At 60.3% G+C, this 55,364-nt stretch carries 58 protein-coding genes (1 of these 58 running past the window's edge); 28 read left to right on the plus strand and 30 right to left on the minus strand.

Annotated elements, in window-relative coordinates; genetic code table 11:
* Positions 1 to 388: 388 nt before the first annotated feature.
* Positions 389 to 1,585: a Zn-dependent hydrolase gene (locus ACR0JF_RS17270; RefSeq protein ID WP_170662004.1), complete on the minus strand. Its 1,197-nt coding sequence runs from the start codon at positions 1,583 to 1,585 to the stop codon at positions 389 to 391.
* A 135-nt stretch (positions 1,586 to 1,720) separates the two neighbouring features.
* On the opposite strand from ACR0JF_RS17270, the gene ACR0JF_RS17275 reads away from it, so the two are divergent.
* The 4 genes from ACR0JF_RS17275 to ACR0JF_RS17290 are packed head-to-tail and all read left to right on the plus strand — an operon-like array spanning position 1,721 to position 5,212.
* Positions 1,721 to 2,371 (plus strand): histidine phosphatase family protein, encoded by a 651-nt coding sequence (locus ACR0JF_RS17275; RefSeq protein WP_170482228.1) that lies wholly within the window; start codon positions 1,721 to 1,723, stop codon positions 2,369 to 2,371.
* Between the two features lie 10 nt (positions 2,372 to 2,381).
* Positions 2,382 to 2,996 (plus strand): glutathione S-transferase family protein, encoded by a 615-nt coding sequence (locus ACR0JF_RS17280; RefSeq protein ID WP_170662002.1) that lies wholly within the window; start codon positions 2,382 to 2,384, stop codon positions 2,994 to 2,996.
* A gap of 14 nt (positions 2,997 to 3,010) precedes the next feature.
* Positions 3,011 to 4,066 (plus strand): saccharopine dehydrogenase, encoded by a 1,056-nt coding sequence (locus ACR0JF_RS17285; RefSeq protein ID WP_170662000.1) that lies wholly within the window; start codon positions 3,011 to 3,013, stop codon positions 4,064 to 4,066.
* Positions 4,067 to 4,069: 3 nt separating this feature from the next.
* Positions 4,070 to 5,212 carry a saccharopine dehydrogenase C-terminal domain-containing protein gene (locus ACR0JF_RS17290; RefSeq protein WP_170661998.1) on the plus strand — a complete coding sequence of 381 codons (1,143 nt, stop codon included), beginning with the start codon at positions 4,070 to 4,072 and terminating at the stop codon, positions 5,210 to 5,212.
* Positions 5,213 to 5,315: 103 nt separating this feature from the next.
* Here ACR0JF_RS17290 and ACR0JF_RS17295 read toward each other — a convergent pair whose 3' ends face one another.
* From ACR0JF_RS17295 to ACR0JF_RS17310, 4 genes are all read right to left on the minus strand, one after another.
* Positions 5,316 to 5,519 (minus strand): DUF1127 domain-containing protein, encoded by a 204-nt coding sequence (locus ACR0JF_RS17295; RefSeq protein ID WP_170473219.1) that lies wholly within the window; start codon positions 5,517 to 5,519, stop codon positions 5,316 to 5,318.
* A 56-nt stretch (positions 5,520 to 5,575) separates the two neighbouring features.
* Positions 5,576 to 5,803 carry a DUF1127 domain-containing protein gene (locus ACR0JF_RS17300; protein ID WP_170473216.1) on the minus strand — a complete coding sequence of 76 codons (228 nt, stop codon included), beginning with the start codon at positions 5,801 to 5,803 and terminating at the stop codon, positions 5,576 to 5,578.
* 139 nt (positions 5,804 to 5,942) lie between these two features.
* Positions 5,943 to 6,260: a DUF3775 domain-containing protein gene (locus tag ACR0JF_RS17305; protein ID WP_170661996.1), complete on the minus strand. Its 318-nt coding sequence runs from the start codon at positions 6,258 to 6,260 to the stop codon at positions 5,943 to 5,945.
* An 87-nt stretch (positions 6,261 to 6,347) separates the two neighbouring features.
* Positions 6,348 to 7,118, minus strand: a complete 771-nt coding sequence (locus tag ACR0JF_RS17310) for a DUF1365 domain-containing protein (protein WP_170661994.1) — start codon at positions 7,116 to 7,118, stop codon at positions 6,348 to 6,350.
* A gap of 291 nt (positions 7,119 to 7,409) precedes the next feature.
* Here ACR0JF_RS17310 and ACR0JF_RS17315 point away from each other — a divergent pair, with 291 nt between their 5' ends.
* Genes ACR0JF_RS17315 through ACR0JF_RS17325 form a run of 3 tightly spaced genes read left to right on the plus strand, consistent with a single transcriptional unit; the run spans position 7,410 to position 9,036 of the window.
* Complete coding sequence (locus tag ACR0JF_RS17315) at positions 7,410 to 7,925, plus strand: sigma-70 family RNA polymerase sigma factor (RefSeq protein WP_475220036.1); 516 nt, start codon at positions 7,410 to 7,412, stop codon at positions 7,923 to 7,925.
* A gap of 10 nt (positions 7,926 to 7,935) precedes the next feature.
* Positions 7,936 to 8,586 (plus strand): ChrR family anti-sigma-E factor, encoded by a 651-nt coding sequence (locus ACR0JF_RS17320; RefSeq protein WP_170662024.1) that lies wholly within the window; start codon positions 7,936 to 7,938, stop codon positions 8,584 to 8,586.
* A 45-nt stretch (positions 8,587 to 8,631) separates the two neighbouring features.
* Positions 8,632 to 9,036: a hypothetical protein gene (locus ACR0JF_RS17325; RefSeq protein ID WP_170661992.1), complete on the plus strand. Its 405-nt coding sequence runs from the start codon at positions 8,632 to 8,634 to the stop codon at positions 9,034 to 9,036.
* Positions 9,037 to 9,070: 34 nt separating this feature from the next.
* On the opposite strand, the gene ACR0JF_RS17330 is transcribed toward ACR0JF_RS17325, so the two are convergent.
* The 7 genes from ACR0JF_RS17330 to ACR0JF_RS17360 form a co-directional block, all read right to left on the minus strand.
* Positions 9,071 to 10,366 (minus strand): adenylate/guanylate cyclase domain-containing protein, encoded by a 1,296-nt coding sequence (locus ACR0JF_RS17330; protein ID WP_170661990.1) that lies wholly within the window; start codon positions 10,364 to 10,366, stop codon positions 9,071 to 9,073.
* A 28-nt stretch (positions 10,367 to 10,394) separates the two neighbouring features.
* Positions 10,395 to 11,624: a DNA recombination protein RmuC gene (locus ACR0JF_RS17335; RefSeq protein ID WP_170661988.1), complete on the minus strand. Its 1,230-nt coding sequence runs from the start codon at positions 11,622 to 11,624 to the stop codon at positions 10,395 to 10,397.
* A 57-nt stretch (positions 11,625 to 11,681) separates the two neighbouring features.
* Positions 11,682 to 13,544, minus strand: coding sequence for a DNA mismatch repair endonuclease MutL (gene mutL, locus ACR0JF_RS17340; protein WP_170661986.1), 1,863 nt, complete (start codon positions 13,542 to 13,544; stop codon positions 11,682 to 11,684).
* A gap of 288 nt (positions 13,545 to 13,832) precedes the next feature.
* On the minus strand, positions 13,833 to 14,762 hold the full coding sequence (locus ACR0JF_RS17345) for a metal ABC transporter permease (RefSeq protein WP_170661984.1): 930 nt from the start codon (positions 14,760 to 14,762) through the stop codon (positions 13,833 to 13,835).
* Positions 14,759 to 15,964 carry a metal ABC transporter permease gene (locus ACR0JF_RS17350; protein ID WP_170661983.1) on the minus strand — a complete coding sequence of 402 codons (1,206 nt, stop codon included), beginning with the start codon at positions 15,962 to 15,964 and terminating at the stop codon, positions 14,759 to 14,761. The genes ACR0JF_RS17345 and ACR0JF_RS17350 overlap by 4 nt, the downstream gene beginning before the upstream one ends.
* Before the next feature lie 3 nt (positions 15,965 to 15,967).
* Complete coding sequence (locus tag ACR0JF_RS17355) at positions 15,968 to 16,771, minus strand: metal ABC transporter ATP-binding protein (protein ID WP_170661981.1); 804 nt, start codon at positions 16,769 to 16,771, stop codon at positions 15,968 to 15,970.
* 3 nt (positions 16,772 to 16,774) lie between these two features.
* The gene (locus tag ACR0JF_RS17360; RefSeq protein ID WP_170661978.1) at positions 16,775 to 17,728 is read right to left on the minus strand and encodes a metal ABC transporter solute-binding protein, Zn/Mn family; all 954 of its coding nucleotides are present in this window, start codon (positions 17,726 to 17,728) and stop codon (positions 16,775 to 16,777) included.
* 202 nt (positions 17,729 to 17,930) lie between these two features.
* Here ACR0JF_RS17360 and deoC point away from each other — a divergent pair, with 202 nt between their 5' ends.
* The 3 genes from deoC to ACR0JF_RS17375 are packed head-to-tail and all read left to right on the plus strand — an operon-like array spanning position 17,931 to position 22,109.
* Positions 17,931 to 18,929, plus strand: coding sequence for a deoxyribose-phosphate aldolase (gene deoC / locus ACR0JF_RS17365; RefSeq protein ID WP_170661976.1), 999 nt, complete (start codon positions 17,931 to 17,933; stop codon positions 18,927 to 18,929).
* Between the two features lie 11 nt (positions 18,930 to 18,940).
* The gene (locus ACR0JF_RS17370; protein WP_170661974.1) at positions 18,941 to 21,274 is read left to right on the plus strand and encodes an aldehyde dehydrogenase family protein; all 2,334 of its coding nucleotides are present in this window, start codon (positions 18,941 to 18,943) and stop codon (positions 21,272 to 21,274) included.
* A 25-nt stretch (positions 21,275 to 21,299) separates the two neighbouring features.
* Positions 21,300 to 22,109, plus strand: coding sequence for an SDR family oxidoreductase (locus tag ACR0JF_RS17375; RefSeq protein ID WP_170661972.1), 810 nt, complete (start codon positions 21,300 to 21,302; stop codon positions 22,107 to 22,109).
* A 52-nt stretch (positions 22,110 to 22,161) separates the two neighbouring features.
* Here the strand turns inward: ACR0JF_RS17375 and ACR0JF_RS17380 are convergent, their stop codons facing one another.
* From ACR0JF_RS17380 to ACR0JF_RS17415, 8 genes are all read right to left on the minus strand, one after another.
* Complete coding sequence (locus ACR0JF_RS17380) at positions 22,162 to 22,326, minus strand: hypothetical protein (protein ID WP_480669587.1); 165 nt, start codon at positions 22,324 to 22,326, stop codon at positions 22,162 to 22,164.
* A 209-nt stretch (positions 22,327 to 22,535) separates the two neighbouring features.
* The gene (locus tag ACR0JF_RS17385) at positions 22,536 to 23,840 is read right to left on the minus strand and encodes a M16 family metallopeptidase (protein WP_170661968.1); all 1,305 of its coding nucleotides are present in this window, start codon (positions 23,838 to 23,840) and stop codon (positions 22,536 to 22,538) included.
* Positions 23,837 to 25,177 (minus strand): M16 family metallopeptidase, encoded by a 1,341-nt coding sequence (locus tag ACR0JF_RS17390; RefSeq protein ID WP_170482159.1) that lies wholly within the window; start codon positions 25,175 to 25,177, stop codon positions 23,837 to 23,839. Before ACR0JF_RS17390 ends, ACR0JF_RS17385 begins: the two co-directional genes overlap by 4 nt.
* Before the next feature lie 82 nt (positions 25,178 to 25,259).
* Positions 25,260 to 25,775: a DUF3035 domain-containing protein gene (locus tag ACR0JF_RS17395; RefSeq protein WP_170555488.1), complete on the minus strand. Its 516-nt coding sequence runs from the start codon at positions 25,773 to 25,775 to the stop codon at positions 25,260 to 25,262.
* Between the two features lie 50 nt (positions 25,776 to 25,825).
* On the minus strand, positions 25,826 to 26,296 hold the full coding sequence (gene lspA / locus ACR0JF_RS17400; RefSeq protein ID WP_170661966.1) for a signal peptidase II: 471 nt from the start codon (positions 26,294 to 26,296) through the stop codon (positions 25,826 to 25,828).
* On the minus strand, positions 26,296 to 27,885 hold the full coding sequence (gene purH, locus ACR0JF_RS17405; protein WP_170661964.1) for a bifunctional phosphoribosylaminoimidazolecarboxamide formyltransferase/IMP cyclohydrolase: 1,590 nt from the start codon (positions 27,883 to 27,885) through the stop codon (positions 26,296 to 26,298). The genes lspA and purH overlap by 1 nt, the downstream gene beginning before the upstream one ends.
* Before the next feature lie 22 nt (positions 27,886 to 27,907).
* A complete protein-coding gene (locus ACR0JF_RS17410) occupies positions 27,908 to 29,647 on the minus strand; it encodes a heparinase II/III domain-containing protein (RefSeq protein ID WP_170473141.1) in 1,740 nt (579 codons plus the stop codon).
* A 90-nt stretch (positions 29,648 to 29,737) separates the two neighbouring features.
* Positions 29,738 to 30,994 (minus strand): transcription antitermination factor NusB, encoded by a 1,257-nt coding sequence (locus tag ACR0JF_RS17415; RefSeq protein WP_170661962.1) that lies wholly within the window; start codon positions 30,992 to 30,994, stop codon positions 29,738 to 29,740.
* A gap of 90 nt (positions 30,995 to 31,084) precedes the next feature.
* On the opposite strand from ACR0JF_RS17415, the gene ACR0JF_RS17420 reads away from it, so the two are divergent.
* Positions 31,085 to 31,267, plus strand: a complete 183-nt coding sequence (locus tag ACR0JF_RS17420) for a DUF1674 domain-containing protein (protein WP_170661960.1) — start codon at positions 31,085 to 31,087, stop codon at positions 31,265 to 31,267.
* Positions 31,268 to 31,271: 4 nt separating this feature from the next.
* Here the strand turns inward: ACR0JF_RS17420 and ACR0JF_RS17425 are convergent, their stop codons facing one another.
* Complete coding sequence (locus ACR0JF_RS17425) at positions 31,272 to 32,126, minus strand: LysR family transcriptional regulator (protein WP_170661958.1); 855 nt, start codon at positions 32,124 to 32,126, stop codon at positions 31,272 to 31,274.
* Positions 32,127 to 32,226: 100 nt separating this feature from the next.
* On the opposite strand from ACR0JF_RS17425, the gene tmpA reads away from it, so the two are divergent.
* The 4 genes from tmpA (at position 32,227) to ACR0JF_RS17445 (ending at position 35,572) form a co-directional block, all read left to right on the plus strand.
* On the plus strand, positions 32,227 to 33,363 hold the full coding sequence (gene tmpA, locus ACR0JF_RS17430; RefSeq protein ID WP_170661956.1) for a 2-trimethylaminoethylphosphonate dioxygenase: 1,137 nt from the start codon (positions 32,227 to 32,229) through the stop codon (positions 33,361 to 33,363).
* Positions 33,360 to 33,950: a (R)-1-hydroxy-2-trimethylaminoethylphosphonate oxygenase gene (gene tmpB / locus ACR0JF_RS17435; RefSeq protein ID WP_170555472.1), complete on the plus strand. Its 591-nt coding sequence runs from the start codon at positions 33,360 to 33,362 to the stop codon at positions 33,948 to 33,950. Before tmpA ends, tmpB begins: the two co-directional genes overlap by 4 nt.
* Positions 33,947 to 34,615, plus strand: coding sequence for an ureidoglycolate lyase (locus tag ACR0JF_RS17440; RefSeq protein ID WP_170661954.1), 669 nt, complete (start codon positions 33,947 to 33,949; stop codon positions 34,613 to 34,615). Before tmpB ends, ACR0JF_RS17440 begins: the two co-directional genes overlap by 4 nt.
* A gap of 99 nt (positions 34,616 to 34,714) precedes the next feature.
* A complete protein-coding gene (locus tag ACR0JF_RS17445; protein WP_170661952.1) occupies positions 34,715 to 35,572 on the plus strand; it encodes a hypothetical protein in 858 nt (285 codons plus the stop codon).
* A 6-nt stretch (positions 35,573 to 35,578) separates the two neighbouring features.
* Here ACR0JF_RS17445 and dapB read toward each other — a convergent pair whose 3' ends face one another.
* Positions 35,579 to 36,388 carry a 4-hydroxy-tetrahydrodipicolinate reductase gene (gene dapB / locus ACR0JF_RS17450; RefSeq protein ID WP_170661950.1) on the minus strand — a complete coding sequence of 270 codons (810 nt, stop codon included), beginning with the start codon at positions 36,386 to 36,388 and terminating at the stop codon, positions 35,579 to 35,581.
* Positions 36,389 to 36,479: 91 nt separating this feature from the next.
* On the opposite strand from dapB, the gene rbfA reads away from it, so the two are divergent.
* From rbfA to rpsO, 7 genes are all read left to right on the plus strand, one after another.
* Positions 36,480 to 36,875, plus strand: coding sequence for a 30S ribosome-binding factor RbfA (rbfA, locus tag ACR0JF_RS17455; RefSeq protein ID WP_170379347.1), 396 nt, complete (start codon positions 36,480 to 36,482; stop codon positions 36,873 to 36,875).
* Complete coding sequence (locus ACR0JF_RS17460) at positions 36,872 to 37,606, plus strand: phosphodiester glycosidase family protein (RefSeq protein ID WP_170661948.1); 735 nt, start codon at positions 36,872 to 36,874, stop codon at positions 37,604 to 37,606. The genes rbfA and ACR0JF_RS17460 overlap by 4 nt, the downstream gene beginning before the upstream one ends.
* Positions 37,607 to 37,666: 60 nt before the next feature.
* Entirely contained in the window at positions 37,667 to 38,572 is a 906-nt protein-coding gene (gene truB, locus ACR0JF_RS17465) for a tRNA pseudouridine(55) synthase TruB (protein WP_170661946.1), read from the plus strand.
* A 21-nt stretch (positions 38,573 to 38,593) separates the two neighbouring features.
* Positions 38,594 to 39,097, plus strand: a complete 504-nt coding sequence (locus tag ACR0JF_RS17470; RefSeq protein WP_170661944.1) for a DUF1643 domain-containing protein — start codon at positions 38,594 to 38,596, stop codon at positions 39,095 to 39,097.
* A gap of 97 nt (positions 39,098 to 39,194) precedes the next feature.
* On the plus strand, positions 39,195 to 39,332 hold the full coding sequence (locus ACR0JF_RS17475) for a hypothetical protein (RefSeq protein ID WP_480669588.1): 138 nt from the start codon (positions 39,195 to 39,197) through the stop codon (positions 39,330 to 39,332).
* 66 nt (positions 39,333 to 39,398) lie between these two features.
* Positions 39,399 to 40,148 (plus strand): calcium-binding protein, encoded by a 750-nt coding sequence (locus tag ACR0JF_RS17480; RefSeq protein WP_480669589.1) that lies wholly within the window; start codon positions 39,399 to 39,401, stop codon positions 40,146 to 40,148.
* A gap of 143 nt (positions 40,149 to 40,291) precedes the next feature.
* Positions 40,292 to 40,561: a 30S ribosomal protein S15 gene (gene rpsO, locus ACR0JF_RS17485; RefSeq protein WP_170661942.1), complete on the plus strand. Its 270-nt coding sequence runs from the start codon at positions 40,292 to 40,294 to the stop codon at positions 40,559 to 40,561.
* Positions 40,562 to 40,669: 108 nt separating this feature from the next.
* Here rpsO and ACR0JF_RS17490 read toward each other — a convergent pair whose 3' ends face one another.
* A complete protein-coding gene (locus tag ACR0JF_RS17490) occupies positions 40,670 to 42,271 on the minus strand; it encodes a BCCT family transporter (protein ID WP_170555456.1) in 1,602 nt (533 codons plus the stop codon).
* A gap of 426 nt (positions 42,272 to 42,697) precedes the next feature.
* Between ACR0JF_RS17490 and pnp the strand changes: the two genes are divergently transcribed.
* Together pnp and ACR0JF_RS17500 are read left to right on the plus strand one after the other, a co-directional pair.
* Complete coding sequence (gene pnp / locus ACR0JF_RS17495) at positions 42,698 to 44,845, plus strand: polyribonucleotide nucleotidyltransferase (protein ID WP_170661940.1); 2,148 nt, start codon at positions 42,698 to 42,700, stop codon at positions 44,843 to 44,845.
* An 87-nt stretch (positions 44,846 to 44,932) separates the two neighbouring features.
* Positions 44,933 to 45,322: a nuclear transport factor 2 family protein gene (locus ACR0JF_RS17500; protein WP_170473105.1), complete on the plus strand. Its 390-nt coding sequence runs from the start codon at positions 44,933 to 44,935 to the stop codon at positions 45,320 to 45,322.
* Positions 45,323 to 45,325: 3 nt separating this feature from the next.
* On the opposite strand, the gene ACR0JF_RS17505 is transcribed toward ACR0JF_RS17500, so the two are convergent.
* Positions 45,326 to 45,961, minus strand: a complete 636-nt coding sequence (locus ACR0JF_RS17505) for a DUF1326 domain-containing protein (protein WP_170661938.1) — start codon at positions 45,959 to 45,961, stop codon at positions 45,326 to 45,328.
* Positions 45,962 to 46,098: 137 nt separating this feature from the next.
* Here ACR0JF_RS17505 and ACR0JF_RS17510 point away from each other — a divergent pair, with 137 nt between their 5' ends.
* Complete coding sequence (locus ACR0JF_RS17510) at positions 46,099 to 46,893, plus strand: glycosyltransferase family 25 protein (RefSeq protein WP_480669590.1); 795 nt, start codon at positions 46,099 to 46,101, stop codon at positions 46,891 to 46,893.
* A 69-nt stretch (positions 46,894 to 46,962) separates the two neighbouring features.
* Here the strand turns inward: ACR0JF_RS17510 and ACR0JF_RS17515 are convergent, their stop codons facing one another.
* Positions 46,963 to 47,613: a peroxiredoxin gene (locus tag ACR0JF_RS17515; protein WP_170459651.1), complete on the minus strand. Its 651-nt coding sequence runs from the start codon at positions 47,611 to 47,613 to the stop codon at positions 46,963 to 46,965.
* A gap of 203 nt (positions 47,614 to 47,816) precedes the next feature.
* Here ACR0JF_RS17515 and ACR0JF_RS17520 point away from each other — a divergent pair, with 203 nt between their 5' ends.
* Positions 47,817 to 49,256: an aldehyde dehydrogenase family protein gene (locus tag ACR0JF_RS17520; RefSeq protein ID WP_170661934.1), complete on the plus strand. Its 1,440-nt coding sequence runs from the start codon at positions 47,817 to 47,819 to the stop codon at positions 49,254 to 49,256.
* Positions 49,257 to 49,311: 55 nt separating this feature from the next.
* Here the strand turns inward: ACR0JF_RS17520 and ACR0JF_RS17525 are convergent, their stop codons facing one another.
* Positions 49,312 to 49,749, minus strand: a complete 438-nt coding sequence (locus tag ACR0JF_RS17525) for a glyoxalase superfamily protein (protein ID WP_480669591.1) — start codon at positions 49,747 to 49,749, stop codon at positions 49,312 to 49,314.
* 174 nt (positions 49,750 to 49,923) lie between these two features.
* Positions 49,924 to 50,766: a bifunctional helix-turn-helix domain-containing protein/methylated-DNA--[protein]-cysteine S-methyltransferase gene (locus tag ACR0JF_RS17530; protein ID WP_170379373.1), complete on the minus strand. Its 843-nt coding sequence runs from the start codon at positions 50,764 to 50,766 to the stop codon at positions 49,924 to 49,926.
* Between the two features lie 118 nt (positions 50,767 to 50,884).
* On the opposite strand from ACR0JF_RS17530, the gene nth reads away from it, so the two are divergent.
* Both nth and ACR0JF_RS17540 read left to right on the plus strand, forming a co-directional pair.
* Positions 50,885 to 51,529, plus strand: a complete 645-nt coding sequence (gene nth, locus ACR0JF_RS17535; RefSeq protein ID WP_170379832.1) for an endonuclease III — start codon at positions 50,885 to 50,887, stop codon at positions 51,527 to 51,529.
* Positions 51,526 to 52,515 carry an adenosine kinase gene (locus ACR0JF_RS17540; protein WP_170667384.1) on the plus strand — a complete coding sequence of 330 codons (990 nt, stop codon included), beginning with the start codon at positions 51,526 to 51,528 and terminating at the stop codon, positions 52,513 to 52,515. The genes nth and ACR0JF_RS17540 overlap by 4 nt, the downstream gene beginning before the upstream one ends.
* 174 nt (positions 52,516 to 52,689) lie before the next feature.
* On the opposite strand, the gene ACR0JF_RS17545 is transcribed toward ACR0JF_RS17540, so the two are convergent.
* The 3 genes from ACR0JF_RS17545 to ACR0JF_RS17555 all read right to left on the minus strand — a co-directional run.
* Positions 52,690 to 53,529 (minus strand): DUF547 domain-containing protein, encoded by an 840-nt coding sequence (locus ACR0JF_RS17545; RefSeq protein ID WP_170661928.1) that lies wholly within the window; start codon positions 53,527 to 53,529, stop codon positions 52,690 to 52,692.
* Positions 53,526 to 54,899, minus strand: a complete 1,374-nt coding sequence (locus ACR0JF_RS17550) for a radical SAM protein (protein ID WP_170661926.1) — start codon at positions 54,897 to 54,899, stop codon at positions 53,526 to 53,528. The genes ACR0JF_RS17545 and ACR0JF_RS17550 overlap by 4 nt, the downstream gene beginning before the upstream one ends.
* Positions 54,900 to 54,965: 66 nt before the next feature.
* On the minus strand, positions 54,966 to 55,364 hold the 3' portion of the coding sequence (locus tag ACR0JF_RS17555) for an RNA pyrophosphohydrolase (RefSeq protein ID WP_170661924.1). Its footprint extends 87 nt past the window's final position; only the last 399 of its 486 coding nucleotides appear in the window; its start codon lies beyond the right edge, outside the window — the gene reads right to left on this strand; the stop codon is at positions 54,966 to 54,968.

Here is a 55,364-nt window from a genome sequence, read left to right on the forward strand (position 1 = left end):
GGATACTGAACAGGCATCTCCCAGCCCGCAAAATCAACCATCTTTCCACCCAACTCAACATGAAGAGAGTAAAGTGGAGTGCGATTCGGTGCGTCGGTCATGGCAGATACCTTTTCGTATCGATTGGTCGGAACGCATACCCGTAAGTTTGCCCCAAGCTGGATCTAATGCAACGATTCAGCCTTGGTGTTTCGGCCCAGAACCGCAGCCAGAGCGGGCATGTATACGAACGCATGCATCGGCAATGTTCCTATAGGAAACTTTTTTCCGTTAGGCAACAGACGATATTCCCAGTGCTGTTAACTGGCACGTTTTCGAAGCCGCGTGTTCAACTCGGAGTTTGGCTATGGCCATGCAGACAATCGAGAATTTGCGTATTCGCTACAATTCACAACGGTTTTGGCTGCAGCCTTTGAACGGCGTGATCCAGCACATGAAGCCCGGCGATCAGGTCACTTTCGGCGGTATCCTCGGCAAAATCGTGACTGATTCCATTGATAGACGGCACAAACAGCATGGCAACCGGCATCAGGCGCGAGACGTTGGTGGCGTCATGAAGCGCCCCCGAGGGCATCCTGCGCCATTTGCCGGGCGCAACCTGTTCGGCCCCATGCTCCAAAGCTGCGCGCAGCGAGAGGTCCATGGCCACCGGCTCCAGCCCTAGCATCGGGCCGTAGCTCAGGCTCATGCCCATCTCTGCGGCGATCTCGGCGGCTGTAGCGCGAATGATCTCCTCCATCCTTGCCAGACGGTCGGCATCCCCGTCACGCCATTGCATCGAAAACCGCACTCGGCCCGGTACAATGGACGAGGCGTTGGGGTGCAGATCTACATGCCCAATGGTCCAGACGGTTTGCGGCGTAACCACGTTTCTGAACCGGTCGTTCAGACGGGTGTTGAACGCAGACAGAGCCTGAAACGCGTCGCGACGCAGATGCATCGGCGTGGTTCCGGCGTGGTTCTGCTGACCGTCGAACTGAACAACCATATCGCGTATGCCGACGATGTCGGTGACAACGCCGATTTGCTCTTTCTGGGTATCAAGCATCGGGCCTTGCTCGATATGCATCTCGATGAAGCCTGTGAAACGGGTAGGATCGACAAAGCCCTCGGCCAGATCGCCCATCGCACCCCGAGCCGTGGCGAAGGGTATACCCGCATGGTCGGTCAGCTTGTCCGCCTGATCCAAAGGCAGCCCGCCCGACCAGATGGCCGAGCCTGTTGTGACGCCAAACCGGCCCTCTTCATCTTGAAAGCTGACAACCGAGACAGGCTGATCGCTGCTGCGCGCAATCTCAAGCGCAGCGATTACGCCCAAAGCACCGTCGAGCCAGCCGCCCTCGGGCTGGCTGTCGCTATGTGACCCCATCAGCAAGGACGGCCCTTCGGCCAAACCAAACAGGTTCCCGACCGGATCAAATTGCGGGGTCAGGCCCGCATCTGCCATCCGGCTTGCCAGCCATGTCCGGGCGGCAATGTCGGCCTCGGAAAAGGCTGGGCGGATGACGCCTTTGCCCACGCCCGAGGCTCCGAATTCGCGCAGCTTGTGCAGATCGGCCAAAAAGCGGTTTTCGTTGATTGCCATGAACTCCCCCCAAACGTCTTGCGCGGCCAACCATAGCGCCCGGCTGGCAACCTGCAATCACCCTTCGATTTTTGCCGAACCCCTCTGGCCCCGGCCCGGAACCTGCCCTAAGACTTGCCAGCAAGAGGGACCGCCATGTCACATATCACACTGGTTCGTCACGGTCAGGCCAACACGGCAGCGCGGGACGAGGTAAACTATGACAAGCTCAGCGATCTGGGCCACCAGCAGGCGCGCTGGCTGGGCGCGCATCTGCGCGACACGCGGGCACATTATCCGCGCGTCTATTGCGGCACGCTGACCCGGCATGTTGAAACGGCCTCCAGCATGGGGCTGCCTGAGCCGGTTCGCGATGCACGCCTGAATGAGATCGAGTATTTCACCCTGGCGCAGCTGTTTCATGAACAGCACGGTGTGGCGATCCCGACAGATCGCGAAGGGTTTGTTGATCACCTGCCCCGCACATTCGCTGCCTGGGCAGATGGCGACATTCAGGACGCACCCGAAAGTTTCGAGCAGTTCGAAACGCGCGTCAGTGACGCCCTGCATGAGATCGGAACCGAGGGTGGGCCGGCCATTGTTGTAACTTCGGGCGGGTTGATCTCGATGGTTGTGCGGCAGGCGATGGGTCTGGATATCCCGTCGATGGCGCGGGTGGCGCTTGCCATCATGAACACTTCGATGCACCGCCTCCACCCGATTGGAGCGCAGCTCAGCCCGGTTCTGTTCAACGCGACCCCGCATCTGGAAGCGCCAGACCGTCAGTTCGCCCAGACCCATCTGTAAGGAGGTCTCGATGCAGCTTTACTACGCTCCCCGCACCATCTCGGTCGCTGTCGCCATAGCGCTGGAGGAGGCCGGTCTGGACTATGAGGCGATCCGGTTGGACTTTGCCAATGGCGAACAGACCAAACCCGCCTACAAGCAGATCAACCCAAAGGGCCGGGTTCCGGCGCTGGCGGTGGATGGCGGTATCCTGACCGAAACCGGCGCGTTGCTCGACTATATCGCAACCATCGCGCCGCAAGCCGGATTGGTCCCCGAAGACCCGGTCATGGCCGCGCGGATGCGCGAGGTGATGTACTACCTCGCCTCGACCATGCATGTGAACCATGCCCACAAGATGCGCGGGCACCGCTGGGCCGACAAGAAATCCAGCTGGAAAGACATGAAGGATAAGGTCGCGCAGACCATGACCGCGTCCTGCAAATACATCTCGTCGAACGGGCTGCGCGGGCCGTTTGTACTGGGTGAGACCTTCTCGCTTGCCGATGCCTACCTCTATGTGGTGTGCAGTTGGCTGGAGGGCGACGGCGTAGATGTCTCGGCCTTCCCCAAAATCCTCGCATTCCGCGAAGCGATGGAGGCACGCCCTTCCGTTCAAGCGGTCCGTGCCGCCGGAATGCTCTGACAAAAGGAATGACAATGACACATCTCTGGGTCCGGGCAGAACAGCGCCCGAACGAGGATCGGGTCGGGCTGACCCCCGAAGGCGCCGCCGAACTGATCGCGGCAGGCGTTCGTGTGACGGTCGAGGAAAGCTCTGCCCGTGCCATCCCGCTGGACGGCTACAAGGAAGCAGGCTGCGAAATCGCGGCTGAAAACAGCTGGCCCGAGGCCCCGCAGGACGCGATCATCTTCGGCCTGAAAGAGCTGCCCGAAGACGGCACCCCCCTGCCGCATCGCCACATCATGTTCGGCCATGCCTACAAGGGCCAACATTCGGGTCGGGCACTGCTGGAGCGGTTCAAGGCCGGGGGCGGCACCCTCTATGATCTGGAATATCTGGTCGACGAAGACGGCCGACGCGTCGCTGCCTTTGGCTATTGGGCTGGATATGCGGGCGCGGCGGTCACGCTGAAAACATGGGCCGCGCAGCAACGCGGACAGGAATGCCCGCCCGTAGGCGTCTATGCCAACAAAGATGCGCTCAACGCCGAATTGCTGGCCGAGTTGGACGCCACCGGCGCCGACCGCCCCCGTGCCATCGTTATCGGCGCGTTAGGCCGAGTGGGTACGGGTGCCGCAGATATGTGCGAGGCGATGGGTGTCCCCGTCACCAAATGGGACATGGCGGAAACCGCAAGCGGAGGGCCCTTCCCGGACATCCTGGATCATGACCTGTTCCTGAACTGCATCTTCGCGCGCCCCGGCACGCCGGTCTTTGTCCCGCGTGACGCTCTGACCGCACCGCGCAAGCTGACCGCCATCGGCGACGTGGCCTGTGACCCGGACAGCGACTATAACCCGGTCCCGGTCTATGACCGCGCCACCACGTGGGAGGCCCCCGCCCTGCGCGTTGCGACCGACCCGGTGATGGACGTGATGGCCATCGACAACCTGCCCTCAATGCTGCCGGTCGAAAGCTCACAAGACTACGCGGCGCAACTGCTGCCGTCCCTGCTGACGCTCACCGATCTGGACAGCGGCGTCTGGGGTCGGGCAGAAGCAACCTACAAAACTCATATCGAAGGACTCTGAGCGATGACGATTCACTGGTGTGGCACCGGCCTGTCGGCCATCCCCGGCCTGCGCCGCCTGATCGAAGGCGGGCACAAGGTTACCGTCTGGAACCGAACCATCGAAAAGGCCAAGGCCGAGGTCGGTGACCTGACCGACGACATCCGTGCCTTCGACATCGACGCTCTGGGCGCGGTGCTGGAGAAAGGTGATGTGATCGTCTCGATGCTGCCGGGCGACTGGCACGTGCCGCTGGCGGAACTGGCGATCTCCAAGGAAGCGAACTTTGTCTCGTCCTCCTACATTGCCCCCGAAATGCGTGCGTTGGACGACAAGGCACGCGAGGCTGGTGTGGCTTTGGTCAATGAGGTCGGGCTGGACCCGGGCATCGACCACCTGATGGCGCATGCTTTGGTGGCCGACTACCGCGCCTCGGAGGCGTTCGACGCGCAGAACCACCTGAGCTTCATCTCGTATTGCGGCGGCATCCCCAAGAACCCGAACCCGTTCCGCTACAAGTTCAGCTGGTCGCCCTTGGGCGTCCTAAAGGCGCTTCGCTCACCGTCAAAATCGATCCGCGACTATGCCCCGCTGAACGTCGCCCGCCCCTGGGACGCGATCAGCAGCTATATCGCGCCGCTGCCAACCCCCGAGAGCTTTGAGGTCTACCCAAATCGCGACTCGCTGCCCTTCATGGCCGAATACCAATTCGAGGATCACTGGCCGGTCAAAGAATTCGTCCGCGGCACATTGCGCCTGAACGGTTGGACCGACGCCTGGACCGACGTGTTCACCGAAATCGAAGCCCTCTCTGGCCCCGAAGGTGACGCACGTCTGAAAGAGATGTCGGACCAGTTCTGGGCCGAAAACGCTTATGACGAAGGCGAGCCTGACCGCGTGGTGCTGTGCGTCGGCCTGAAGGCCGAGAAAGATGGCATTGAGGTTTGGCACAAAACCTACGTCATGGATGCCTGGGGCGATGAACGCGGCACCGCGATGGCGCGTCTGGTGTCGATCCCGGTTTCGCTGGCGGTTGAAGCCGTACTGAACCGCGCCATCCCTGCTGGCGTTCACGCAGCGCCCAGCGACCCGAAACTGGTGCATGGCTGGATGGGTGAAATCGACGCGCTCGCGCAGCATCTGCAAATCGTGGATCACCTGAGTTAACCAGCCGGCAAAAAGAAAAAGGCCATCCCAGCATGTCTGGAATGGCCTTCAATCTCGTATTATTTCCATTTCGAAGCCTGGCTTTCCTTACGACGCCCGAGCGTCAGATATATCGATTGATCGTGTCCTCGATATCGCTGCGGTTTATGCCCAACTCGGCCAACTGATTGTCGCTCAAGCCATCCAGATACTGCGCGGCACGCACAATTTCCGGACTTATGGCCTTGATACGCATGGCGCGATCAAACAACAGCAGAGCTGTAGCAGATGGCGTTGGCTGATATACGGGCGGGATGACATCAAACATATTCGTTACCTCACTCATTAAAAAAACGGCGTTTGCGAACGGTCGCGGGCCCTGTTTCAATGTCGAAGCGGGGCGCCGTTGAAAACGCTCTCATAGGCGCGCTGTTTGATCTCGCTCCGATCAATCCCGATATCCGCGAGTTGGTGATCCGAAAGTCTTTCCAGATTGCGCACCGTGTTCGAGAAAATGCGTCTCCGAAAAAACTCGACCTTTGCGTCCGCGTAGTTCGAGAACAAACCGCCAAAGAGGCCAGTCCGGGCTTCTGCAGTATGTGTATGTGCCATTTCTTTTCCTCCTAAATTTGATTTTCAGTGCAGTACTGACATCAAATAAAGGGACGCTGCGTTAACCAAAAAGCAGCGTTCCATTAAAGTTTCTTTAGGAAGATGGAGCGCGATGGCGCGCGCTATCCGGAACCTTCGGCTACATCAGATCGTTCTCGATATCCTCAGCCGATATGCCCAAGGCATCCAACCCGTTCTCGAGATGGTCCGACAGATGCGGTGTGCCGATCAGATAGTCTGCACATGGGGTTGAAGCCTCAGACTTGGCGGTGGCAATGGCCTCGGCAAGATCCTCGGCAAAAAAGCTTTCGCGCCCGACCCACATGATGGCGACCAGTTCGGCTTGCTCATCCTCGCTCATCCGGTCGACAAAGGCGCGTAACTCACCTTCGGCCCGTCCCAGCTCACGCCCCATCATAGCAACCTGAGCCACTTTCCTTGCCGAAATTTCCAACATACCTTCAGCTCCTTTTGTTCGCGGTTTCGACACATCAGACCCCGACACGCGCGTTGAGTCTTTGATCTTACGCAAACAGAGGGGCAACTATCGCCGAACCCGCGACACAGGCTGATCCGGAACAGGAGCGGTGCGGAACGGACGAAAGCGGGCTTTTTTGATCCACAGCTTGATTGCCTGCCACACGATCAGCGCGAAGGTGCGCCGTGCACCAAACGGACGGCGCAGCAAAGACCACAAAATAGCGCGGTTGGTCAGCGGCTGGCGCGGACCCGTCAGCGTGGCGATCAGCCCGCCTCCTTCACGCCCATAGTCGATCCAAACCCCAACACGGTCGGGGCGATAGTCGAAGCGGAACGTGTAGTTCCCTTCAATCTTCTGGAAGGGCGACACATGCATCAGCTTGTCCGCCACCACCCGGTCCGAGGGGTCGATGGCCGCAAAACCCGTCTTGTGGCAGACATAGCTGTGGCGTGTCCCGTAAGTGTTCGTGACCTCGGCAACCACAGCGTAAAGCTGCCCATCCCGATCGAAACAGAACCAGAAACTGACCGGGTTGAAAACATGGCCCAAAACTCTCGGCTGAGTCAGTAGCATGATCTGCGCAGGCTGGGGCACCTCCAGTTCCTCAAACCGGGCGCGCAGCCATGGGGCTCCGATCCCTTGCCCAGGTTCACCACCGTGATCTGAGCTGCGCCAATTGGTGATGTTCACGCGGTCGACCGAAAAAAGCAGCGGCGTGGACAGATCGGCCTCGGGGTCCAGCACGATGTAATCGACCGAATAGCGAAAGGCGTTTTCAATCGCCCCTTTGCGACCGTGATAGGTGTAACCTGCTATGTGGTCGATATTTTTCATTCCGCCGCGCGTCCTGCTTTGCCCGTAAATTGTTCGACTTGCGCCCTTTTCAGAAAAGAGACGTCATTTGAAATACGGAATCCACCCCGGTTTGGACTTTTTTTGTCGCATGAAAGTGATCCGCCTTGGTGCCCCCCGCGTAATCCGGTTATGTTTACCGAGATCAATACCGTGACCTTGGACGAACCTGCGGCTGAACAGGCCGCCCCTCAGCCTTGGCGCGCAAAGAAACGCATCAAGGGTAGACAGGTGAACGGAACGAACGGCAGTTGCGACACCAGGACCGAGTGGGTGGACCATGTCAGGCGCATTCGAGACGCGCAGGACCAGGCGGCATTTGCCGAACTGTTCCAGCATTTCGCGCCGCGTATCAAAGCGTTCCTGATGAAGTCAGGATCCGACGCCGCGCTGGCCGAAGAATGCGCGCAAGAGGTGATGGCGACCTTGTGGCACAAGGCCCATCTGTTCGATCCGTCGCGGGCCACGGTGGCCACTTGGGTGTTCACCATCGCTCGGAACAAGCGCATTGACGTCCTGCGCAAGCAACGTCGCCCTGAACCCGAGGAACTGGGATGGGGCCCCGAGGCTGAGCCGGATCAGGACGATGTCCTTGCGCTGCAACAGGAAACCGCGCAGCTGCGCACCGCCATGCTGGCGTTGCCCGAAGCGCAGAGAGAACTGATCGAGAAGGCGTATTTCGGTGATTTGAGTCACCGAGAGATTGCGTCTCAGACTGGGTTGCCCCTGGGAACGATCAAATCACGTATAAGGTTGGCGCTGGACCGCTTGCGCCACGCGATGAACTGAGATGAGCAAGATGAGCCAGTCGATTAAACATCACCTGACAGATGAGCTGCTGATGGCCTATGCCGCCGGCTCTCTGCCCGAGGCGTTCGACCTGATGGTAGCAACCCATCTGTCGCTGTGCGACCACTGCCGTGCGCGCGCCGAAAGCTACGAGGCCGTGGGCGGACATGTTCTGGATGCACAACCCGATGCAGTCAGCATGAGCGACACATCCCTTGCCGCAACGATGGCCCTGATCTCGCAAGGCGCACCGACCCCCAAGCCCGCTCGTCCGGGCTGCGCCATCCTGCCGACCCCCCTGCAAGACTACGTCGGTGGGACAGTTGATGACATTCAGTGGAAACCGATTGGCATGGGCGTGAAACAGGCGATCCTGCCGACCAGCAAAGAGGCCACCGCCCGCTTGCTGTTCATTCCCGCAGGTGTCGCCGTCCCGGATCACAGCCACAACGGCACTGAACTGACGATGGTTCTTCAGGGCGCCTTCTCGGATGAGGTTGACCGCTTTGCCCGCGGCGATGTCGAGATTGCAGATGAAGACCTGCATCACACGCCGACGGCGGACATCACCGAGAATTGCATCTGCTTGGCCGTCACGGACGCACCGCTGAAGTTTAGCAGACTGATGCCGCGCCTTTTCCAGCCCTTCCTGCGGATCTGATCATGTATAGTTCGGATCAGAACTGCCTCTGACAGGAGATATTTCATGAACCGAACATGTTTGATCGCGCTTGGCTTTGCGTGCTTTGCCACAATCGCATCTGCCCAGATGAAGGCCGATGTGAAGTTCGAGTCAGGCAACTTTGGCACAATGGTCAACGGTACCGTGACCGGAGATGAGTATTTCGACTACTCGCTCGGCGCGAAAGCCGGGCAAGAGATGTTTGCCGATCTCAAGGTCAGCGACACCAACGGCAATGGTGTGGTCTATTTCAACATCCTGCCCCCCGGCAGCGATGGCGTCGCGATCTATAACGGCTCGATTGACGGCAACACTGCCCGCATCGATCTGCCAGAGGACGGGGACTATACGATCCGTGTCTATCTGATGGGAAATGACCGGGATACGGGCAAAACCGTGGGCTACAATCTGGACCTGTCGATCCAGTAAGTTGCTACTTGGGCTAGCTGTCGACTTCGGCGTTTTAAGACCGGATAGGAACACCCAAAAGCTCTAACGCGCCGCTGCGGCCCTTGACCTCGATCGGGGGGATGCTGACCAGCCTGTCCAAGAGGCCCGGCCCTCCGGCCGCTGTCACAAGGTCTTTCGAGACGATCAAGTCCATTTCCAGATCGCGGGTCAGGCTTTCCAGTCGCGCGGCTATGTTCACCGCGTCTCCGAACACCGAAAACTCCAGCCTGTCCTGATCGCCTATCACGCCGAGAAACACCTCACCCCAATGCAAGCCGATTCCGGTGCCAAGGGACGGAACGCCCGCCGATTTGCGCTCGGCGGTCCAGCGGGCCATTTCGTCCAACAGTCCTGCGCCGCAGTTCAGGCAGCGTTTTGCGGCCTGCTCTCCGTCAAACACGATCATGACCGCGTCTCCGATGAACTTGTCGATGATCCCGTTTTCCCGACGCACAACAGCCGAGACCCGGCGTCTGTAGTCCGAGACCAGTTCAGAGACCTCATCCGGCTCGAGCTGTTGCGACAGTGTTGTGAATCCGCGCAGGTCGATGAAAATCAAACCGGCCTTCTGGCGGCGTCCGTTCTTCAACGCCGCCAATCCGCTGTCACCAAGGTCCTGCACGACCTGTGAGGGCAGGTAGCGCGTCAGGTTCGCGCGACGCTGCGCCTCAGTTATGGATTGAAACAGCAATTTGTGAACCCGCCTTGCGGCGACGATCAGAACCACCCCGGCCAGGGCTATCATGAAGACACGGATCAGGTTGGGAGGGGGTGCCAGAAACAGCCAGATAGGACTGTCTGTGTGACCCCTCGCGGATCCCGCATCTATCCCGATCAGGAACAGAAACCCAAGCGACAGCAAGACAACCTGCATAAACATGACCTTGGGGTTGCCGCGCAATACTCCGAAAGCCAGAACCACAGGGGCCAGCCATACGGCAGGCAAAACGAAGACCTCGTCCCCGACAAGGCCGGTATTGAGCAAGCCCAACCAAACCGAGACAATCAGGAACACAGAATCTGCGCCCGACACAGGCCAGGCCATCCAACCCGAAAAGCGCCCCTTGCGGGCCGCGACCCATGTCACGAAACCAAGCAGGAAATAGGCAAAGAGGGTTCCGAACGCGAACGCCCATTGGCGCTCTAGAACCGCATGTCCGCTGTTCGAAACCGGTTGGATGGTGACGAGGAAAAAGACACCAAGGCCCGCTGCGACACCCATCCGCAACAGGCCAACGATCTGCTCTGCGTCCTGCTCGGCCGTTCTCAGCAGTTGGTCAATTTCAGGCGGGTGCGCCGCATTTTTCATTCTGCAACCTGTTTGTCAGGATGCGCACTCAGCCCTCGTGCCGTGTTAAAGGGACGACCTCCGAGGGGGCCTCTGGCGCCAATTCCTCAAAATCAAAGTTATCAAGCCGTTGCGCCCTGCGGCCAGCTTTTTCCGCACTGATCTTGATGTCCGAGATATCCTTGGCCGCCTGCCCGAAATGGCGATCCAAATTGGCAACGCGGTCGCCCAGACGCTCGACATCCTTGTGCAGCATTCCCAGCTCTTTGCGGATGGCGCCTGCTTGTTCGCGCATCCGTGCGTCCTTGAGGATCGCGCGCATCGTATTCAGCGTCGCCATACAGGTGGTCGGCGATACGATCCAGACGCGTTTGGTAAAACTCTCCTGCACCAATTCGGGGAATTTGGCGTGCAACTCGGCATAGACCGCCTCGGACGGCAGGAACATCAGCGCGCCATCGGCGGTTTCGCCATCCAGAATGTATTTCTCAGCGATATCGTTGATATGTTTGCGCACCGTGCTGCGGAACATCTGAACCGCCGCCTTCAGCTCGGCGTCATTGGTCGATCCAATCAGCGCCTCATAGGCCTCCAACGGGAATTTGCTGTCGATCACTATGGGCCCCGGAGGGTTCGGCAGATGGATCAGACAATCCGCCCGGCGTCCGTTCGAGAGGGTCGCCTGCAGCTGGAAACTGTCATGCGGCAGCGCTTTGGAGACTATGTCATTCAGCTGAATCTCACCAAACGCGCCCCGAGTCTGTTTGTTCGACAGGATATCCTGCAGCGACAACACATCGCCGGACAGCTTGGTGATGTTGTCCTGCGCCTTGTCGATGGCGGCCAACCGCTCCTGCAACTGCGTCAGCGAGGTCGCGGTCTGCTTAGAGGACCCGTGCAGAGATTCCTTCATCCGCTCCTGCATCTCAGCCAGCGCGCGGGCTGATTTCATGGCATTGTCGGCCAGCCGGTCATTCATCTGTTGCTGTACCGAGGACAAGCGGGATTCGACCGTTTGGATCACCTGCACCTGCGCATTGGCCTGCGTGTCCGAGACGTGCTGCAACCCTCCACGCAATTGCTCCTGCCCCTGCCCCAAAGCCTGCACATGTTGCCCCAGATGCGCCATCTGACGCGCCAGAGGTTCCGCCATTTGCGCGGAACGCTGGGACGCCCGCAGCGACAGGAACGGCAACAAAAGGATCAGCGCCAGAACGCCACCCGCAACGAGGATTACGGGGTCATTCAGTGCATATTGGGTGCCTGCAATCTCGATCATATGAACCTGTATGTTCTTGTTTTGTTTCTATCTTCTTAAACGCTTCGCGATACCGGATCAACTGCGCCCGAACAGACGCTCGATATCGCTGAGTTTCAGTTCAACATAAGTGGGTCGCCCGTGGTTGCATTGACCGGAATGCGGGGTGGCCTCCATCTCGCGCAGCAGGGCGTTCATTTCCTCGGCCCGCATCCGGCGGCCAGAGCGGATCGAACCATGGCAGGCAACGCGGCTGAGGATCGCCTCAATCCGCGCCTGCACCATTTGGCTGTCGCCCTGATCGGCAAGCTCATCGAGGATATCCAGGATCATCGCGCGGGCATCAACCTCGCCCAGAATGGCAGGGGTTTCGCGCACGGCAATGGCACCGCCGCCAAAAGGCTCCAGCTTCAGGCCAAGGCGTGAGAGGTCATCGGCCACTGCCATCAGCCGCGCGCAATCGCCTTCGGACAGTTCGACGATCTCGGGGATCAGCAAAGCCTGCGCGGCGACACCGTTCTCGGCCATTTGCGTTTTGAGCTTTTCATAAACCAACCGCTCATGCGCCGCGTGCTGGTCGACGATGACCATCCCGTCGGCGGTTTGTGCGATGATGTAATTTTCATGCACCTGACCGCGTGCTGCCCCCAAGGGCAGGTCCTGAGGCGCGGGTTCTTCAGCGGTCACCGGGGTCACAACCGGGGTCGGCTCAACGATGCTGCCGCTATAGTCCCTTGCCAATTCAGCAAAGCCGGGGGATTGCGCCCGATACGCGGCTTGCCGGGCCGCCTGCGACGGCCGGTCCATCTGGTAGACCCGCGCAGGGATGGGCTGAGGCGCCTCGGGCCGCATCACGCCCAAAGTCGCGTTGGCAACGGTCGAGGACGCACGATGCCCGGCCTCGGCCAACGCATGGCGCAGGGCGGATACGATCAATCCACGAGCGACGCCGGGATCACGGAACCGAACCTCTGACTTGGCGGGATGCACGTTCACGTCCACCAGCGTCGGATCGCAGTCGATGAACAGCGCCGCGGCCGGGTGGCGGTCACGGCTAAGAAAGTCGAAATACGCGGCCCGAAGTGCTCCGATTAGCATCTTGTCACGGACCGGACGGCCATTGACGAACAAGTATTGCGCGACAGCAGCCCCGCGCGAATAGGTCGGAAGGGCAGCATAGCCGTACAACCGAATACCTTCGCGGGTCGCGTCAATCTGCAGGGCGTTATCGGCGAACTCGCGACCGATCACGCGGGCAAGACGGGCGTGGAGGGCATCGAAAAGATCGCCGTTCTCGCGGTCGGCGCGGAAGGTCACGCGACCCTCACCTCCGCCCGAAACATCGCGCAAGGTGAACGTGACGGAAGGCTCAGCCATGGCGAGGCGTTTGACCGTATCGCCAATGGCCTGAGCCTCGGCCCGATCGGTTCGCATAAACTTGAGCCGCGCCGGCGTGGCGAAGAACAAATCGCGCAGTTCGACCACTGTTCCTGCACGAAGGGCGGCGGGCTTCACCGCCTCCATCTTGCCGCCCGACACCGCAATCGACGCCGCATTCGCCCCCGGAACGCGGCTGGTGATCGACAAACGACCTACCGCGCCGAGCGAGGGCAAAGCTTCACCCCGAAAGCCGAAGGTGTGAATGTTCAAAAGGTCCGACCCGTCGATTTTCGAGGTCGCATGGCGCGACAAGGCCAGCGGCAGATCCTCGGGCGCGATACCACAGCCATCATCGGTGACACGAATCAAGGTCTTGCCCCCGTCCGCGATATCTATGGCAATACGGGTGGCTCCGGCGTCGATGGCATTCTCGACCAGTTCCTTGACGGCCGCAGCCGGACGTTCGACCACTTCACCCGCGGCGATGCGGTTGATCGCAGCATCGTCGAGCTGCCGGATAACGGGTCGTGTTTCGCTGATATTGGGGGTCATCTGCGCCATACCACCAGACCTAGCACATCACGGCCCGATTCTGCCACCGGATTGAACCGTAATATCGGCCGATCTTTCAGATCAAGAAGGGAGGGGGGCCGGACAGTGTTCGGGGGCTGGCTGTGCCGCCCTCACCGAACCCTGCCCGGACTTACCGAAGTGAGTGGTAGTTGTTAGCCGGTAATGTAATTGACCTAACATGCAATTAGTTAAATTGCTTATTAAGAGTCATCTTTATTTACTCTGGGCAAAGTTCAGCCGATGACCTGCGGGAACCAGTGGCAGGAAAGTGCCGCTTCACGCAGGTGTGCGCGCACCCACTCGGGTGCGGCACGGGCCGAAAATGGCGGTCAGGGCCAGGATGACGCCGGACATGGTGGCGATCATCCCTGCCGCGCTGACGGCGTCCGCCGCGCCGAGCCAAAGCGGGCCATACCCGGCCAGCACATATCCCGAAACAGCTGAGAGGATGGCGAAACCCACGCTCCAGGCGATTTGCGTCTCCAGCCGGTTGGTCATCATGCGCGCCGCTGCAGGAGGGCAGATGAACATGGCGATCACGATGATCGAGCCGACGGCATCAAAGGCGGCAACAGCAGCGATCGCGGCGACGATGACCAACGCCAGCCCTAGCGCGCCCGTGCGGATGCCTATGGTACGCGCGAACCCCTCATCGAAGGTCGAGATTTTCAGCGGCCGCCAGAAGAGCCATGTGAACAGCAGAACACCCAGCATCGTCACTGCAATCCGAGGCAGTTCCGGCGGCAGCCCGGCCAAGGCCTGCAGGTCCCAAAGCGAGGACCAGCCCGTCGCATCCAGCCAGATCAGGCTTTCTAAATTGCCATACAGCGCATGTTCCACGTCCAAGTGTACGGTTGAAGTATCCGTCTGCTCCAAAATCAGCACACCTGCCGCAAACATGGTGGTAAAGACCACACCCATCGCCGCACCCGGCTCGATTTGACCCAGCCTCCTGATCGCCTCGATCAGAATAACGGCCACGATCGCCGCACCCGCCGCACCCAGCATCATGGGCCAGGTTGAGATCGCTCCGGTCAGCAGAAAGGCCACAACGACGCCGGGCAGGACCACATGGCTGATCGCATCCCCGATCAGCGCCTGTTTGCGCAGCACGAGGAAATTGCCTGGCAAGGCGCAGGCAATCGCCGCGAAGGTGCCGATCAGCAGCGGCGTCAGCGACAGGGGTACGAATTCCTCACCGCTCATGCCGGAACCCCCTGTGGTCCGCCGATGCGGTGGTCTATTTCGGCGATCTGATCCTTGGTCAGTAAGGTTTCGATATCGCGCAGGCCATCATACAGCGCGGCAGTCGCCTCATGCGCCTGATCTGCGCGTACGACCTCCCACCGCTTTTCATCGCGCAAGGCTTTGGCGGCTCGAGCTTTTCCGGCCTCGGTCGCCACGCCATCGGCGCGCACAAGGTGAGCCCGTCTCAACAGGCGTAGGGTCAAAGGTTCGTAGATTTTCTGGCCTTGCGCCAAAGCTAACAGCCCTTGCCGGATATGCACCCGACGTTGGAACCTCAGATGGCGCAGAACGGCGGCCATAACCCCGCGGACTGGGGCGAGGAACAGGGACAGGACAAAAAAGGCGAAACTGACCAGAACGATGATAGGCCCAGTCGGCAGATTCGGCGCAGTGGCCGACAATGCGGCGCCGATATAGCCCGCCAAACCGCCCGCGAGACCGGCCAGCAAGACAACGCGATCCGACCGCTCGGACCAGAACCGCGCGGTGACCGGAGGGATGATCAGCAAAGCCACGATCAGGATCAGGCCGACGATTTTCAGACCGACCACAGTGACCGCCATCACCAACCCCATCATCGCGAGGTCAATGCGATGCACGGGCAAACCCCGGGACGCGGCATATTCCGGATCAAACGCCACCAAAGTCATCGGGCGCCGCAGAATCATCACCAGCACCAGGGTCGCCGCGCCGCCGATTGCGATGATCAAGGCATCCGCCCACAGCATCCCGGCCGTTGAGCCCAGAAGGAATCCCTCCAACCCCGCTTGCCGACCAACGCCCATGGTCTGAATAACGGTCAGCAAGACGATGCCAAAGCCGAAGAACACCGACAGAACCGCGCCGATGGCGGCATCCTCGGCCAGTCGCGTGTGGCGCGTTAGCCAGTTTAGGCAGAGCAGACCAACCCAAGCCGATACCGCCGATCCGGCCAGCAGACCCAGCAAGTTACGCCCGTCCCCACCAAGGGCGACCAGCAGCATGAAGGCCAGACAGACCCCCGGCAAGGTGGCATGGCTGATCGCGTCGCTGACCAGCGCGCGTTTGCGCAAAAACAGAAAGGTTCCGGTCACACCGGCCGAGACTCCAAGCAGACTCGCACCGATAGCAACCAGCGTGGCGTTGTAGCCAAGCTGCAGGCTGAGCGCATCCCAGAGCATTCTTTACCCCAGCGCGCGCGAGATCTGGTCGATTTGGGCGGTGGCCAAGCGGCCTCCGTATGCGGATTGCAGGGTTTCAGCGGTAAAGGCCTGCGCCACCGAGCCTTCGGCGATCTTGCGCGTGTTGATCAAGAAGACATGATCGAAATAATCCGAGACCGTGGCCAGGTCGTGATGGACGACCACGACGGTCTTGCCCGCCTCTTTGAGCGATTTCAGCACGGCGATGATGGCTTTTTCGGTGGCCGCATCGACACCAGCGAAGGGCTCGTCCAACAGATACAGATCGGCGTCCTGCGCCAAGGCGCGGGCCAGAAACACGCGCTGTTGCTGGCCTCCGGACAGCTGGCCGATCTGACGATCCACAAAGTCGCGCATGCCAACGCGGTTCAGGCAATCCATCGCCGCCGCCTTGTGCCGCGCGCGAACGCGACCCAACAGGCCCAGTTGACGCGACAGGCCCATGAGAACCACATCAATCACGCGGGTCGGAAAATCCCAATCGACACTGGCCCGCTGCGGGACATAGGCAATCCGGGCACGTTGTTCCTCGAGCGGTTGACCGAACACAGTGACCTGCCCGGACAAGGGTGTCACAATGCCAAGCGCCGCCTTTAGGAGCGTCGATTTCCCTGCCCCGTTCGGGCCGATAATCGCGGTCATCGCTCCCGGCTGAACCGTCATATCCACCGAGAATACAGCAGGCTTCTGACCGTATGAGACTGTCAGACCACGCACAGCCAGCGGGCTGGCCTCAATCCCTTGGTCTTCGACGGAAACACCCTGAACCGCTGCAAGCTCTAGCATCACTCAAAACCCCGCAGACAGTTTGCCGTTCAGACCCTGATCGGGAACATCCGCCCCCAAGGCCCCTGCGATCACGGTGATATTGTGATCCAGCATGCCGACATATGTGCCCTCATATGTACCTGGCTCGCCCATGGCATCGGAGTACAGCTCACCCCCAACCGAGACTTTGTGCCCCTTGGCCGCAGCGCCTTCGATCAGTGCACGCATCGAGCGATCCGAGACCGAGCTTTCGACGAACACAGCGGTCAATTGGCGGTCGACCAGAGTGTCGACCAGCTCTCCGATCCGGTTCAGACCGGCCTCGGACTGGGTCGAGATGCCCTGCACGCCCATCACCTCATAGCCATAGGCCGCACCGAAATAGCCAAAGGCGTCATGGGCGGTCAGCAGTACGCGGCTTTCTTCGGGCACTGCGGTCAGGGCCCGTTCTGCATAGGCTGTCAGGGCGTCCAGCTCGACCAGATGCACCTGTGCGTTTGTGGCAAAAGTCTCGGCAGCCTCGGGGCGGGCCTCCGTTAGCGTCTCTTGGACTTTGGCGACCACATCGGCCCACAGGATCGGGCTCATCCAGATATGCGGGTCATATTTGTCGGCATAGTCGTCATGCGCGCGCAGCTTCGATTTATCGACGCTTTCGGCCACGGCAACCACGGCCTGCTTGCGGCCGAGGTCTTCAAAGAAATCTTCCATCTGCGCCTCAAGGTAGAGACCGTGCCACAGCACCAGATCCGCGCGGGTCATGGCGACGATATCGCTGCGGGTCTGACGGTAGGCATGCGGATCAACGCCGGGACCCATGAGGCCCTTGACCTCGACCTGATCGCCGCCGACCTGTCGCACAGCGTCGGCAATCATGCCGGTCGTCGCCACGACCTTCAGCGGCGCCTGCGCCCATGCAGCAAGCGGCATGGCGGTGGCGATAGCGAGAGCAGCAAGGAAACTGCGACGAATCATAGTTGATCTCCGGAATTCGGACCCTATTGCGATTAAATATGAGAACGACTCGCAACTAAGTCAATGCTATTGCGAATTAGTCGCAACAAAATCCTATTTTATTTGTCCAAATGGTCAAAAAAATACCGTGAGGCCGCTCTGCTGCCTTCCATTTATCGCGAAGCCGTGCGATTTTGGCGCAAACCTCCCAAAGGATGTGAGAATGGAACCGCAGCGCTCAGACAGCCCCGTGCGCACCGCGCATCTGCCGCAAGTCACCGAACCCAGAAACCCCGGAATGGATCTTGATCTGGATTGGGTTCGGGCCGTGCAGTCCAATACCTCGGCGATCGAACGCCGTGCGGCAACCCTGCCCGGTCGACGGTCGGTGAAGAAGGACTATCAGGCCGCGTGGCTTTTGAAGGCGGTCACGATGATCGACCTCACCACCCTGTCAGGTGACGACACGGTGGGACGCGTGCGCCGTTTGTGCGCCAAGGCCCGACAACCGGTTGCGCCAGCAACGCTGCAAGCGCTGGATATGCCTGCGATCACGACTGGGGCCGTCTGCGTCTATCACGACATGATCGAGACTGCCGTTGGGGCTTTGAAAGGCACTGGGATTCCGGTGGCAGCCGTCTCCACCGGGTTTCCGGCGGGCCTGTCACCGTTCCATCTGCGCGTGGCCGAGATCGAAGAGAGCGTAAAAGCCGGAGCGGAAGAAATCGACATTGTCATCTCACGCCGTCACGTGCTGTCGGGGGATTGGCAGGCTTTGTATGACGAGATGAAGGCGTTCCGCGTGGCCTGCGGCGATGCGCATGTCAAAGCCATTCTGGCGACCGGCGAACTTGGGTCGCTGCGCAACGTCGCCCGCGCCTCATTGGTGTGCATGATGGCGGGGGCGGATTTCATCAAAACCTCGACCGGCAAAGAAAGCGTCAACGCTACTCTGCCCGTATCGCTGGTGATGATCCGCGCGATCCGCGACTACTATGATCGCACCGGGTATCGTGTGGGGTACAAGCCTGCGGGTGGTATTTCCAAGGCCAAGGATGCGTTGGTTTATCTGTCGCTGATCAAGGATGAGCTGGGCGACCGCTGGCTGGAGCCGGACCTGTTCCGCTTTGGCGCCTCGTCACTGCTGGGCGATATCGAACGGCAGTTGGAACATTATGTGACGGGCGCGTATTCCGCCGATTATCGCCACTCCATGGGCTGAGGAAAAACACAATGACAGTCAAAGAAATCTTCGAGACCATGGACTATGGCCCCGCCCCTGAAAGTGCCGCAGAAGCCTTGGCCTGGCTGGTCGATCAGGGCGACGCGTTCGGTCACTATATCGACGGGAGTTTCACCAAACCGGGCAAAGGGTTCGAAAGCCGCAACCCCGCGACCGGAGAGGTGCTGGCCAAGCTGACGCAAGCCAAGCAGGCCGATGTGGACGCTGCTGTCGCCGCTGCCCGCAAGGCGCAACCCAGGTGGGAGAAACTGGGCGGCGCAGGCCGGGCGCGGTATCTATATGCCATTGCGCGGCTGTTGCAGAAGCATTCGCGCCTGTTTGCCGTGCTCGAGAGCATGGACAACGGCAAGCCGATCCGCGAGTCGCGCGATATCGACATCCCTCTGGCGCAGCGCCATTTTTACTATCACGCCGGTATGGCACAGCTGATGGAGAGCGAACTGCCGGATGCGCAGGCGCTGGGCGTGTGCGGGCAGATCATCCCCTGGAACTTCCCATTGCTGATGCTGGCCTGGAAAATCGCACCCGCGCTGGCGATGGGGAATACGGTGGTTCTGAAACCGGCCGAATATACCTCGCTGACCGCGCTGCTGTTCGCTGATATCTGCTCACAGGCCGGGCTGCCCAAGGGCGTCGTAAATATCGTGACCGGAGACGGTGCGGTGGGCGAGATGATCGTGAACGCGGAGGTGGACAAGATCGCGTTTACCGGCTCGACCGTTGTGGGGCGGCGTATCCGCGAGGCGACGGCTGGCTCGGGTAAGGAACTGACATTGGAGCTGGGCGGCAAGTCCGCTTACATCGTGTTCGACGACGCCGATATTGATTCCGCTATCGAAGGTCTGGTCGATGCGATCTGGTTCAATCAGGGGCAGGTTTGCTGTGCAGGATCTCGCCTGCTGGTGCAGGAGGGCATTGCCGACCGCTTTCACGACAAGCTGCGCGCCCGGATGGACGGCTTGCGCATCGGTGATCCCCTGGACAAATGCATCGACGTCGGCGCGGTTGTGGACCCGGTTCAGCTTCAGACGATCAAAGCCATGGTCGACAGCAACACCGCAGGCCATGTTCACCACGCAGCCTGTGAACTCCCGGAAAACGGCTGCTACTACCCTCCGACGCTGATCTCGGGGCTTGAGACCTCGGACCCACTAATGCAGGAGGAGATCTTTGGCCCGGTTCTGGTCTCCTCGACCTTCCGCACCCCGGCTGAGGCCGTGGAACTGGCCAACAACACACGCTACGGCCTGGCCGCGACGGTCTGGACCGAGAATGTGAACCTCGCACTTGATGTCGCGCCCAAGCTGGTTGCGGGTGTGGTCTGGGTCAACGCGACCAACCTATTCGACGCCGCCGCCGGGTTCGGCGGTGTGCGCGAAAGCGGTTTTGGCCGTGAAGGCGGTTGGGAGGGACTAACGGCCTACACCAAGCCCAAGGGCAAAGCCAAGCCTCTGGCGAAGGTCGAGGCGACCATGGGCGAAGGTGCTTCGGTGGACCCCATCGACCGCACTGCCAAGATGTACGTCGGCGGCAAGCAGGCCCGGCCGGATGGCGGGTATTCCAAGCCTGTCTGGGGCAAGTCCGGTCTTTTGGGTCACGTGGGCCTTGCCAATCGCAAGGACGTCCGCAACGCGGTTGAGGCCGCGTCAGGTGCGAAAGGCTGGTCCAAGACCACCGGTCATCTTCGGGCACAGATCCTATACTATATCGGCGAGAACCTCTCGGCCCGCGCGAGTGAGTTCGCTGCGCGTATCGATGCCATGACCGGTAAAAAAGACGGCGCGAAAGAGGTCGAAGCCTCGATCCAGCGCTTGTTTACCGCAGCTGCCTGGGCCGACAAATATGACGGTCAGGTGCATGGCGTTCCAATCCGGGGCGTGGCAATCGCCATGAAGGAACCCCTCGGCGTGATCGGTGCGCTCTGCGCGGATGAGGCCCCTCTGCTGGGTCTGGTCTCGGCCATGGCGCCTGCGATTGCCATGGGGAACCGAGTGGTCCTGGCCGCATCCGAGCCGTATCCGCTGGCCGCCACCGATTTCTATCAGATCCTCGAAACCTCGGACGTGCCCGCAGGTGTGGTCAATATCCTGACCGGCAGCCATGCGGAATTGGCGAGACCGCTGGCCTCGCACCTGAACGTGGACGCGATCTGGTCGTTCTCTTCGACGGATCTGTCGAAAGAGATCGAGGTCGTCTCAGCCGGGAACCTGAAACGGACCTGGGTCAATAACGCGACGGCATTTGACTGGAGCATGGACCATTCGCGCCGCTTCCTGCAGGCTGCGACCGAAGTGAAAAACATCTGGGTGCCCTACGGCGAGTAGGGCTCCCGCACCACGGGAGGCCCACATGGACTTTGCAAACAAAACCGTCATCGTCATTGGCGGCACCAGCGGTATTAACCGGGGGATTGCCGAGGCTTTTGCGGCCTCGGGCGCCAAACTTGCCGTTGCCAGCCGTTCACAGGAGAAAGTGGATGACACCGTCGCTGCGCTGAAAGCTGCAGGCGCGGCAGAGGCCATCGGTGCGGCGTTTGACGTGCGCGATCCAAACGCCGTGGCGGCGGGCTTGAAACAGTTCCATGACGCGTTTGGCGATTTCGACGTGCTGGTGTCAGGTGCGGCGGGGAATTTCCCGGCGCTGATGTCCGAGATGTCGGTCAATGCGTTCAAGACCGTAGTCGACATCGATCTGATGGGCACCGTTCATGTTCTGAAAGGGGCCTACCCTTACCTCAAACGGCCTGGTGGCAGCATCATCAACATCTCGGCCCCGCAATCCTATCTGCCGTACGAAGGGCAGGCTCATGTCTGCGCGGCAAAGGCGGGCGTTGATCAGATCACCCGAACCTTGTCCATGGAATGGGGCGTCGAAGGCATCCGTGTGAACTCGGTCGTGCCTGGTTTCATTGAGGGCACCGAAGGGGCCAAACGCCTTGCGCCAACCCCCGATGCGGGCGAAGCGCTGCGCAAGGACGTGCCATTGGGCCGTTGGGGCCAACCGCAGGACGTGGCCAATGCCTGTCTGTTCCTCAGCTCTGATATGGCCAGTTATATCAGCGGCACGGTCATGGCGGTTGATGGAGCCTTGTATCAGCGCGGCTCGGGCAAGTTTGGCCAGATGATGGGTCAGATGCTGCGGGCGGCGAAAAAGGGCTAAAGCTTGAAGGCTGAAAGTTCAGCCGTAGGGCTTTGTTTCGGCTACAGCTAGCTCAAGAGCTTCTGAAATAGATCCCTGCGGCGACCAGCAGCGAGGTCAGGACGCCGGCCACCACGTAAAGTGCAAAGGCGCTGAGCAGGGATTGGCCAAGAATCAAAGCTGCCGCAAAGGTCAGCAACCCTGCAACTGTGCCCAATCCCTTAATCGCAACAACCATAGCGTCACTATCCATCCCAAGCTGTGACAAGAGATGAGGACCAAGTGAATCTCATCTCATATTCCGATTATCACAGAATTCTCGACATTTCTGGCTAAAGTATGGCCAAGACGCGTTAACGGTAAGTTAAGGCGAAGAGTTGCCGATCCGGTAAGCGGCGCATCGCTCGTTATCAATAGGTATCCTGCCCTCAGCGTGGGGGGACGGCGTCAGCCGTCCACCCCTTCGGGTTTTCCGACGATGGTGAAGTGCAAGCCCTCCGGGTCCAGCAGTTCGGACGCCACGCGATTGATCTCATCCAGCGTCACCGCGTTCACCTTGTCGTTGCGCGTCGCGATATAGTCGATCGGCAGGCCTTGCATCTGCATCCCGACCATGATCCCGGCAATCCGCCCATTGCCATCAAACCGCAGCGGATAGGCGCCTGTCAGATAGGTTTTGGCGTCGTCCAACTCCTTCTGGGTTACACCCTCGGACGCTGCTCGGGACCATTCGTCGCGGATCACCTCGACGGCTTCAGCGATACGGTCGTTGGAGGACGAAACTGAACCCAAATAGACCGAGGCCAGGTCCTTGGGCGCCAGATAGGAATAGACGCCGTAGGTCAGGCCGCGCTTTTCACGCACCTCTTGCATCAGGCGGCTTTCGAAACCGCCGCCACCAAGAATGTGATTCATAACAAAGGCCGCGAAGAAATCAGGATCATCACGATCGATCCCTTTCTGCGAGAACAATGCCACGGATTGCGGCGTGTCGAATTCGACCACGCTTACGCCACCTTCGATCTGAACCTCAGCTCTTTCCGGGATCGGTTTGCCAGTCTCGGGCAGGTCCAGCAGCAAGGTATCCAGAAGTACGCCCAGCTCTTCGGCGGTGATATCGCCGACAGCGCCAACGTAGAGGCGATCCTTAGCAAATACGCTGTCATAGGCGGCAACCACATCATCGCGTGTCAGGGCTGCCACGGTTTCAAGCGTGCCTTTGCCCTCGGACCCGTAGGGATGGTCGCCATAAGCCATAGCGGCAAAGCTGCGACCAGCTATATCGTTCGGATCGGTCATGTCCGAGCGCAGGCCGGACAGTATCTGCGCCTTCACACGTTCCACCGCGTCTTCATCAAAGCGCGGCTCAAGCAAGGTTGTGCGCAGCAGATCAATCACCTCGTCCCGGTTTTCGGTCAGGAAACGGGCCGAGATCGAAACCGAGTCGTCCCCGGCATTATAGGTGAATGAGGCGGCCAGCGACTCCAGCTCGCGCGCATAGGTGCGGGCATCCATATCACCCGCGCCTTCTTCAATCAGGCCGCTCATCAGGTAAACAGAACCGCGCTTGCCCGGGTCATCAAGCGAGGTGCCGCCGCGAAAGCGTAGCTCTAGCGCTGCAAACGGGATCGAATGATCCTCGACCAGCCATGCAGTGATACCGCCGGGCGAGGTGACCTCCTCAATCTCGATCTCGGCCCATGCGGGCAGCGCGATGACAAAGGCGATCAGGGTTGCAAAGATGTGTTTCATTGGGTCACCTCATCATCCTTCATCAGCCAGCCGGTAACCGAGCTTTCCAGTTGCAGAACCTCGCGGGCGGCGGCGATGATTTCATCCCCGGTCACGGCCTGCAGGACGTCGGGCCAGGCCTGTACATCCTCAACCGTCAATCCGCTGGTCAGGGCTCGACCATAGCGGTTGCCGATGCCGTCTACATTGTCGCGGGCGTAGGTCTGCGAGGCGCGCAGCTGCATCTTGATCCGGTCAAGATCTTCTTCGTTCACGCCCTCGGCGATGAACTCCGCCACGACCCGATCCATGGCATCCTCGGCCTCTTGCAGCGAGACACCTTCGGCCGGAACCACCAAAAGGTCAAAGGTGGTATCATCCAGCGAGACCCCCCGGTAGAACGCGCCTGCATAGGTAACGACCTGATCTTCGAATTGCAGTTTCTCGTTCAGATATGAGGTCGTGCCACCCCCAAGAAGCTCAGCCAACAGAAACAGGGCTGCCGCTTTCTCCTGCGCACCCGGATCGCGTTCCGGGGCCAGATAGCTGCGCTGCACATAGGGCTGCGACACGCGTGGGTCTTTATAGGTCAGGCGACGTTCCGCCGTTTGCGGGGGCTCCTGCGAGCGGATGCGTTCCGGCAGGTCCGGGTTAGCCGGGATCACGCCGTAATACTGATCCGCAAGGCTGCGCACCTCGTCCGGGTCGACATCTCCAGTCACGACAAGGATGGCGTTATTGGGGGCGTAGTGGGTCTGGTAGAAGGACAGCGCGTCCTCCATGTCCAGCGTCTCCATCTCATGCCGCCAGCCGATAATCGGGACGCCGTAGCGGTGGTTGAGGTACTGCGCCGCGTTCATCTGCTCGCCAAACAGCGCGCGCGGGTTGTTGTCAGTGCGCTGGTTCCGCTCTTCCAGAATCACGTCGCGTTCGGTGGCAATATCGTCTTCGGACAGGCGAATATTGCGCATCCGGTCCGATTCCATCTGCATCATCAGCTCCAGCCGGTCGGCTGCGACTCGCTGGAAATAGGCCGTGTAGTCATAGGAGGTAAAAGCGTTGTCATTGCCTCCATTGGCCGCAACCGTGGCCGAGAACTCGCCTGGAGCCAAAGTATCGGTGCCCTTGAACAGCAGATGTTCGAGGAAATGCGCCACGCCGGACGACCCGATCGGCTCATCTGCCGATCCGGCGCGATACCAGACCATGTGCTGCACAACTGGCGCGCGGTGATCCTCGACCACAACGACATCCATGCCGTTGTCCAAAGTGAAGGTTGTGACCGCCTCTTTCCCGTCCTCGGCCAGGACCGGGGTGGCTGCCATCAGGGCGGCAGATAGTGCCAAAGCCCGAACCATGGGGCATCCTCCGTTTCGTTTCTAGACTTCAAACTACGGTGGAGCCCGGCGGGATCAAGGGAGATGACAGAAAGTTAAAGAATTATTCATTCGGAGGTGAAGACGGTGTCTCTACCCCAATGCGACGGGCTGCATCGGTTTCGACAAAGGGATCGATCGACTGACGTTCGTAAACCTGCTGGTAGCGATCGACCGGGAACAGGCGCAGACCGGTCCAACGGCCACGGCGCTTGCGGAAGGCTTCGTCGTCAGCCTCGACCACGGCGCGCGCGTTTGCCGGAACGCCATAACGGCTTGAGGCAGTTACAAGCGCGGCATCTGACGATGGGATCGCCGCATTCGGGTTCAGCGCCGACGCGTTGCCCCCAAGGGCCACCACGGCATCTGCGTTCGGGTTCGGATCCGTCAGGTTGCCGCCGCCCGGTGTGGGGGCCGGCAGAAACGCATAGTCCTTCGGCTGGGTCAAGGGTTTAACCGGCAGCACGGAGAACTCATCCGGCCCTTCCCCCGGAGGGTCAAGATCGCGCAGGCCGGGGTTGTTGCAGCCCGCAACGGCTGCACCAAGGATCATGGCAAGTAGGGCGCGCGACAACCGCATCAGAGTCTCCAACCTGTTTCAGGTGCTTTTAACGCATCTCTTCGGGCGCGTCACGAGGCCTTTTTACTGTCGAACAACACCAGCCCGATGGCACCGGCAAAGATGAACACATCCGCCAGATTGAACACGAAGGGATTGTTGATGCCACAACAGGACATGTTCAGGAAATCCAGAACATAGCCATACAGCACCCGATCAACCACATTGCCCAGCGCTCCGCCGATCAGCAGCCCGCCACTCAGCAGCATCACCTTGGTTGGGGCCGACCGCCACAGCCAGATCGCAACCGCGATACAGACGGCCACGGAAATGCCAATAAGAACCCACCGCGCTGCATCTGAGTTGCCTTGGAAAAGGCCAAAATTGATCCCGCGATTCTCGCCGTATTTGAAAACAAGCAGCGGCGACAGAACGTCGATATTGCCCTCAGCCACGCGCATCACGTGAACGACCAGATACTTGCTGATCTGGTCGATCAGAAATGCCGTGATTGCGGCCCAGAGCAGAAGACGACTGCGCATCAGTGGCGGAAGTGGCGCATGCCGGTGAAGACCATGGCCAGACTGGCCTCGTCTGCCGCAGCGATCACTTCGTCGTCGCGCATTGAACCGCCGGGCTGGATCACGCAGGTCGCACCTGCCTCAGCCGCTTCCATCAGACCGTCTGGGAAGGGGAAGAACGCATCCGAGGCCACGGCTGAGCCGATGGTCAGCGGCTGCGGCAATCCCAGCACATCAGCCATACGCTCGGCTTTCTTTGCCGCAATCAGCGCCGAGTCGACGCGGCTCATCTGGCCTGCGCCAACCCCGACGGTCGCCCCGTCCTTGACGTAGACGATAGCGTTGGATTTGACGTGTTTGGCGACTTTCCAAGCAAACAGTAGGTCTCGCATCTGTTCGTCGGTCGGCGCCTTCTTGGTGACCACTCTCAGGTCATCCATGCCGACAAAGCCGTTATCCTTGTCTTGGACCAGAAGACCACCGGCCACCTGACGCACGGTTTTCCCACCGGCGGTCACGTCCGGCAGACTCTCGGTCGTCAACAGGCGCAGGTTCTTCTTGGCGGCAAAGATCTCCTTCGCCTCATCCGAGGCACCGGGGGCAATGACGACCTCGGTGAAGATGCCGGTGATTTCCTGCGCTGTCTCCGCGTCCAGAGGCTGGTTGAGCGCAACAATCCCGCCAAAGGCCGAGGTCCGGTCGCAATCGAAAGCCGATTTATACGCGTCCAGCAAACTCGCTCCGGTCGCGACACCGCAGGGGTTGGCGTGTTTGATAATCGCGCAGGCGGCAGTGTCGGCAGGGTTGAACTCGGCAACCAGCTCGAACGCGGCGTCGGTGTCGTTGATGTTGTTGTAGCTCAGTTCCTTGCCCTGATGCTGAAAGGCGGTCGCCACGCCGGGGCGGTTGGTGCCATCGGTATAAAACGCCGCCTGCTGGTGGCTGTTCTCGCCATAGCGCAGGGTCTGTTTCAGCTCACCAGCAAAGGCACGGCGCTTGGGGGCCTCCAGCTGCAGGGCATCAGCCATCCAGTTCGAAACAGCTGTGTCATAGGCCGCTGTGCGGGCATAGGCCTTTTGCGCCAGCCATTGGCGGAACCCATAGGACGTCTTGCCATAGTTCTCTTCCAACTGGTCAAGCAGCGATGAATAGTCTTCGACATCCACAACCACGTTCACAAAAGCGTGGTTCTTGGACGCCGCTCGGATCATCGCCGGACCGCCGATATCAATATTCTCGATGCAGGTGTCATAGTCGGCCCCTTTGGCCACGGTCGCCTCGAACGGATATAGGTTCACGACCAGCAGGTCGATCGCACCAATGCCATGTTCATCCATGGCCGCGACGTGACTGTCATTGTCGCGCAGCGCCAGAAGGCCGCCATGCACCATCGGGTGCAGCGTTTTCACACGGCCATCCATCATCTCGGGGAAGCCGGTGATCTCGCTGACGTCCCGAACCTCAAGCCCCGCATCACGCAGGGCCTTGGCGGTTCCACCAGTGGACAGCAATTCGATCCCGCGCTCGGCCAGCGCCTTTCCCAGCTCGATCAGCCCGGTCTTGTCGGAAACGGAAAGCAACGCGCGGCGCACGAGGTGAAGGTCGGTCATGGGTCCAAAGGTCCTTTTGGCGTCAGTCGAATTCGGGTTCGTCCCGGTGCATGTCGCGCACGGCATAGGCTGTATCCTGCGCCTTGCTCAACGTCCACTGGATGCGCGTCGCATACTCCATTGCGCGGCCAGATAGAACGATCTGTTTTGTCGCGCGCGGCTTTAAACGCCCTTTTTCAAGGTAAACGCTTGGCTCGACGGATAATTTTCCCACGCCATCATGGCGGAAAACCCAGATCTCACCGCTTTTGAGTGCCATCGACACTGCGGAGCCGCCCAAATCCACGGCCGCATCCACATCCGGGTGCAGGTGGAACCGGATGTCGAACCCGACACCTGCAAGGCCCGAGGCATCCATCGCCTTGTCAAACTGCCGCTTGGATTTGTCGCTTGTGGTCAGCAGGATATCCTCGCCCGTCAGCTCACGCCCGTCAAAGCGCAGCTCGAACGTGCGGGCGTGGGTCAGGCCGAAAACCTTGGTATAGCCATCGTTGCCAACCATGAAGCGGATGCCCTCGAACGCGTCCTCGAAATCCACGGGAACGTCTTGCGGCGCATCCACCAGCGCCTGCCGCTCACTGCCCGTTACAGGTTTGGCGAGACGCGCGCTGGAATATCCATCCAGACAGAGCGTGGAATGAGACGGCGTGGCCCGTCCCGCCCGGCGCCAATCCAAACCAAAACTGGCCCCGGAGCCACAATTGACGATCAGTGGACGCCGTCCCGAGGTCAGCTCGAACGCCGTGGTTGAGGCATGCGCGTTCAGCGAGGCCGCGCCGACGGGCGGAGGGCTGGCATCCACAATCACGGTCGTGCGGGCGGCAGACAGACGGGCAAAGCCCATTGGCAATTCGGTTGCCGCCTTGTGCTTTACCCCGCTTTGAGCCAGCGCTTGTTCCAACCGGCCTTCGATCCCACGCCCGCCGCCATGGAACCGGGCCAGAGCGCCATCCGCATGGCGCAAACTGCGCAGGGTAGGCGCAATCCGCTTGATCGCCGCAGCCTGCGCCACTGGTGTGCCGCGTCCAAGATCGCTGAGGGCGGCGGAAGTCCAGCCGAGCAGCGTAAATACCTCAAGCAGTTCTTCGGGGTTGCGCGTCGGGATGCCGCCCTGTTTGTCGACCTGCCGTTCGCATTCGCGCGCCAAAGCACGCAGGGCGGGATCGGCCATCCCCTCCAGCCCCTGCAAGGCCAATCCAGCCTGAACCAGACCGGCCAGTGCCTCGAACCTTGGCAAACCCGGCGTTGCGGCATGGGCCCGTTTCGACAGAAACCATGTTTGTTGCGCGAGAGACCGGAAAAACAGTTTAGTCTGCGCCTCATCTGCGCCGCGCAGCAAGAAGGACGCATGGTTTATCCAACGCATGACGCGCCGTCCGGTCAGATCCGGCACCCATCCGGGTCCCTGCCCGCGCCCATGCGCCTCAATCCAGCCCCAGACCCAGCGCTGCGCCTTGTCCCGCGCCCGCATATCGCCGACGGCGGCCAGATCATCCAGCCAGGCAAAGCCGTGCCTCTCATCGTCAAAACCCAGACTGGGGGCCGTGACCTCCCACAGGCCAGTATCCTGTGCCTCGACGAGATATCCGGAGAACAGCAGATTGCCCGCCACCAGCTGACGACCACGGGCAAAAGACCCGACGGTGCGCGGTTCGGGCTGCGTGACAAACCCCGTGACCGCCTTTTGCCGCTGACTCAGGCGCGCATAGAGACGGTTCTGAAACCGCATCCACCGGCTGGTCATGGTGTCCGTATCTGACATGACGCTCGTTACTCTGCCTCTTGCGCTCTGCTGGCGCTTGAGACCCAACGATAGACCGCGCCGATCGTCAAGTCATCGAAAAGCATGCGCTCAGGCGGATTTGTTTAGGCAGGCGATGTAGAATCCATCCATCCCGCCGCGACCCGGCCAATAATCGGGCCGCAGACGCAGACCGCCTTCCTCGGTGATCCACTCCGGCTCGACCCCATCCAGGTTCAACGCGTCGCGATCCACGGACATGTCCGGGTACATGTCCAGCGCCTCTTCGACCTGCACCTCGCCCTCATCAGGCAGCAAAGAGCAGGTGCAATAGACCAACCGCCCGCCCGGCTTGAGCAGGCTCCAGGCATGGGCCAGCATCTGCGTCTGCAACTCGATCAAACCGCCGAATTCCGAGCCGTCCTTGGCAAAGGGCAGATCGGGGTGGCGACGGATCGTACCGGTCGCCGAACAGGGCGCATCCAGCAGGATCGCATCATACTGACCCTGATGTTCCAGCGCATCGCCCGCGATAACGCTTGCCTCCAACCCGGTGCGCGTGAGGTTTTCGCGCACCCGCTCCAACCGCTGCTCCGATATATCCAGTGCCGTCACCTCGGCGCCAGCAGCGGCCAGTTGCAGCGTCTTGCCCCCCGGTGCGGCGCAAAGGTCGAGGATTCTCTCACCGGCCTGTGGGGCCAGCACACGCACCGGCATCGCCGCCGCCGCATCCTGCACCCACCAATCGCCCGAGTTGTAGCCCGACAAGGCCGAAACCTGCCCCGCATCCAGCACCCGCATTGACCCGGTCGGCAGGGCCTGACCCGGCGCATCCGCCCCCGGTTTGACCGTCAGATCCAGTGGGGCAGCCGCGAAATGCGCCTGCTCCATAACAGCAACGGCCTCTGCCCCCCAGGCCATGACCAGCGGATCACGCAGCCAGTCCGGCAGACGCGGCACGCGCATCTTGGGCCAAGCGTCTGGCCCTTCGGCGGCTACCTTGCGCAGCACCGCATTCACCAATCCCTTGAGGCGACCATGCTTGCGCGACCGGCCAACAATCTCGACCATGGAATTCACCACGCCATGCGCGGCCTCGCCGTGACACAGTTCGACCGCGCCCAGACGCAACGCGTTGTGGACGGTCAGCGCGGGGGTACGGTTGAGGTGATTGTCGAGCAGCCGGTCCGCACGCTCGAGCCCGCGCAGGGTTTCCAGCGTCAGGCGTTGCGCCCGCGCCCGGTCTTCCGGGGCCAGACGGTCCAGCGCGCCTGCGGCCAGACATTCGGACAAAAGCCGCCCTTCGCCCAAAATCTGATCCAGCAGATAGATCGCGCTGCGTCGCGCCGCTGTTGCATTGTCGGACATGGAACCGCCTTTTGATGTGCTTGTGGTCCGCATTGCCTTTGGCGGACGGTGGCGTATATCAAGACCGTGACCGGAAAGGAACCCGATGTCATGAGTGACAACACCAAAGATCTACCACCCGCAGCCCAGCGCGCTCTGGCCGAGGCCGCCGAGCGTCGACGCAAGGCCGAAGCCGATGCAAAAGACATGCCGAAAGAGCTGGGCGGACGTGAAGGACCAGACCCGGCGCGTTATGGCGATTGGGAGAAAAAGGGCATCGCCATCGACTTCTGATGGCTCATCCCCGCAGCGCTTGCAGGAAATCATCCAACAACGCGCGCTGCTTTTTCGATTTGGCCCGCTCCTCAGGCCATGTCAGCCAATAGCCGTCCTTGGTCTTCAGCTCTGGCAGGTCGAGCCTGCGCAAACGCCCCGACTGTAGGCTTTCTGCAGCGAGGGGCACTGATCCCAGAACAACCCCCAATCCCTGCCGCGCCGCCTTCATCGCATGCCCGACGGAATCAAAGCTGATCCGGCCCTGCGGCAGGTCCTTGATCCCCGCGCCCTGCGCCCAGTCCTGCCAGCCGGGTCGCTCGCCTCGCAGATCAATCACCGGCGCGCCCCATGACACATCCGGCGCAGCCATCGGGGCCAGCACCTCGGGCGCGATCAGTTTGGCCTTGCGCCCCGGCCAGACACCGCGACCGTATCGGATTTGCAGCCATGTCCGCTCTTCCTCCAGCGACGTTCTGCGCGTCACCGAATCCGTCATCACCCGCACCTTGGGCCGCATGTTCAGAAAGGCAGGCAAGGCTGGTAGAACCAGCGCGTGGATGTGTGAGGAAAGCCCCGCGACCCGTAGCTCTCGGGGGGATTTGCCGAACAGGTCTTCGGTGTTGCGTTCCAGCGCCTGCAGGCTGTCTTGCACCAGCGGCAGATAGCTTTCGCCTTCTATAGTCAGCGACACGCCCCGCGCCTCACGCACGAAAAGCGTGCGCCCGAGCCATGCCTCAAGGTTGCCGATCCGCTGGCTGACCGCTGCCTGAGTCAAACCGAACTCACGCGCAGCGGCCGAGAAACCGCCCAGTCGACCAGCCGCCTCGAACACCCGCAGCCAGTCAAGAGGCGGCAAACCGATTTTTTCCTTAGCCATTAGAAAAACCAACCCTCAGACGGAATAAGCATTAATTGTGATAATGGCACAAGGAGCGTATCCCCTTCAAGCAACGCCCGCGCTGAACAGGAGAGACCTCATGCTGCGCACCGCCACCTATGACCCTTCGGTTGTGACTATTGAATTCACCGACGGAACCTCAGCCCGATTTCATGCCATTTGGTTGCGCGACAACGCACTTGACCCGGACACCCGCGCACCAGGCAACGGGCAGCGCCTGATCACCATTGGCGACATCCCCGAAAACACCTCAGTCAGCGCGGCCGAAGTGATCGACGGCGATCTGAGCGTCACCTTCCAGCCAGAGGGTAAAACCGTCACCTTCCCCGCCGAATGGCTGGCCGATCATGTTTACGATCGCGATCAAAGCGCCCCGTTCGGGCGCATCGCCCCCGGCATCACCACATGGGAAAGCGGCATCGCAGCCCCAAGCGGCGACTGGAACGCGGTTCACGCCGACCCCAGCGCCAAACGGAACTGGCTGGCGGCTGTGGCCGAATACGGTTTTGCCAAACTGACCGGTGGCCCGACAGAGCCCGAATCGCTGCTGAAAGTAGCCGACCTGTTCGGCTATGTGCGTGAGACCAACTACGGCCCCTATTTCGAGGTCCGGACCGAGGTGAACCCGACCAACCTCGCCTATACCGGGTTGGGATTGCAGGCCCATACCGACAATCCCTACCGCGATCCGGTGCCGACGCTACAAATCCTCTACTGTCTTGAAAACTCGGCGGAGGGCGGTGATTCCATCGTCGTCGACGGTTTCCGGGCGGCGGAAAAGCTGCGCGACCAGAACCCCGAGCGCTTTGCGTTGTTGGCAGGCTTCCCGGCGCGATTCGAATACAAGGGCTCGGACGGGGTTTGCCTGCGCTCACGCCGCCCGATGATCGAGCTGTCCCCCGATGGCGAAATCATCGGCATCCGGTTCAACAATCGCTCCTCCGCGCCCTTTGTGGATGTGCCCTTCGACAAGATGGAGGCCTACTACGCCGCCTACCGCCAGCTGGGCGACATCATCGACGACCCTGCGATGGGCGTGTCGTTCAAGCTTGAACCGGGCGAGAGCTTCATCGTCGACAACACCCGCGTGCTGCACGCGCGACTTGGCTACTCGGGCGCAGGGTCGCGGTGGCTGCAGGGCTGCTACGCCGATAAGGACGGGTTGCTGTCCACTCTGGCCGCTATGGACATGGCGCAACCGGAGGCGGCGGAATGAAACCCGATTTCACGACCCTGAACCGCGACAACATCGTGGCCTTCATCGGCGATGTCTTCGACCGCCGTGGTGGCGAGGAATATCTGGGCGAGCCCGTGACCATGGCCGAACACATGCTGCAAGGGGCCACCATCGCCGAACAAAACGGCATGCCCGAAGAGATCATTGTGGGAGCTCTCCTGCATGACATCGGCCATTTCACCTCGGAATTCGGAACCTATCATCCTGATGACACCGAGGACCGCCATCACGAAGATGCAGGCGCCGAAGTACTTGAGCAGTTCTTTCCGTCCGTCATCACCGATTGCTGCCGCTACCATGTGGCGGCCAAACGGTATCTTTGCGCCACAAAGCCCGAGTATTTCAACCGGTTGTCCGCCGCCTCGGTCCACACGCTGGAACTGCAAGGCGGCCCGATGAGTTCCGAGGAAGTGACCGCGTTCGAGGCCAACCCGAACCTTAAAGAGATCATTCAGGTGCGATATCTCGATGAGGCCGGAAAGCGCGCGGATATGGAAACCCCTGACTTTGCACATTTCGCCCCGATGGTGCAGCGTATGGTCGACAAGCATATGGGTACGCCATGAACGCCCCGGAATATATCTTTGAAGCCAGCACCAAACCCTCGCTGCCGTGGCACGATGTTCCTCTGATCCGCGCCACGGACGCTTCGGTCAAAGGCTATGGCTGTTTGGTCGATGACCCAGAAGGGTTCGAGATCGAGATCACCCGCTGGCCGCAGCAAGGCTGGCGGCCCATCGACGAAGGCACCGGCGATGAAGGCGGCTGGGTCGAAGGCACATTCCATGGGCAGTGGAAAGGCGATGTCCTCTATGGCCGAAACGAAGCCGTGGGCGGCCACTACGTTCTGGGTTGGTCAACTGATCCTCAGCAGGCACAGGTCGAACGGCAGAGCGCACCGCGCGATCAAGTCCTTTTGTGGCACATGAACTACCACCCAGACGGTGGACAGATGTTCTGGCCGCTGGACAACAAGCCCTTTATTGTCCCCGTCGCCCTACCGGGCGACAATCTGACACCGGAAAAGGTGGTGGCCTTTTGGTGCGATGGCTCACGCGGCCTCTATATCAACCCCGGCATCTGGCATGAGGGGATTTTCCCGGTCGAAGACAACCAGCGGTTTCTCGACCGGCAGGGCGCGGTTCACGCCCGCGTCAGCGCGGATATCGGCAAGGAATTCGGCGTCTATCTCGCCTGCCCGCTGCGCGCGGACAAGATCAAAGACCTGTAAACGCGCGGTCATGACAGTGCGTTTTCAGAATCCCTTAACCTTTGTCCGAAGCATCTGTGTTAGGCTTGCTCCATATCCAACAGGTACGGGAGGCCTCAGGTGGGTTTGAACAGACGCAGAGTTGTCCAGTTGGGAACCGCGGCAACGGTCGGAACGCTGCTGCCGCGCATGACGCTTGCGGCGGCGGACCGGAATGAGGTATTCGAACAGGCTCTGGCCGAAACGCTTGCCCAACTCAGAACCAGCTTCGCCCAGCTTGGGTTCACCGAAGCACCGTCTTTGCCAATTGTCTCCGGTAGGGATGAATACAACGGCGGCCTGCGGCATGATTTCGATCAGTCGGTTCTGCCCTCCGGTGCGTTTGTCATCCAGCCTCTGGCGCGCGTTGCCGATGTGGACGAGAGGTCACGCCCGGATGTGCTGCCGCTGTTTCACGAGGTCGGCTGCCACCCTGCGGCGGCAGACGGGCAGGTCACCACCCGTCTGATGATGCAGCTTCTGACCGAAGGCTTCGGCCTCGACCCCGCCCGAATCGCCTTTGTCAGCGTCCCTCAGGCCGATGGCATGCGCCCGGTGCTGGACGAACTGGGCCTGCCCTTCGCAGAAAAGGTCCTGCTGCGCGATGAGGCCGAGGCCCTGGCGGCGCGCGATGCCTCGGGCTTTTTCTTCCCCGATCCGTTCGGTGATGCGTATATCGTGACCATGGGCGTCTACTACCGCCTGACGAACTCGGATGACCCGGCGCCCAGCGCATATCCTCCGTCGGCGCATTGGACCGAGATCGGAGAGATCATAGTCGCCGGAGACGCCGCGCCCTTGGGCATTTCCATTGGGGCCGAGAGGCTGACCTATGCTCTGACAGGCCAATACCCAAGCTGGGACCAACGGTTGGGGGCGCTGTTCGCTCAGATCGGACAGGACGGTCCGGCACCACCGGGCCTGACCGCCTTTCGGTGACGGGGTCTACAGCCCCAATACGTCCACCATGTCGTACTGGCCCGGAACCTTCCCCTGCCCCCACAGCGCCGCCTTCAGCGCGCCGCGGGCAAATATGGCGCGGTCCGTGGCCAGATGGCGCAAAACGATCCGTTCGCCAGGCGCGGCGAACAGGACGTCATGTTCGCCCACGATGTCTCCGCCGCGAATGGCGTGGAAGCCTATGTCTCCGCTTTTACGGGCGCCGGTGATTCCATCGCGGCCCCGGTCGGCCACATCCGACAGCTTGACACCACGCCCCTCGGCAGCGGCTTCACCCAGCATCAGCGCCGTGCCCGAGGGCGCATCGACCTTGTGGTGGTGATGGCCTTCGATCACCTCGATGTCGAAATCCTCATCCAGCGCAGCGGCGACTTTTTTGGTAAGTTGTACCAAGAGATTGACACCAAGGCTCATATTCCCCGCCCGCACAATCACCGCGTGGCGCGAGGCAGGCTCGAGCGCCGCGATCTGTTCTTCGGTCATGCCGGTGGTGCCGATCACATGCACACACCGCGCCTGCGCAGCCAAAGCAGCAAACTCCAGCGTCGCTTCGGGCGCGGTGAAGTCGATCACGGCCTGCGCCTGCGCGAACGCCTCAAGCGGGTCGTCCGTCACAGTCACGCCCAGCGCGGGGCCGCCCATGGCGGTGCCCACGTCCTGACCGATCCAGTCATGGCCCGCGCGCTCGACTACACCAACCAGACGGGCCTGATCGCTGTCAGTCACGGTCTTGATCAGCATCTGCCCCATACGGCCCGAAGCCCCTGTGATGACGATCCCCGGAATATGGGTCATTGCGCTGGTCCTTTTCGCTAAGTCGGCTCAAAGCCTCCTACCCGGTTCGCGCCCGCTTGGCAAAGGCTCGGTTAGGGCTTAGATCGTCGGTATGGCAAAGAACAAATTCCACGATGGCCCCGGCCCGTCCCAACGACAATTACGTGTCGGCGAACTGATCCGCCGCACCCTGTCCGAAGTTCTGGCGCGCGGAGATGTCCACGACCCCGACCTGAACCGTATGTCGATCACCGTGGGTGAGGTCCGCACCTCGCCCGATCTCAAGATCGCCACCGCCTATGTGCTGCCGCTGGGCGGCAAGGGCCAAGAGGATGTGATCGACCTGCTCGCTCGCAACAAAGGCGAACTGCGGCGCATGATCGGCAAAAAGCTGAACCTGAAATTCTCGCCCGATCTGCGGTTCCGATTGGATGACACGTTCGACCGTCTGGACGACACCCGCCGCATGTTCGAACAGGACGCGGTGCGCCGCGATCTGGACGAGTGATCCGGGCATTCGCAACACTTGGCGCGGTTCTCTGGGCCGCGCAGGCCCATGCGGTCACATGTGAAAAGCTGACCCATGAGGACAAGCGGTATACGGTCTGCGAGGTCGATGCCTCGGAAGACCTGCGCCTGTTTCTGAACGATGACGAAGGCGATTTGCTTGGGCATTTCTCATCGGTGAACGATACGCTCGCGCCCGAAGGCAAACGGCTGGCCTTTGCGATGAATGCAGGCATGTATCACGACGACCGCTCGCCCGTCGGCCACTATGTGGAAAACGGGCAAGAGAAGATGCGAGTGATCCCGAATGCCGGGCCCGGCAATTTCGGATTGCTGCCCAACGGGGTGTTCTGCATTCGCGAGGGCCGCGCTGACGTGTTCGAAACGCTCACTTTCGTGGATCAGGCCCCACAGTGCCGATTTGCAACCCAATCTGGCCCGATGCTGGTGATCGACGGCGAACTGCACCCCCGGTTCCTGCCCGATTCGACCTCGCGCTACATTCGCAATGGTGTGGGGACCAGTGCCGATGGCACGCGCACGGTCTTTGCGATCTCCGAGGATTACGTGACCTTCCATGAATTCGGCAGGCTGTTCCGCGACGTGCTGGAAACGCCGAATGCGCTGTTCCTCGATGGAAATATCTCGCGCATGTATGAGCGCGCCAGCAATCGGTCGGATATCGGGTTCTCACTGGGGCCAATCGTAGGCGTCGTCGAAGACGCGCCCTGAGTTTGACAGCGGCAAAACGATCCGCTACCCCGCGCGCCTTAGCAAAAGGCAAGGTGCAAGATGGGACGCAAACGTAAGGGCCGCGACATTTCCGGTTGGCTGGTGGTGGACAAGCCTGCGGGCATGACCTCGACCGCGGTGGTCAACAAGGTGCGTTGGGCGATGGACGCCAAGAAAGCGGGCCATGCGGGTACTCTGGACCCCGAAGCAACCGGCGTTCTGGCCGTTGCACTTGGTGAGGCGACCAAAACCGTTCCCTACATCACCGATGCTTTGAAAGCTTACACTTTCACCGTGCGCTTGGGGCAAGCCACAAACACCGACGATGCCGAGGGCGAAGTGATTGCGCAAAGCGATGCGCGCCCTACGGATGCCGATATCAAACAGGCGCTGGCCCCATTTCTGGGCGATATCATGCAGGTGCCGCCCAAGTTCTCGGCCGTGAAGATCGACGGGCAACGCGCCTATAAGCTGGCCCGCGACGGCGAAGAGGTAGAGCTGTCCGCCCGCCCCCTCTGGGTCGAAGAACTGATCCTCGTTGACCGCCCTGACGAAGACCATGTGGTGCTGGAGATGACCTGTGGCAAAGGCGGATATGTCCGCTCGATCGCGCGTGATCTGGGGGAGGCTTTGGGCTGCCACGGCCACGTCAAGGAACTCCGCCGCATCTGGTCCGGCCCTTTTGAGGCCGAAGATGGGTTGTCCATCGAACAGATCGACGAGATGGCCAAGACCGAGGCGCTGGACGACTACCTGCATCCGCTGGAAACCGGCCTCTCCGACCTGCCCGAGCTGAAATGCACACCCGAAGGTGCCACCCGTCTGCGCAACGGCAATCCGGGCATGGTTCTGGCTACGGACGTAGAATATGGCGATGAGGCATGGGCCTCGCTCGACGGCAAGGCCGTGGCGGTGGGCATCTACAAATCCGGCGAGCTGCACCCAAGCCGGGTGTTCGTCACCTGAACTCCGTGTTAGGCGAAGGGCATGATTACCCGAACGCATACCAAGGGCGATGCGCCCTCGACCGCCGTCTACTCGAATTGCGAGAAGTACCGCTATAGCCTGACCCGTGTTTGGGATCCGGCAGGGCATAAGGCGCTGTTTGTGATGTTGAACCCGTCAACCGCGACCGAGGTGCAGAACGACCCGACGGTCGAGCGTTGCGAACGCCGCGCACGGGCGCTGGGGTTCGGGGCGTTTCAGGTCACCAACATCTTTGCCTGGCGCGACACCGATCCGCGCAAGATGCGCGCCGCCGCTGATCCGGTCGGTCCGGCAAACGACGCGGCCATTCTGGAGGGCGTCCAATGGGCCGATCAGGTCATTGCCGCCTGGGGCACCCACGGCGCGCATCTGAACCGCGGCCCGGCGGTTGAGGCGCTGCTGCGCGGCACCGGGCAGCCTCTGTTTCACCTGGGCCTGTCCAAAGCCGGGCACCCCAAACATCCGCTTTACATCGCCTATACCCAGCAACCCGAACCCTGGTGACAAAGGGTTAACCACTCGGCCAGCTATGCTTTGACCGATGAACCGTTCGAATGGGACAGTGCCGCCAAGGCGTCTCATTTCTTTCGGAGGGTTCGTTATGTTTCTGGCCGGTTTGATCGGATTGGCCGCCGTTGGCGGCGCGGCGTACGCCATTGGGGATGTATTCATCGAAGACGAAGATGAGCAGGACGAGGGTGCGGAGGACGAAAGCCAGACGGAAATCAGCGAAGGTTAGTTCCTTGAAGTAGGCGAGAGTTTCGAGCCCCCGCAAGACAGCGACGAAACCACCAACAGCGGTACGGTGATCTCGGAACATGACGGCGATCTGGTGATCGCCGGCAGCGAAAACGCCGATGTCGTTACCGGGCAGGACGGCACGGACCAGATCAACGGCTATGGCGGTGATGACCACATCATGGGCGGCTATGGAGATGATGTGATTCACGGTGCCGAAGGTCAGGACAGCCTGTTCGGGAATGAGGGCGATGACAGGCTATATGGTCATTTCGGCGAGGACCATTTGCAGGGTGGAGAAGGCAACGACGCGCTGTATGGCGGTCAGGGAGACGATGATCTTGACGGCGGCGAAGGCAATGATGCCCTGCATGGTGGCTATGGTGATGACACTCTGACCGGCGGCGCAGGTGAGGACGTGTTGTTCGGCGGCGATGGCGACGACCTGCTACTGGGTGATGAGGATAACGGCGAGACGGACTATCTGAATGGCGGCGCCGGCGAGGACACGATACTGGCCAAAGACGGCGACGTCGCGACCGGAGGCGCAGGCGCGGATGACATCATCGCCGACACGGAGAATTCCGAAATCACCGTGATGGGCTTTCAACCCGGTGAGGACCGCTTTCTGATCACTTGGGAAGATCAGGACACCCCTGAGATCGAAATCGAGCAGGACCCCGAGAATGAGAACCTGACCCGCGTCAGCCTCAACGGCCACGAGGTCGCGCATCTGTTCGGGGCCGACGGGTTGACGGTGGACGATATCCAGTTGATGACCCAAGCCGAGTTGGCGGAATACCTGCCTGCTGGCTGAGCCGTCAGAATCCCTTTGCCATTCACGCCAAAAGCGCCTATACGCGCCCATCCGCATCGGAATCGGTGCGGTTTTCTCCATGGGCCTGTGCTGGACGACATCCCGGCCTGCGCCATTAACTCTAACCTTTGAAGGAGACCCCGATGTCGATTACTGCCGCTGAAAAAGCACGCGTCATGAAAGAATTCGGCACCAAAGAGGGCGACACCGGTTCGCCTGAAGTCCAGGTTGCCATCCTGACCACGCGCATCACCACCCTGACCGAGCACTTCAAGACCCACAAGAAAGACAACCACGGTCGTCGCGGTCTGCTGAAAATGGTCGCCCAGCGCCGTAAGCTGCTGGACTACCTGAAGGGCAAGGAAGAAGCGCGCTACCAGGACCTGATCAAAAAGCTGGGCATCCGCCGCTAAGATCAGAGCTGATCAAGCTGATATCAAAACGCCCGCCGAAACAGCGGGCGTTTTTTTTGGTGTTGCCATGTAGCAAGAACTAGAAGGCCCTGCGTGCAACTTGCGCTGCTACATCTTGGCTTTTTCCGATTTAAGCGCCAGCCATAGGCAGTAGCACATCATCAGAACCACCAGTGTGAACGGGATGCCCGTCGACACTGCCGCGCCTTGCAGAGCCGCAAGACCGCCGCCCAAAAGCAGGGCGATTGCCACCAGACCCTCAAGCGTGCACCAGAACACCCGTTGAATAACCGGAGCATCCATCTTGCCTCCGGCGGTAATGGTATCAATCACCAACGAACCTGAATCCGATGAGGTCACAAAGAACACGACGATCAATATCAGGGCGATCGGCGCGATGATGCCATAGAGCGGCAGTTCCTTTAGGAAACCGAACAGGGCACCCTCGGGGGCATAGCTGTCGATCACAGTCGCACGCACGCCTTCGGCTCCGCCTGCGTTCAGCATGTCGATCGCGGCGCCGCCGAAGGTCGACATCCACAGTGCGCAGACCGCAGTGGGGGCCAGTAGCGCGCAGAGGATGAACTCACGCACCGTGCGGCCCTTGGAAATGCGGGCGATGAACATGCCCACAAAGGGTGACCATGCGATCCACCAGGCCCAGTAGAAGGTCGTCCAGCCATGGAAGTAACTGGTGTCTTCTCGCCCGAATGGATTGGACAGTGCCGGCAGATGGGTCACGTAATCCACCATCACGTTGAAATACCGCGAAATGGCCGTACCCACACCGGTGACAATGATTACGAAAAGGAACAGACCAACGGCCATGATCATGTTGATCTCACTCAGCCGTTTCACGCCCGCATCCATACCCAGCAGGACCGAGCCCAGCGCGATCAGCGTGATACCGATGATCAGCAGGACGGTGACGGTTGGGCTGGGCTCGATGCCAAAGACCTCGTACAACCCAGCAGCAACTTGCTGCGCCCCAAGACCCAGAGAGGTCGTCAGACCGAACAGCGTTGCAAACACCGCCAGCGTGTCGATCAGGTGACCCCACCAGCCCCAAACACGCTCACCCAGAAGCGGATAGAAAGCCGAGCGCAAAGTCAGAGGTAGGTCAAGGTTATAGGCAAAGATCGCAAGACTTAGACCAACGGCGGCATATACCGCCCAGCCTTCAAGGCCCCAATGGTGGATCGTGCCGACAATACCAATATACTCATTGCCGGGCACTGCGATGTCGATACCCAGGGGCCGGGCGTTCCCACCTTCGGCAAAGTTGTAATAAACCGGCTCCATGACGCCGAAAAACAGCAGACCGATACCAATACCGGCGGCGAACATCATCGCGATCCATCCGGCATAGGAATAGTCAGGCTTGGCGTCCTTACCGCCGATCCTGACTTTGCCGACTGGCAGAACGATCAGAACCAGACAGAACAGGGTGATGGCGTTAACTGACAGGACGAGGAACCAGTCAAACGTGCTGGTGAGCCATGGTCTGAGCCAGCCAAAAAAGGCGGCCGCGGCCTCTTGGTTGGCCAATGCGATCAAAACGAACGCAAAGATCAAAATACTAGAGATCAGGAAGACCGGGTTGTGGATATCCAAACCGAATGGCCGGACGTTGTCCTGACCCAATTCATACTCGGTTTCGAAATCGTAGATCCGCGGATCCGGATCCAGCATTTTCTTGGTTTGAGCCATACTTTGCCCCTTTGCTCGCAAGCTGCAAACGCCAAGGTAGTCGGCCGGCTGACGGTTATGAGTATGTTACCCCCTTGGCGTATTCCCGTCTCTTCGACCGTGGGTTCAGTGGTAACAGTCTACACTGCATACAGTTTTTTCAAAACTCATTCATTTTTTTGAATCTTACGCCCCTTGGGAACTGACGTTTCGCAGCTTCAAAAATGGCGCTGCGCAGGGTGCTCAAATACCAGTCTGAGCGATTCTGCCAATCGTAGCGGTTCCCCTTTCCTTTCAACGCATTCTCATGTATGCGCGCGGGTATCTGAGACGTTGTGCCCTGACCCCGGCACTCGAATGGAAGATAAAGTGGGGTCGGCGGCAATGGGGCCGCCATGCAAACCGGAGACCCGCAGGGGCGGGAGTGCTCCGTTCTAGGATACGCATATGTTTGATGTAACAAAGAAATCGATTCAGTGGGGCGAAGAGACGCTGACACTGGAAACCGGCAAGGTTGCCCGTCAGGCCGACGGCAGCGTGATTGCCACGCTGGGCGAAACCAGCGTGATGGCAAACGTGACCTTTGCCCGTGCTCAAAAGCCCGGTCAGGATTTTTTCCCGCTGACCGTACACTATCAAGAAAAATACTATGCCGCCGGTAAGGTTCCGGGTGGCTTCTTCAAGCGCGAAGCACGCCCGACCGAGAAAGAGACGCTGACCGCGCGTCTGATCGACCGTCCGATCCGCCCGCTGTTTGTTGACGGCTTCAAAAACGAAGTTCTGGTGATGTGCACCGTGCTGTCCCACGATCTGGTCAACGACCCCGACATCGTTGCGATGATCGCGGCATCCGCTGCTCTGACCATTTCCGGCGCGCCGTTCATGGGTCCGATCGCCGGTGCCCGCGTTGGTTTCGAGGATGGCGAATACGTTCTGAACCCGACCGTCGACGACATGCAGGACCTGCGCCTGAACCCTGAACAGCGTCTGGACCTGGTTGTTGCCGGTACCAAAGACGCCGTGATGATGGTGGAATCGGAAGCTTACGAACTGTCCGAGGCGGAAATGCTGGGCGCGGTAAACTTCGCGCATGAGCAAATTCAGCCCGTGATCGACCTGATCATCTCGCTGGCCGAAGAAGCCGCGAAAGAGCCGTTCGAATTCGTCGCCCCCGATTACTCGGAGCTGTCCGCCGCTGTTTCGGCTGCCGGTGAAGAGCAGATGCGCGCCGCGTTCGCGATCACCGACAAGCAAGAGCGCACCGCCGCTGTTGCCGCGGCCCGTGAAGCGATCAAAGAAGCGCTGACCGAGGAACAGCTGGAAGACGGCAACCTCGGTTCCGCAATGAAGAAGCTGGAAGCAGGCATTCTGCGCGGTGACGTCGTCAAAGGCGGCAAGCGTATCGACGGTCGTTCGACCACCGATATCCGTTCGATCGTCGCAGAAACCTCGATGCTGCCGCGTACACACGGTTCTGCCCTTTTCACCCGTGGTGAGACTCAGGCATTGGCCGTGACCACGCTGGGCACCGGTGACGACGAACAGTTCATCGACGCGCTACACGGCAACTTCAAATCGAACTTCCTGCTGCACTACAACTTCCCTCCCTACTCGGTGGGTGAAGTTGGCCGCGTGGGTGGTCCGGGCCGTCGTGAGATCGGCCACGGCAAGCTGGCATGGCGTGCCCTGCAGGCGGTTCTGCCTGCAGCGACCGACTTCCCCTACACGATCCGCATCGTGTCGGAGATCACCGAATCCAACGGCTCGTCCTCGATGGCGTCGGTTTGCGGTGGTTCGCTTTCGATGATGGATGCGGGCGTTCCGCTGAAAGCACCGGTTGCCGGTGTGGCCATGGGTCTGATCCTGGAAGATGACGGCAACTATGCCATCCTGTCGGACATTCTGGGTGACGAAGACCACCTTGGCGACATGGACTTCAAAGTGGCTGGCACCAAAAACGGCATCACCTCGCTGCAGATGGACATCAAGGTTGCGGGCATCACGCCTGAGATCATGGAGAAAGCCCTGGCGCAAGCCAAGGACGGCCGGATGCACATTCTGGGTGAGATGGGCAAAGCCCTGTCCGAGACCAACGAATTCTCGGTCCACGCCCCGCGCATCGAGACCATGAACATCCCCACCGACAAGATCCGTGAAGTGATCGGTTCGGGCGGTAAGGTCATCCGCGAGATCGTCGAGGTTTCGGGTGCCAAGGTCGACATCAATGACGACGGCGTCATCAAGATCGCGTCGCCCGACGGTGAATCGATCAAGAAGGCCTATGAGATGATCCACTCGATCGTTGCTGAGCCGGAAGAGGGCCAGATCTACACCGGTAAAGTGGTCAAGATCGTCGACTTCGGTGCCTTCGTGAACTTCTTTGGCAAGCGCGACGGTCTGGTCCACGTGTCCCAGATCGAAAACCGCCGCCTGAACCATCCGTCGGACGTTCTGAAGGAAGGTCAGGAAGTAAAGGTCAAACTGCTGGGCTTCGACGATCGCGGCAAGGTCCGCCTGTCGATGAAAGTGGTCGATCAGGAAACCGGCGAAGAGATCGTTCCCGAGAAGAAAGAAAAGAAAGAAGACGCAGAATAATCTGTTCCTCTTTCAAATGATTAGGGCCCCGGTGAAACCACCGGGGCCTTTTTTGTGCTACAGTGCCGCCCAGCAGGAGGGTTGGCGATGTCAAACAAGGACCAGATGGATGAACTGGCGCGGCTTTACCTACAAGCCATCGAAAGCGGCGACCTGCCTGCGATGCTGAACCTGTTTGCCGAGGACGCGACGGCAACCTCTCCGATATCGGGCAAGCAACCGGCGCGGGACTTCTATACCAACGTGATGAACATCACGAGCGATCGGTCCACCCTTCACAAGAACACCTTTGCCGACACATCCGGCGCACCGCAGATGGCGGTTCATTTCAACTACACCCGCACCATCCGAAACGGGCACCCTGAAACGATTGAATGCGTAGACCTGTTTGAACTGACCGAGGATCAAACCCGATTCCAATCGGTGCGGATCATCTACGACACCGCACCGGTTCTTGTGGATTTTGGTGAAGCCTGATCCTTAGTGCGCCACCCCAGACGGACCGTGCTTCATGACATGCCACTGACCATAGCTGTCGTTCAAATCCAGCTTGATCGCCGCGTCGGCCTTGGTCGAGGCACTGCCGATCTCGGCTAAGGTAAATTCAATCCCGCCAGGAATGTCGATCCGCACGCGATGTGGGCCACCACCATGCGGCGCTTCAATGGGACGGCCGGTCGAATTCAGTACATCACCGATGGACACCTTGGCCGTACGCTCCTCCATATCCATCTCGAAATCTATCGGCAGAAATAGGGTCTCATGCACGGTTTTGCACATCGCACGGAAGACGAACCAATGGGTCGCCATCTCTTCGGTCTCTTCCCCGTGAAAGACCTTTTCTAGTGCGGCCCTCTGAGCATCTGAGGCGCTTGGATCGATGATCACCTGCATCTCGCCGCCGCCCTCAAAGATCGGACCCGGCCAGGCATAGATCAATGCAGCCTTGGCACCCGTTAAGTCAGTATCTCCGAAATGGCCTTTAGAGACCTCAAGTACTTCAAATCCACGGCAATTGCCCTGTGTTGGAAGTTCCTCGAACTGGCAAGGGCACGCGTAACCGCAATTACAGTTCCCAAAAGCATCACCTTCAACATACCAATCTGTAAATGCCATCGTCTTCTCCTGTGTTTCACAGTCTGATCGCCCGATGGTGCGGATGCCTGGTTCGTCTGCCTATCGCACCCTAGCATATTACTGTCCTTTCAAGAACCGGTCGCCGACAACGCTCGCACTGGTTCGGCTTGCAGCAAATGAACGCCCATTTCTCTCGCGTTGCTCTTCCCCCTCACGCGCCCGTGTTCTATTCACGCATCATGCGATCCTTTGTCATCCATATGTCCTCCAGCACAGCACGCCGCGCCAACGCAGACCAGCTGTGCAAGGACCTGCCGAATGCCGAACTGTTCGAGGCGACCAACGGACGCGACCCGGACCAAATCGCAGATGTGCGCCTGCATCACGGTACTTTGCACAAACCGCACTACCCGTTCGAACTGCGACCCGCGGAAATCGGCGTATTCCAAAGCCACAGGCGTCTCTGGCAGAAACTGGCGGATGAAGAGATCGACCTGGCCATCATCACCGAGGATGACCTGCGCGTCGATCCTGACAAAATGGCCCAAGCAATCAAAATGCTGCACGCCGTCGCCACCCCGGATCACTATATCCGCATCCCCGTCAAACAACGCGAAGTCGCGGCCCACACACTGGCCGAGCAAGATGGCCTAAGCCTGATTCTGCCCAAAGTGATCGGCCTGCAATGCGTCTGCCAGATGGTCGGCCGCAACGCCGCCAAACGGCTCCTGAAGGCAACCGATCAAATCGACCGCCCCGTTGACACATTCCTGCAAATGCACTGGATCACCGGTCAGCCAATCCATGCCCTTCTGGGCAGCGGCAACCGCGAAGTGGCCGGCGATATCGGCGGCTCGACCATCCAAACGAAACCACCCTTCTCAGACAAACTGACCCGCGAAGTCAAACGCGCTGCTTACCGAGCACAGCTCCATCTGCGCCCGCAGCGCCCGCCTGCTTCATCTGGCTGAAAATATCTTCGGGGGGAATCGCGCCTCAGGCGCGATGGGGGGCAGACAGCCCCCCTGACCCGACCTAAATCAGGACGGAGCCTTGGTCTTGCGCAGATAAGGGAAGATCGTCTCGAACTCACCAAACTTCGCTTTGGCGTCTTCGTTCGAAACGGTCGGTGGGATGATCACATCCTCACCCGGCACCCAGTTCGCAGGTGTCGCAACACCCTTCGACGACATCTGCAATCCGTCCAGCGCCCGCAGGATCTCGGCAAAGTTCCGGCCAACGGTCATCGGATAGGTCATCGACAGCTTCAACTGCTTGTCGGGTCCGATGATGAACACCGAACGCACGGTGGCGCTATCCGCAGGGGTGCGGCCATCGGGCAGGTAGGCCTCGGCGGGCAGCATGTCAAAAGCCTTGGACACCGCCAATCCGTCATCTGCAATGATCGGGAAACCGGGGTTCGCCTTGCCATAGGCTTCGATGTCTTTCTTCCACTTCTTGTGGTCCTCGACCCCGTCGACCGAAACACCGATCACCTTGGTGTTGCGCGCCGCCCATTCGTCATTCAGTTGGGCCACTGCCGAAAACTCGGTGGTGCAGACCGGGGTGAAGTCCTTGGGATGCGAGAACAGGATCGCCCAGCTGTCACCAATCCAATCGTGAAACTGAATAGTGCCCTGATCCGTCTCTGCGGTGAAATTCGGGACCGTGTCGTTGATACGCAAACCCATGGTGCAACTCCTTCTTTGGTTACTGACCGAGTCGAATGCAGTGAGCCTAACCACTTTGCGCCAGAGTTAAACCTTCCGCAAAAGTCTTTTTCCGGGACGTCGCCAAACAAATTTGATCAAATTACCCCCTTGCCGCGCCTTAGAGCGAATGACAGACTGCGCGGCAAAACCAGTCTTTGACATCACGGCCCGGAGGATACGCCATGATCGAAAAACGCGATTTCTACATTAAAGGTCAATGGGTTGATCCATCTGAGGCGAATGATTTCGAGGTCATCAACCCCTCGACCGAGGAACCCTGCGCGGTGATCTCCCTCGGCTCTCAGGCCGACACTGACGCCGCCGTTGCCGCGGCCAAAGCGGCCTTGCCCGGCTGGATGGCCACGCCGGTCCAAGAGCGTATCGCCATGGTTGAAAAGCTGGCCGACCTCTACATGACCCGGTCCGAGGATCTGGCGCAGGCCATGTCGCTTGAGATGGGCGCGCCGATCGACATGTCGCGCACGGCTCAATCCGGTGCCGGGATCTATCACCTCAAGAACTTCATCCGCGCCGCCAAGGCGTTTGAATTCGAGCGTCCCTTGGGCGATCACGCCCCCAATGATCGCATCATCTATGAGGCAGTAGGCGTCGCCGGTCTGATCACCCCGTGGAACTGGCCGATGAACCAGATTACCCTAAAGGTCGGCGCGGCGGCGATTGCTGGCTGTACGATGGTTCTGAAACCGTCGGAGCAGAGCCCCCTGAACGCAATGATCTTTGCCGAGCTGATGGACGAGGCCGGTTTCCCACCCGGAGTATTCAATCTGGTGAACGGCGATGGCGCGGGTGTCGGTTCGCAACTCTCTGCGCATCCGGATGTGGACATGATCAGCTTCACCGGCTCGACCCGCGCGGGTACCGCGATCTCAAAAAGCGCTGCCGATACCCTGAAGAAGGTGCATCTGGAGCTGGGCGGCAAAGGCGCCAACGTGATCTTTGAGGATGCGGATGAAAAGGCAGTGAAACGCGGCGTACTGCACATGATGAACAACACCGGCCAAAGCTGCAACGCCCCCAGCCGGATGCTGGTGCAGCGCCCGATCTATGACAAGGCCGTTGAGACCGCAGCCGAAGTGGCCAACAATGTCACGGTCGGCCCGGCCACAGAGGAAGGCCGCCATATCGGCCCCGTTGTGAATGAGCTTCAGTGGACCAAGATTCAGGATCTGATCCAAGCCGGTATCGATGAAGGCGCGCGGCTGGTCGCGGGCGGCACCGGACGGCCCGAGGGGCTGAACAAGGGCTACTACGTGCGCCCCACGGTGTTTGCCGATGCCAATAACCAGATGACCATCGCGCGGCAGGAGATCTTCGGCCCAGTTCTGACCATGATCCCCTTTGACACCGAAGAAGAAGCCGTCGAGATCGCCAATGACACGCCCTATGGCCTGACCAACTATGTCCAGACACAGGACGGCGCGCGCGCCAACCGTATGGCGCGGGTATTGCGTTCCGGGATGGTCGAGATGAACGGCCAGTCACGCAGCGCAGGCTCTCCTTTCGGCGGCATGAAGCAATCCGGCAATGGTCGCGAGGGCGGTGTATTCGGTCTGGAAGACTTCCTTGAGATCAAAGCCGTCGGCGGCTGGGCCGCAGAATAGCCATATGGCCTGATCCAGAAAGATTGGTGAGGCTCGGGCAGAGCCTCACCCTATATTAGGCAGGACGCACAACCAATTGGGGTTGCCCGTCCGACGTCCTTTGCGCTGAGCGTCCATCCCAACCGATCACCCCGGTTACACGTTGGCGGTACGAGGAAAAGCTCTCGAATTGCACCACATCAACCGGCGTTTCAAAATGCAGCGTAACCCTCCGGTTAGCCCCATCACCTAACAGGGTCATGCCGCGTATTTCGGCTGAGAACGGCTGCCCTAGATATCGCCCTTCGACCCGATCTCCGACACGCAAGTGCATGCGGTTGCCAGCTTTGGCGTGCAGTATATTCCAATCCCGAACGCCATATTGATGGGCCAGTATTTCCAGCGCCTCGCTATGTGACAGGGTCATCTCTCTGGCGCGTAAATCTTCACGCAAGCGCTTGGCCTGCGCTTTCAACTCGTCCACAGGTGGGATCGTCTTTTGTATCGTCATCATGTGCCTCGTTTCCTTAAACGGGCGCGAAATCAGGACGGGGTTCGCATTGCCATCCGCGCGCCGTTAAAGTGGCAACAGATGTTCATATTCAGGGTTTCACCAAAGCCAAAGCCCGCGAACGGCAGGGGACCCAAACCTTGCGCGTCCTTTTGCACTAGTTGGTTGCAGAGTCAATCAGGCATCCGCCTGCGCGGCCTCGTAGGCCAGCATCGCGCGCTTCACCGGCAGACCCCAATGGTATCCGCCCAGACCGCCCGACTTGCGCAAGGCCCGGTGACAGGGGATCAGCCAGCTAACCGGATTGCGCCCAACCGCTGTCCCCACCGCGCGCACCGCCTGAGGCGACCCCACCCGCTGCGCGATCTCTGAATAGGTTGTGACCTGACCCGAGGGGATGTGCATCAGCGCCTCCCAAACCTTGATCTGCAGGGGCGAGCCGATCAGATGCAGTGGTGTCTCGGACCGGTCCGCGCCAAAGGAGGCCTCGACCCAAGGACGCAGCTTTTCGGTATCCTCGACGAAATTGGCCTTGGGCCAACGCGCGGTCATATCCTTCATCGCGGCGGCCTCGCCGGTTTCGGCACCGAAGGCAATTCCGCAAATGCCCTTGTCAGTCCCCATGACCAAGGCTGGTCCAAAGGGACAATCGAACCACCCCCAGTAGACCGCCAGCCCCGCGCCTTTTCGGGCGTATTCACCGGGGCTCATGGATTCCCATTTCAGGAACAAATCATGCAGCCGGCCACTGCCGGACAGGCCGACATTATGGGCAGTCTCCAACGTGGTGAATCGTTCCCGCAGCAGCGCCTTGGCATGGCCCAGCGTCAGGTATTGCTGGTAGCGCTTCGGCGATACCCCAGTCCAGCGCGAGAACAGGCGCTGGAAATGGGCGGGGCTCATGCCCATCTGACCAGCCAGCTCTTCAAGGCTGAGGGTTTCGCCGCCCTGATCAATCAGCTCGATCGCGCGGCGCATGACGTTGTAGTGGTATCCGCTTTCGGGGGTCTGGACGTTCATGGCTTTCACCTCATCTGTTGATCTGAACCATAACGCGCAGGTCACGCCCCCGCGACCCGGAACTTGCGCATTGGCTTTGGGCTTGTGTCATTGGCCCTTGGGCGGCATTAAGGCTCGGATGGCAAAGCAACTCGATTACCACACGATCCGCGAGATCTTTACGCGCTTTCAAGAGGCCGACCCGGAACCCAAGGGCGAGCTGGAGCATGTGAACGTCTACACTCTGGTCGTCGCCGTGGCGCTTTCAGCGCAGGCAACCGATGCGGGCGTCAACAAAGCCACGCGCGCGCTGTTCAAGATCGCGGACACCCCGCAAAAGATGCTGGATCTGGGCGAAGAGGGCCTGATCGAGCATATCAAAACCATCGGACTGTTCCGCCAGAAGGCGAAGAACGTCATCAAGCTCAGCCGTATTCTGGTCGAGGACTACGATGGCGAGGTTCCCAATTCCCGCGCGGCGCTGCAATCTCTGCCCGGTGTGGGTCGTAAGACGGCCAATGTGGTTCTGAACATGTGGTGGCGGCAACCGGCGCAAGCGGTAGACACGCATATCTTCCGTGTCGGCAACCGCACTGGTATCTGCCCCGGCAAGGACGTAGATGCCGTCGAACGCGCCATCGAGGACAATATTCCAGCCGACTTTCAACTCCATGCACATCACTGGCTGATCCTGCACGGGCGCTATCACTGCAAAGCGCGCAAGCCGCAATGCCCGACCTGCATCATCCGTGATCTCTGTCAATTCGAGGACAAGACCCTATGAAAACCTACCAACTGACCGGCATCGGAAATGCCGTTGTGGATGTCATTTCCCAAGCCGATGACAGTTTCCTGGAACTGATGGGCATTGAAAAAGGCATCATGCAACTGATCGAGCAAGAGCGCGGCGAAGTGCTCTATGCCTCGATGGAGGGTCGGGTGCAGACACCGGGCGGCTCGGTCGCAAACACCATTGCGGGCGCGGGTGCGCTGGGTCTGGATGCTGCCTTTATTGGCCGTGTACATGACGACGCGCTGGGTCGCTTCTATGCCGATGCGATGAACGAAGACGGCGTGGATTTCGTGAACCCACCTGTGCCGGGCGGCGAGCTGCCGACCTCACGCTCGATGATCTTTGTCTCGCCCGATGGCGAGCGGTCGATGAACACCTATCTGGGGATTTCCTCGGAACTGTCGTCTCAGGATGTCTCGGACGAGGTTGCCGGGAACAGCCAGATCATGTTCCTCGAAGGCTATCTCTTCGACAAGGAAAAGGGCAAAGCTGCGTTTCTTGAGGCCGCGCGTGCCTGTCACAAGGGCGGGGGCAAGGCCGGTATCGCCATTTCCGATCCTTTCTGCGTCGAGCGTCACCGGGTCGATTTCCTGCTGCTGATCGAGAACGAACTGGACTTCGTGATCGGCAATGAGGCTGAGATCAAATCGCTGTTCGAAACCGAGGATCTTGAGGACGCACTGGCCAAAACCGCCGCAATCTGCCCTCTGGTCGTCTGCACCCGTTCGGGCGACGGCGTGACGGTTCTGAACGGCGACACCCGTCACGATGTTGCGGTCGAAAAAGTAGTGCCCGTAGATGCGACCGGCGCAGGTGATCAGTTCGCAGCCGGTTTCCTGTACGGCATGGCCACCGGCCGCGACTATGAGACCTGCGCCAAGATCGGCAATGTCTGCGCGCGCGAAGTGATCAGCCATATTGGCCCGCGCCCCGAAGCCAACTTGCAAGAATTGCTGCGGGAAGAAGGATTGCTGTAAAGCGCTGAGCCGGGACAGCGCCGACCCGCAGGGTGGCGCATCCGGCCTCGGATTTAAGAGCTTTACGGCAGCCAGATACTGATAGGCTCAAGCAGCGCCTAACGCTACAAGAGCGCCGTCCCGAGGGCGCGAGTTGGCGCTGGCGCGGCGGCCTACGGCCTTTGCTCCGCCCCGTTAGGCGCCAGCCCCTGCATCGTTCAACGCCCAATCATACTCATAGGCATTCACACGTCGCGCCTGTTTGAGGCGCTGTTGCAACTCCGGTTCGACTGCTGTTTCGAGATAGGCGATCACAGCCTGCTCAATCGCCCCGAAATCCTCGCGGAACCAGATGTAAATCTTCGATAGGATCAGCCGCCCCTGATCATCGAACCGCACTCCGCGCGGATCGTTGACATAGGCGCGCTCGGCGGCGGTGAGGTCGCGTTCCAGCGTATTGGCCTCCCACGCACGGGCCATCAGGTTCGGGCACCCGACCGCAGCACAATTCAGCGCGTAGTGGATGCGCGGCTCATTGAAAGTCGGTCGGATGATGCGGTGTTCGATGTCGTTGAGGGTCAGGCTCTCACCCGACACCACGGCCAACGGGCGACCCCATGGACCGATCGACAACGGCCCATCCTTGATGTCGCGGATCGAAGCAACCGGGTAGGCCTCAAGCACCACATCCACCGTCAGCGCGTTATAAAGGTTAATCCAATAGGCCAGTAGCTGATCGCGGGTCAGATTGGCCGGGTCAACGGCCTGCAGCTCGGTCAGATAAGCATCCAGCAGCGCGCTGTCGGCCGCGCTTACCTGCCCATAGGCTACCCGGTTCACACCGCGCGTATCGGGGGCCACGTAGCGGGTCAGAAAGCGGGTCCAATCGCCATGATCCACTCTCTCACCCGGAGGGGGCGCGGCGCGGGTCAGGGTCGTGTCGGGCAAGGGCGTCGCGACGGGCAAGGCCAGCCTCTCGACGCTGGCGCAGGCGGTCAGAAGCGGCAGCAGCATCAGGATCAGAACCTGTCTCATGAAGCGTCCTTTCGGCTTTGACGGGCAGCGCGCAACTGCCCTTTGAGGCGTTTCAGCGGAGCCACCTCAGGGTCTTTTAGAGCGGGCAAGTTCGAGCGAGCCAACAGGCCGCGCGTCGCCGAGTTCCACCAATAGGTGCCCATCGGACTGTCCACCCGATCCGGCGCGGCCAGATGCTGATCGCGCTGTGCGTTGTGGACGCACATGGAGAGCGGCCCGTTGGCTGTCGCCACCATGAACACGCAAGAGGCGCAGCGGTCTTCCTCTAACGCATCCGCAGCCATGAAATTGTGGATGAACACGGCCTGTCGCCGTACTGGGCCGCGCAGCAACCCCAACCCCAGCCGCAGAAGGCATCCCGCCAGATGGCCAAGCGCCCAAAGGGCTAGCAGTGGATGGCGGCGGATCAGGCGTCCCACGCTGGGGCGGATGCGGATATGAGCGTCCTGTCCGGTATCCACATTTTCCAGCGCCGCTATCACCCGCTGAACCAAGCGCTGGTTCGACAGCAACGACACGGCCTTGCCCCCCGCAGAAACAACGCTGCCATACCGGTTGCAACTGGAATGCCCGACGGCCGCCGAGTCGAAATGCAAAGACGTGCCATAGCCTTGCTCGACCGCGCGGATGACGCTGTCTTGCGTGATTGCATCGGGTCGCGCCCGCAACACACCGCGCCCGGTATCCGCTTGCATCTGGAACGAGACAAAACCGACCTCGGGTTGATCCCGCAGAAACCGGGCCAAAGAAGGGATTTCAGCAAAGTTGCCGCCAAAAACGGTCGTGTTGAAGAGGATACGCAGCCCCAAACCACGCGCCCGGTCGATATAGGTTTTGCGCACGCGGTTGAGCTCCACCTCGGAGGCGAACCCGTTGCGCTCTTGCGTCATGTCCACGTGAAAGGCCACGTCATCCAGCCCTGCTGCGGCCAACCGCGTCAGCATCGCCCGGCTGGCGCGGATACCGTTGGTCATCAGGCACGAGCGCATACCCAGCCGCCTGATCTCGCGGCAGAGCGCCTCAAGATCGTCAACCTTGCGCAGCGTCGGGTCGCCGCCGGTCAATTGCACGGAAACGCCGCGGCCATAGTGGCTGCGGATCGTGGCAATCCGCGCGAACAGGACCGACAGCGGAGGATCATAGGTCATCTCGGCCCGGTCCGAGAGGTAACAGAGCGTGCAGTCCAGATTGCAGCGCTGCGTCACCTCAAGCGCGACGCAGGCCATCGGGTAGAACCGCCCCGCTGTCTGAGACGGGCCGAACTCTCCGCACCCGCGCAATCCCTCAAGCAGAGGCGCGCGCTGGTCCGAGCCCTGAAATCGCCGTCCGGCAGGTTTGATGGTGATGGATTCTGGCACGGTGTCTTTCATGCCCCCAAGCTAGAGGCACGCCTTGACCCGAACCACGCCCCCTCACGGCAACGTGCAGGCTGGTGATCAGCTCAGATGATCCGCAAAACCCGCAATCACCTGCTCGTAGACCGCGCGCTTAAACGGCACGATTTCTTCGACCAGTTGATCCGGGGCCTGCCATTTCCAGCTGGTGAATTCGGGATGATCCGTTGCAATATTGATCTGGTCGTCATGGCCGTTGAAGCGCAGCAGAAACCATTTCTGCTCTTGCCCGCGATAACGGCCTTTCCAGATTTTTGGGACGATGTCGTGGGGCAGATCATAGGGCAACCAGCCGTCAGTCTCGGCCACGACCTCGACCAGATCAGCAGTCACACCGGTTTCTTCCCACAGCTCGCGCAGCGCTGCGTCGCGGGGGTCTTCGCCCTTGTCCACCCCGCCCTGAGGCATCTGCCACGCGTCCTTGTGGCGGTCATTGCGCTG

The organism is Ruegeria sp. BG11, assembly GCF_056538565.1.

Coding starts and splice junctions, on each gene's coding strand:
- ACR0JF_RS17270 (WP_170662004.1), bottom strand. CDS start 1,585: ATGGCAATCAACGAAAACCGCTTTTTGGCCGATCTGCACAAGCTGCGC.
- ACR0JF_RS17275 (WP_170482228.1), top strand. CDS start 1,721: ATGTCACATATCACACTGGTTCGTCACGGTCAGGCCAACACGGCAGCG.
- ACR0JF_RS17280 (WP_170662002.1), top strand. CDS start 2,382: ATGCAGCTTTACTACGCTCCCCGCACCATCTCGGTCGCTGTCGCCATA.
- ACR0JF_RS17285 (WP_170662000.1), top strand. CDS start 3,011: ATGACACATCTCTGGGTCCGGGCAGAACAGCGCCCGAACGAGGATCGG.
- ACR0JF_RS17290 (WP_170661998.1), top strand. CDS start 4,070: ATGACGATTCACTGGTGTGGCACCGGCCTGTCGGCCATCCCCGGCCTG.
- ACR0JF_RS17295 (WP_170473219.1), bottom strand. CDS start 5,519: ATGTTTGATGTCATCCCGCCCGTATATCAGCCAACGCCATCTGCTACA.
- ACR0JF_RS17300 (WP_170473216.1), bottom strand. CDS start 5,803: ATGGCACATACACATACTGCAGAAGCCCGGACTGGCCTCTTTGGCGGT.
- ACR0JF_RS17305 (WP_170661996.1), bottom strand. CDS start 6,260: ATGTTGGAAATTTCGGCAAGGAAAGTGGCTCAGGTTGCTATGATGGGG.
- ACR0JF_RS17310 (WP_170661994.1), bottom strand. CDS start 7,118: ATGAAAAATATCGACCACATAGCAGGTTACACCTATCACGGTCGCAAA.
- ACR0JF_RS17320 (WP_170662024.1), top strand. CDS start 7,936: ATGAGCCAGTCGATTAAACATCACCTGACAGATGAGCTGCTGATGGCC.
- ACR0JF_RS17325 (WP_170661992.1), top strand. CDS start 8,632: ATGAACCGAACATGTTTGATCGCGCTTGGCTTTGCGTGCTTTGCCACA.
- ACR0JF_RS17330 (WP_170661990.1), bottom strand. CDS start 10,366: ATGAAAAATGCGGCGCACCCGCCTGAAATTGACCAACTGCTGAGAACG.
- ACR0JF_RS17335 (WP_170661988.1), bottom strand. CDS start 11,624: ATGATCGAGATTGCAGGCACCCAATATGCACTGAATGACCCCGTAATC.
- mutL (WP_170661986.1), bottom strand. CDS start 13,544: ATGGCGCAGATGACCCCCAATATCAGCGAAACACGACCCGTTATCCGG.
- ACR0JF_RS17345 (WP_170661984.1), bottom strand. CDS start 14,762: ATGAGCGGTGAGGAATTCGTACCCCTGTCGCTGACGCCGCTGCTGATC.
- ACR0JF_RS17350 (WP_170661983.1), bottom strand. CDS start 15,964: ATGCTCTGGGATGCGCTCAGCCTGCAGCTTGGCTACAACGCCACGCTG.
- ACR0JF_RS17355 (WP_170661981.1), bottom strand. CDS start 16,771: ATGCTAGAGCTTGCAGCGGTTCAGGGTGTTTCCGTCGAAGACCAAGGG.
- ACR0JF_RS17360 (WP_170661978.1), bottom strand. CDS start 17,728: ATGATTCGTCGCAGTTTCCTTGCTGCTCTCGCTATCGCCACCGCCATG.
- deoC (WP_170661976.1), top strand. CDS start 17,931: ATGGAACCGCAGCGCTCAGACAGCCCCGTGCGCACCGCGCATCTGCCG.
- ACR0JF_RS17370 (WP_170661974.1), top strand. CDS start 18,941: ATGACAGTCAAAGAAATCTTCGAGACCATGGACTATGGCCCCGCCCCT.
- ACR0JF_RS17375 (WP_170661972.1), top strand. CDS start 21,300: ATGGACTTTGCAAACAAAACCGTCATCGTCATTGGCGGCACCAGCGGT.
- ACR0JF_RS17380 (WP_480669587.1), bottom strand. CDS start 22,326: ATGGTTGTTGCGATTAAGGGATTGGGCACAGTTGCAGGGTTGCTGACC.
- ACR0JF_RS17385 (WP_170661968.1), bottom strand. CDS start 23,840: ATGAAACACATCTTTGCAACCCTGATCGCCTTTGTCATCGCGCTGCCC.
- ACR0JF_RS17390 (WP_170482159.1), bottom strand. CDS start 25,177: ATGGTTCGGGCTTTGGCACTATCTGCCGCCCTGATGGCAGCCACCCCG.
- ACR0JF_RS17395 (WP_170555488.1), bottom strand. CDS start 25,775: ATGCGGTTGTCGCGCGCCCTACTTGCCATGATCCTTGGTGCAGCCGTT.
- lspA (WP_170661966.1), bottom strand. CDS start 26,296: ATGCGCAGTCGTCTTCTGCTCTGGGCCGCAATCACGGCATTTCTGATC.
- purH (WP_170661964.1), bottom strand. CDS start 27,885: ATGACCGACCTTCACCTCGTGCGCCGCGCGTTGCTTTCCGTTTCCGAC.
- ACR0JF_RS17410 (WP_170473141.1), bottom strand. CDS start 29,647: ATGTCAGATACGGACACCATGACCAGCCGGTGGATGCGGTTTCAGAAC.
- ACR0JF_RS17415 (WP_170661962.1), bottom strand. CDS start 30,994: ATGTCCGACAATGCAACAGCGGCGCGACGCAGCGCGATCTATCTGCTG.
- ACR0JF_RS17420 (WP_170661960.1), top strand. CDS start 31,085: ATGAGTGACAACACCAAAGATCTACCACCCGCAGCCCAGCGCGCTCTG.
- ACR0JF_RS17425 (WP_170661958.1), bottom strand. CDS start 32,126: ATGGCTAAGGAAAAAATCGGTTTGCCGCCTCTTGACTGGCTGCGGGTG.
- tmpA (WP_170661956.1), top strand. CDS start 32,227: ATGCTGCGCACCGCCACCTATGACCCTTCGGTTGTGACTATTGAATTC.
- tmpB (WP_170555472.1), top strand. CDS start 33,360: ATGAAACCCGATTTCACGACCCTGAACCGCGACAACATCGTGGCCTTC.
- ACR0JF_RS17440 (WP_170661954.1), top strand. CDS start 33,947: ATGAACGCCCCGGAATATATCTTTGAAGCCAGCACCAAACCCTCGCTG.
- dapB (WP_170661950.1), bottom strand. CDS start 36,388: ATGACCCATATTCCGGGGATCGTCATCACAGGGGCTTCGGGCCGTATG.
- rbfA (WP_170379347.1), top strand. CDS start 36,480: ATGGCAAAGAACAAATTCCACGATGGCCCCGGCCCGTCCCAACGACAA.
- truB (WP_170661946.1), top strand. CDS start 37,667: ATGGGACGCAAACGTAAGGGCCGCGACATTTCCGGTTGGCTGGTGGTG.
- ACR0JF_RS17470 (WP_170661944.1), top strand. CDS start 38,594: ATGATTACCCGAACGCATACCAAGGGCGATGCGCCCTCGACCGCCGTC.
- ACR0JF_RS17475 (WP_480669588.1), top strand. CDS start 39,195: ATGTTTCTGGCCGGTTTGATCGGATTGGCCGCCGTTGGCGGCGCGGCG.
- rpsO (WP_170661942.1), top strand. CDS start 40,292: ATGTCGATTACTGCCGCTGAAAAAGCACGCGTCATGAAAGAATTCGGC.
- ACR0JF_RS17490 (WP_170555456.1), bottom strand. CDS start 42,271: ATGGCTCAAACCAAGAAAATGCTGGATCCGGATCCGCGGATCTACGAT.
- pnp (WP_170661940.1), top strand. CDS start 42,698: ATGTTTGATGTAACAAAGAAATCGATTCAGTGGGGCGAAGAGACGCTG.
- ACR0JF_RS17500 (WP_170473105.1), top strand. CDS start 44,933: ATGTCAAACAAGGACCAGATGGATGAACTGGCGCGGCTTTACCTACAA.
- ACR0JF_RS17505 (WP_170661938.1), bottom strand. CDS start 45,961: ATGGCATTTACAGATTGGTATGTTGAAGGTGATGCTTTTGGGAACTGT.
- ACR0JF_RS17510 (WP_480669590.1), top strand. CDS start 46,099: ATGAACGCCCATTTCTCTCGCGTTGCTCTTCCCCCTCACGCGCCCGTG.
- ACR0JF_RS17515 (WP_170459651.1), bottom strand. CDS start 47,613: ATGGGTTTGCGTATCAACGACACGGTCCCGAATTTCACCGCAGAGACG.
- ACR0JF_RS17520 (WP_170661934.1), top strand. CDS start 47,817: ATGATCGAAAAACGCGATTTCTACATTAAAGGTCAATGGGTTGATCCA.
- ACR0JF_RS17525 (WP_480669591.1), bottom strand. CDS start 49,749: ATGATGACGATACAAAAGACGATCCCACCTGTGGACGAGTTGAAAGCG.
- ACR0JF_RS17530 (WP_170379373.1), bottom strand. CDS start 50,766: ATGAACGTCCAGACCCCCGAAAGCGGATACCACTACAACGTCATGCGC.
- nth (WP_170379832.1), top strand. CDS start 50,885: ATGGCAAAGCAACTCGATTACCACACGATCCGCGAGATCTTTACGCGC.
- ACR0JF_RS17540 (WP_170667384.1), top strand. CDS start 51,526: ATGAAAACCTACCAACTGACCGGCATCGGAAATGCCGTTGTGGATGTC.
- ACR0JF_RS17545 (WP_170661928.1), bottom strand. CDS start 53,529: ATGAGACAGGTTCTGATCCTGATGCTGCTGCCGCTTCTGACCGCCTGC.
- ACR0JF_RS17550 (WP_170661926.1), bottom strand. CDS start 54,899: ATGAAAGACACCGTGCCAGAATCCATCACCATCAAACCTGCCGGACGG.